57 protein-coding genes and 3 tRNA genes (2 of these 60 cut by a window edge) are annotated in these 57671 nt (G+C 53.6%); 28 read left to right on the top strand and 32 right to left on the bottom strand.

The features are described 5' to 3' along the window. A protein-coding gene (locus tag AMM48_RS15235) for a DMT family transporter (RefSeq protein WP_102784732.1) crosses the window boundary here: on the top strand, positions 1-957 show its 3' portion. It extends 6 nt beyond the left edge of the window; only the last 957 of its 963 coding nucleotides appear in the window; the start codon falls outside the window, past its left edge; it ends in the stop codon at positions 955-957. Positions 958-1022: 65 nt separating this feature from the next. Here the strand turns inward: AMM48_RS15235 and AMM48_RS15230 are convergent, their stop codons facing one another. The 3 genes from AMM48_RS15230 to AMM48_RS15220 all read right to left on the bottom strand — a co-directional run bounded on the left by AMM48_RS15230 (position 1023) and on the right by AMM48_RS15220 (position 3004). Further along, the gene (locus AMM48_RS15230; protein WP_102784731.1) at positions 1023-1727 is read right to left on the bottom strand and encodes a CTP synthase; all 705 of its coding nucleotides are present in this window, start codon (positions 1725-1727) and stop codon (positions 1023-1025) included. Between the two features lie 119 nt (positions 1728-1846). Next, entirely contained in the window at positions 1847-2524 is a 678-nt protein-coding gene (locus tag AMM48_RS15225; RefSeq protein WP_102784730.1) for a response regulator transcription factor, read from the bottom strand. Between the two features lie 159 nt (positions 2525-2683). Beyond that, complete coding sequence (locus AMM48_RS15220; RefSeq protein ID WP_022733038.1) at positions 2684-3004, bottom strand: DUF1476 domain-containing protein; 321 nt, start codon at positions 3002-3004, stop codon at positions 2684-2686. Between the two features lie 160 nt (positions 3005-3164). Between AMM48_RS15220 and AMM48_RS15215 the strand changes: the two genes are divergently transcribed. The 5 genes from AMM48_RS15215 (at position 3165) to purL (ending at position 8257) form a co-directional block, all read left to right on the top strand. Beyond that, positions 3165-3944, top strand: a complete 780-nt coding sequence (locus AMM48_RS15215) for an NRDE family protein (protein ID WP_102784729.1) — start codon at positions 3165-3167, stop codon at positions 3942-3944. A 213-nt stretch (positions 3945-4157) separates the two neighbouring features. Beyond that, the gene (gene purC, locus AMM48_RS15210) at positions 4158-4916 is read left to right on the top strand and encodes a phosphoribosylaminoimidazolesuccinocarboxamide synthase (protein ID WP_022733036.1); all 759 of its coding nucleotides are present in this window, start codon (positions 4158-4160) and stop codon (positions 4914-4916) included. 127 nt (positions 4917-5043) lie between these two features. Continuing rightward, entirely contained in the window at positions 5044-5283 is a 240-nt protein-coding gene (gene purS / locus AMM48_RS15205) for a phosphoribosylformylglycinamidine synthase subunit PurS (RefSeq protein WP_101300054.1), read from the top strand. Between the two features lie 80 nt (positions 5284-5363). Then, on the top strand, positions 5364-6053 hold the full coding sequence (purQ, locus tag AMM48_RS15200) for a phosphoribosylformylglycinamidine synthase subunit PurQ (RefSeq protein ID WP_102784728.1): 690 nt from the start codon (positions 5364-5366) through the stop codon (positions 6051-6053). Further along, the gene (gene purL / locus AMM48_RS15195) at positions 6050-8257 is read left to right on the top strand and encodes a phosphoribosylformylglycinamidine synthase subunit PurL (protein WP_102784727.1); all 2208 of its coding nucleotides are present in this window, start codon (positions 6050-6052) and stop codon (positions 8255-8257) included. Before purQ ends, purL begins: the two co-directional genes overlap by 4 nt. Here the strand turns inward: purL and AMM48_RS15190 are convergent. Continuing rightward, positions 8254-9135 carry a helix-turn-helix transcriptional regulator gene (locus tag AMM48_RS15190; RefSeq protein ID WP_102784726.1) on the bottom strand — a complete coding sequence of 294 codons (882 nt, stop codon included), beginning with the start codon at positions 9133-9135 and terminating at the stop codon, positions 8254-8256. The genes purL and AMM48_RS15190 overlap by 4 nt on opposite strands. A 132-nt stretch (positions 9136-9267) precedes the next feature. Between AMM48_RS15190 and AMM48_RS15185 the strand changes: the two genes are divergently transcribed. After that, a complete protein-coding gene (locus tag AMM48_RS15185; RefSeq protein WP_102784725.1) occupies positions 9268-9672 on the top strand; it encodes a hypothetical protein in 405 nt (134 codons plus the stop codon). A gap of 156 nt (positions 9673-9828) precedes the next feature. On the opposite strand, the gene AMM48_RS15180 is transcribed toward AMM48_RS15185, so the two are convergent. Next, positions 9829-11028 carry an Mrp/NBP35 family ATP-binding protein gene (locus AMM48_RS15180; protein ID WP_102784724.1) on the bottom strand — a complete coding sequence of 400 codons (1200 nt, stop codon included), beginning with the start codon at positions 11026-11028 and terminating at the stop codon, positions 9829-9831. 415 nt (positions 11029-11443) lie between these two features. Between AMM48_RS15180 and hflK the strand changes: the two genes are divergently transcribed. The 4 genes from hflK (at position 11444) to AMM48_RS15160 (ending at position 15460) form a co-directional block, all read left to right on the top strand. After that, positions 11444-12577, top strand: a complete 1134-nt coding sequence (gene hflK, locus AMM48_RS15175) for an FtsH protease activity modulator HflK (RefSeq protein ID WP_102784723.1) — start codon at positions 11444-11446, stop codon at positions 12575-12577. Continuing rightward, a complete protein-coding gene (locus AMM48_RS15170) occupies positions 12577-13449 on the top strand; it encodes a protease modulator HflC (RefSeq protein ID WP_102784722.1) in 873 nt (290 codons plus the stop codon). The genes hflK and AMM48_RS15170 overlap by 1 nt, the downstream gene beginning before the upstream one ends. A 115-nt stretch (positions 13450-13564) precedes the next feature. Further along, positions 13565-13756, top strand: coding sequence for a DUF2065 domain-containing protein (locus AMM48_RS15165; protein WP_022733027.1), 192 nt, complete (start codon positions 13565-13567; stop codon positions 13754-13756). Positions 13757-13963: 207 nt separating this feature from the next. Further along, entirely contained in the window at positions 13964-15460 is a 1497-nt protein-coding gene (locus tag AMM48_RS15160) for a DegQ family serine endoprotease (RefSeq protein ID WP_102784721.1), read from the top strand. Between the two features lie 84 nt (positions 15461-15544). Here AMM48_RS15160 and serB read toward each other — a convergent pair whose 3' ends face one another. After that, on the bottom strand, positions 15545-16435 hold the full coding sequence (gene serB / locus AMM48_RS15155; protein ID WP_102784720.1) for a phosphoserine phosphatase SerB: 891 nt from the start codon (positions 16433-16435) through the stop codon (positions 15545-15547). Positions 16436-16595: 160 nt separating this feature from the next. Here serB and AMM48_RS15150 point away from each other — a divergent pair, with 160 nt between their 5' ends. The 6 genes from AMM48_RS15150 (at position 16596) to ilvC (ending at position 21933) form a co-directional block, all read left to right on the top strand. Next, positions 16596-16853, top strand: coding sequence for a type II toxin-antitoxin system Phd/YefM family antitoxin (locus tag AMM48_RS15150; protein WP_102784719.1), 258 nt, complete (start codon positions 16596-16598; stop codon positions 16851-16853). Beyond that, on the top strand, positions 16853-17275 hold the full coding sequence (locus AMM48_RS15145; RefSeq protein WP_102784718.1) for a type II toxin-antitoxin system VapC family toxin: 423 nt from the start codon (positions 16853-16855) through the stop codon (positions 17273-17275). The genes AMM48_RS15150 and AMM48_RS15145 overlap by 1 nt, the downstream gene beginning before the upstream one ends. 19 nt (positions 17276-17294) lie before the next feature. Continuing rightward, positions 17295-18260 carry a tRNA (adenosine(37)-N6)-dimethylallyltransferase MiaA gene (gene miaA, locus AMM48_RS15140; RefSeq protein WP_102784717.1) on the top strand — a complete coding sequence of 322 codons (966 nt, stop codon included), beginning with the start codon at positions 17295-17297 and terminating at the stop codon, positions 18258-18260. Positions 18261-18412: 152 nt separating this feature from the next. Then, positions 18413-20176 (top strand): acetolactate synthase 3 large subunit, encoded by a 1764-nt coding sequence (locus AMM48_RS15135; protein ID WP_102784716.1) that lies wholly within the window; start codon positions 18413-18415, stop codon positions 20174-20176. A gap of 105 nt (positions 20177-20281) precedes the next feature. Next, complete coding sequence (gene ilvN / locus AMM48_RS15130) at positions 20282-20791, top strand: acetolactate synthase small subunit (protein WP_022733020.1); 510 nt, start codon at positions 20282-20284, stop codon at positions 20789-20791. Between the two features lie 122 nt (positions 20792-20913). After that, on the top strand, positions 20914-21933 hold the full coding sequence (gene ilvC, locus AMM48_RS15125; protein WP_022733019.1) for a ketol-acid reductoisomerase: 1020 nt from the start codon (positions 20914-20916) through the stop codon (positions 21931-21933). Between the two features lie 85 nt (positions 21934-22018). Here the strand turns inward: ilvC and AMM48_RS15120 are convergent, their stop codons facing one another. Next, positions 22019-23206 carry an MFS transporter gene (locus tag AMM48_RS15120; protein ID WP_198413544.1) on the bottom strand — a complete coding sequence of 396 codons (1188 nt, stop codon included), beginning with the start codon at positions 23204-23206 and terminating at the stop codon, positions 22019-22021. A 206-nt stretch (positions 23207-23412) separates the two neighbouring features. Here AMM48_RS15120 and AMM48_RS15115 point away from each other — a divergent pair, with 206 nt between their 5' ends. Next, positions 23413-24321 (top strand): pseudouridine-5'-phosphate glycosidase, encoded by a 909-nt coding sequence (locus AMM48_RS15115; protein WP_102784715.1) that lies wholly within the window; start codon positions 23413-23415, stop codon positions 24319-24321. A gap of 85 nt (positions 24322-24406) precedes the next feature. On the opposite strand, the gene AMM48_RS15110 is transcribed toward AMM48_RS15115, so the two are convergent. Next, positions 24407-25069: a pyridoxamine 5'-phosphate oxidase family protein gene (locus AMM48_RS15110; RefSeq protein ID WP_102784714.1), complete on the bottom strand. Its 663-nt coding sequence runs from the start codon at positions 25067-25069 to the stop codon at positions 24407-24409. A gap of 131 nt (positions 25070-25200) precedes the next feature. Here AMM48_RS15110 and AMM48_RS15105 point away from each other — a divergent pair, with 131 nt between their 5' ends. Next, positions 25201-26721: a PLP-dependent aminotransferase family protein gene (locus AMM48_RS15105; protein ID WP_102784713.1), complete on the top strand. Its 1521-nt coding sequence runs from the start codon at positions 25201-25203 to the stop codon at positions 26719-26721. A 109-nt stretch (positions 26722-26830) separates the two neighbouring features. After that, positions 26831-28321 (top strand): deoxyribodipyrimidine photo-lyase, encoded by a 1491-nt coding sequence (locus AMM48_RS15100; RefSeq protein ID WP_102784712.1) that lies wholly within the window; start codon positions 26831-26833, stop codon positions 28319-28321. A 74-nt stretch (positions 28322-28395) separates the two neighbouring features. Here the strand turns inward: AMM48_RS15100 and AMM48_RS15095 are convergent, their stop codons facing one another. Continuing rightward, positions 28396-29943, bottom strand: a complete 1548-nt coding sequence (locus AMM48_RS15095) for a CYTH and CHAD domain-containing protein (protein WP_102784711.1) — start codon at positions 29941-29943, stop codon at positions 28396-28398. 473 nt (positions 29944-30416) lie between these two features. Here AMM48_RS15095 and AMM48_RS15090 point away from each other — a divergent pair, with 473 nt between their 5' ends. After that, positions 30417-31424 carry a hypothetical protein gene (locus AMM48_RS15090; RefSeq protein ID WP_102784710.1) on the top strand — a complete coding sequence of 336 codons (1008 nt, stop codon included), beginning with the start codon at positions 30417-30419 and terminating at the stop codon, positions 31422-31424. A gap of 61 nt (positions 31425-31485) precedes the next feature. On the opposite strand, the gene AMM48_RS15085 is transcribed toward AMM48_RS15090, so the two are convergent. The 5 genes from AMM48_RS15085 to infA form a co-directional block, all read right to left on the bottom strand. Then, positions 31486-31561: transfer RNA gene (locus tag AMM48_RS15085), tRNA-Phe, on the bottom strand. Positions 31562-31666: 105 nt separating this feature from the next. Continuing rightward, positions 31667-31867, bottom strand: a complete 201-nt coding sequence (yacG, locus tag AMM48_RS15080) for a DNA gyrase inhibitor YacG (RefSeq protein WP_022733010.1) — start codon at positions 31865-31867, stop codon at positions 31667-31669. Further along, complete coding sequence (locus tag AMM48_RS15075; protein WP_102784709.1) at positions 31864-33279, bottom strand: ribonuclease E/G; 1416 nt, start codon at positions 33277-33279, stop codon at positions 31864-31866. Before AMM48_RS15075 ends, yacG begins: the two co-directional genes overlap by 4 nt. 2 nt (positions 33280-33281) lie before the next feature. Then, complete coding sequence (locus tag AMM48_RS15070; RefSeq protein ID WP_102784708.1) at positions 33282-33863, bottom strand: nucleoside triphosphate pyrophosphatase; 582 nt, start codon at positions 33861-33863, stop codon at positions 33282-33284. Between the two features lie 146 nt (positions 33864-34009). Beyond that, complete coding sequence (gene infA / locus AMM48_RS15065; RefSeq protein ID WP_007092059.1) at positions 34010-34228, bottom strand: translation initiation factor IF-1; 219 nt, start codon at positions 34226-34228, stop codon at positions 34010-34012. A gap of 279 nt (positions 34229-34507) precedes the next feature. On the opposite strand from infA, the gene AMM48_RS15060 reads away from it, so the two are divergent. Then, positions 34508-35014 carry a GNAT family N-acetyltransferase gene (locus tag AMM48_RS15060; protein WP_102784707.1) on the top strand — a complete coding sequence of 169 codons (507 nt, stop codon included), beginning with the start codon at positions 34508-34510 and terminating at the stop codon, positions 35012-35014. Here AMM48_RS15060 and AMM48_RS15055 read toward each other — a convergent pair whose 3' ends face one another. The 7 genes from AMM48_RS15055 to AMM48_RS22290 all read right to left on the bottom strand — a co-directional run bounded on the left by AMM48_RS15055 (position 35015) and on the right by AMM48_RS22290 (position 40219). Next, positions 35015-35461: an arsenate reductase ArsC gene (locus AMM48_RS15055; protein WP_101299756.1), complete on the bottom strand. Its 447-nt coding sequence runs from the start codon at positions 35459-35461 to the stop codon at positions 35015-35017. A 6-nt stretch (positions 35462-35467) separates the two neighbouring features. Beyond that, positions 35468-35944: a UPF0262 family protein gene (locus AMM48_RS15050; RefSeq protein WP_102784706.1), complete on the bottom strand. Its 477-nt coding sequence runs from the start codon at positions 35942-35944 to the stop codon at positions 35468-35470. Positions 35945-35997: 53 nt separating this feature from the next. Continuing rightward, a complete protein-coding gene (gene hisD, locus AMM48_RS15045) occupies positions 35998-37293 on the bottom strand; it encodes a histidinol dehydrogenase (protein WP_102784705.1) in 1296 nt (431 codons plus the stop codon). After that, positions 37283-37942 (bottom strand): ATP phosphoribosyltransferase, encoded by a 660-nt coding sequence (gene hisG / locus AMM48_RS15040; RefSeq protein ID WP_022733003.1) that lies wholly within the window; start codon positions 37940-37942, stop codon positions 37283-37285. Before hisG ends, hisD begins: the two co-directional genes overlap by 11 nt. Positions 37943-38001: 59 nt before the next feature. Next, the gene (gene murA, locus AMM48_RS15035) at positions 38002-39294 is read right to left on the bottom strand and encodes a UDP-N-acetylglucosamine 1-carboxyvinyltransferase (RefSeq protein ID WP_102784704.1); all 1293 of its coding nucleotides are present in this window, start codon (positions 39292-39294) and stop codon (positions 38002-38004) included. Positions 39295-39376: 82 nt separating this feature from the next. Beyond that, positions 39377-39931: a dCTP deaminase gene (gene dcd, locus AMM48_RS15030; RefSeq protein ID WP_102784703.1), complete on the bottom strand. Its 555-nt coding sequence runs from the start codon at positions 39929-39931 to the stop codon at positions 39377-39379. Positions 39932-40045: 114 nt separating this feature from the next. Continuing rightward, positions 40046-40219, bottom strand: a complete 174-nt coding sequence (locus AMM48_RS22290; protein WP_165792265.1) for a hypothetical protein — start codon at positions 40217-40219, stop codon at positions 40046-40048. A gap of 200 nt (positions 40220-40419) precedes the next feature. Between AMM48_RS22290 and AMM48_RS15025 the strand changes: the two genes are divergently transcribed. The 3 genes from AMM48_RS15025 (at position 40420) to AMM48_RS15015 (ending at position 41622) form a co-directional block, all read left to right on the top strand. Further along, positions 40420-40494 (top strand) — tRNA-Thr (locus AMM48_RS15025). A 25-nt stretch (positions 40495-40519) separates the two neighbouring features. After that, positions 40520-40594 (top strand) — tRNA-Thr (locus AMM48_RS15020). 218 nt (positions 40595-40812) lie between these two features. After that, positions 40813-41622, top strand: coding sequence for a hypothetical protein (locus AMM48_RS15015; protein WP_102784702.1), 810 nt, complete (start codon positions 40813-40815; stop codon positions 41620-41622). Positions 41623-41783: 161 nt separating this feature from the next. Here AMM48_RS15015 and AMM48_RS15010 read toward each other — a convergent pair whose 3' ends face one another. Beyond that, complete coding sequence (locus tag AMM48_RS15010) at positions 41784-43073, bottom strand: oligosaccharide flippase family protein (RefSeq protein WP_102784701.1); 1290 nt, start codon at positions 43071-43073, stop codon at positions 41784-41786. 6 nt (positions 43074-43079) lie between these two features. Then, the gene (locus AMM48_RS15005; protein ID WP_102784700.1) at positions 43080-44111 is read right to left on the bottom strand and encodes an NAD-dependent epimerase; all 1032 of its coding nucleotides are present in this window, start codon (positions 44109-44111) and stop codon (positions 43080-43082) included. Between the two features lie 211 nt (positions 44112-44322). On the opposite strand from AMM48_RS15005, the gene AMM48_RS15000 reads away from it, so the two are divergent. Further along, positions 44323-45066, top strand: coding sequence for a putative metalloprotease CJM1_0395 family protein (locus tag AMM48_RS15000; protein ID WP_102784699.1), 744 nt, complete (start codon positions 44323-44325; stop codon positions 45064-45066). Positions 45067-45353: 287 nt separating this feature from the next. Further along, the gene (locus AMM48_RS14995; RefSeq protein ID WP_101299739.1) at positions 45354-46007 is read left to right on the top strand and encodes a response regulator transcription factor; all 654 of its coding nucleotides are present in this window, start codon (positions 45354-45356) and stop codon (positions 46005-46007) included. Positions 46008-46109: 102 nt separating this feature from the next. Here the strand turns inward: AMM48_RS14995 and AMM48_RS14990 are convergent, their stop codons facing one another. The 8 genes from AMM48_RS14990 to AMM48_RS14955 form a co-directional block, all read right to left on the bottom strand. Then, positions 46110-48074 (bottom strand): response regulator, encoded by a 1965-nt coding sequence (locus AMM48_RS14990; protein ID WP_102784804.1) that lies wholly within the window; start codon positions 48072-48074, stop codon positions 46110-46112. 84 nt (positions 48075-48158) lie between these two features. Then, positions 48159-49157 carry an MDR family oxidoreductase gene (locus AMM48_RS14985; protein WP_102784698.1) on the bottom strand — a complete coding sequence of 333 codons (999 nt, stop codon included), beginning with the start codon at positions 49155-49157 and terminating at the stop codon, positions 48159-48161. Between the two features lie 95 nt (positions 49158-49252). Next, positions 49253-49639 carry a DUF1232 domain-containing protein gene (locus AMM48_RS14980; protein ID WP_244271245.1) on the bottom strand — a complete coding sequence of 129 codons (387 nt, stop codon included), beginning with the start codon at positions 49637-49639 and terminating at the stop codon, positions 49253-49255. 161 nt (positions 49640-49800) lie between these two features. Then, entirely contained in the window at positions 49801-51561 is a 1761-nt protein-coding gene (gene asnB / locus AMM48_RS14975; RefSeq protein WP_102784697.1) for an asparagine synthase (glutamine-hydrolyzing), read from the bottom strand. Then, entirely contained in the window at positions 51561-52586 is a 1026-nt protein-coding gene (locus AMM48_RS14970; RefSeq protein WP_102784696.1) for a glycosyltransferase, read from the bottom strand. The genes asnB and AMM48_RS14970 overlap by 1 nt, the downstream gene beginning before the upstream one ends. Positions 52587-52693: 107 nt before the next feature. Beyond that, on the bottom strand, positions 52694-53458 hold the full coding sequence (locus AMM48_RS14965; RefSeq protein WP_102784695.1) for a glycosyltransferase family 2 protein: 765 nt from the start codon (positions 53456-53458) through the stop codon (positions 52694-52696). Continuing rightward, positions 53455-54306: a glycosyltransferase family 9 protein gene (locus tag AMM48_RS14960; RefSeq protein ID WP_244271244.1), complete on the bottom strand. Its 852-nt coding sequence runs from the start codon at positions 54304-54306 to the stop codon at positions 53455-53457. The genes AMM48_RS14965 and AMM48_RS14960 overlap by 4 nt, the downstream gene beginning before the upstream one ends. A 120-nt stretch (positions 54307-54426) precedes the next feature. Further along, complete coding sequence (locus AMM48_RS14955; protein ID WP_102784693.1) at positions 54427-55467, bottom strand: glycosyltransferase; 1041 nt, start codon at positions 55465-55467, stop codon at positions 54427-54429. A gap of 147 nt (positions 55468-55614) precedes the next feature. On the opposite strand from AMM48_RS14955, the gene AMM48_RS14950 reads away from it, so the two are divergent. Continuing rightward, a complete protein-coding gene (locus AMM48_RS14950; RefSeq protein ID WP_102784692.1) occupies positions 55615-56529 on the top strand; it encodes a folate-binding protein YgfZ in 915 nt (304 codons plus the stop codon). Between the two features lie 73 nt (positions 56530-56602). Here the strand turns inward: AMM48_RS14950 and ppdK are convergent, their stop codons facing one another. Beyond that, positions 56603-57671, bottom strand: partial view of a pyruvate, phosphate dikinase gene (gene ppdK, locus AMM48_RS14945; protein WP_102784691.1) — the final stretch only. Its footprint extends 1604 nt past the window's final position; the window shows 1069 of its 2673 coding nt (coding positions 1605-2673); the start codon falls outside the window, past its right edge; its stop codon occupies positions 56603-56605.

Raw genomic sequence — 57671 nt, 5'->3', positions numbered from 1 at the left:
CGCAGCATCCCCACCCCGTATCTTGTTTTTGGTTTTCTGGCCCTTCTTTGGGGCATGACGTTTTTGTTCAACAAGATCGCAGGCGGTGTGGTGTCTCCGATGCAGATCGTCATGGTGCGTGTGGTGATAGGGTTTTTGCCCGTGCTGGCTTTTGCCCTTTCGCGCAAAGTTCTGCGCTGGGAGCACGTCCGCTACATCCACCATTTTGTGGTGATGTCGCTGATGGCGGCGACCGTTTACTATTTTGCCTTTGCCAAGGGCATTTCACTTTTGCCAACAAGCACCGCGGGCATGCTAAGCGTTGCAATCCCGCTTTTTTCCTTTGTCGGAGCGGCGATTTTCCTGCGCAGCGAACCGGTTAATTTTCGCTCCATCACCGGGCTTTTGATCGGGTTTGGCGGGGTCATTGTGATTGCACGGCCCTGGGACGCCAATATTGCCAGCAATGACTTGACCGGTGTTCTGTACATCGCATTTGGATCAGCATGTGTTGGACTGTCGTTTGTCTATGCCCGAAAGTTCCTGAGCCCGCTTGGCATTTCGCCGATTGCGCTGTGCACGTATCAGCTGGGCCTGTCGTCACTGACCACCATGGTGATTGGCGATTTTGATGGACTTGAGATGATCTTCACCGACTGGAAAGCCGCAGGATCGCTGTTTATTGGGCTGGGTCTTCTGGGTACCGGCATGGCCTTTATGTGCTACTATTATCTGGTTGAGCAGCTTGGTGCGATCAAGACATCCAGTGTCACCTATATCCCGCCGGTGATCGGCCTTTTGACCGGCGTCTTGATCCTTGGTGAAACCATTTCAATGACAGACATTATCGCCACCGCCGCCATCCTGTCGGGCACCTTGGTGATGCAGTCATCACGAACCCCCGTCGCAACCACCCAGTCGGTCAAAACGACATCTGATTGCAGCATTACCGCAGCCAAACAGTGCGATCAGACCTAAGGAATTCTATACGTGATCCTCACCCCCGCGCACTGCACGGGGGTGTTTTTCTGTGTGATGAACCGTTAAATGCGTGATTGGGATGCGGCCCGGACGAATGCCGTGATCAGAGGATGGGTTTCCCCGCGCAAGGCCGATCTTTCGGGCTGAAACGCTGTTCCGATGAAAAAACGTGCGCTCCGCAATTCGACTGCACGGGGATCACCGTCCTCATCCCACGCACTGATCACAAGGTCCTGCCCGTCCAGCAAACCGGCATAGTCTGGATTAAGGCCATAACTGCACCGATAGGTTTCGTTGATTTCAGCACTGCTGTAATGGGTTCGGATGAGACTGTCTTTGGCAAGCTTGATCGCGCCGTCCTGATCAATCAGCGCACAGACAAGCGGCGCAATCAGTGGCAATTTTGCATCCGGGTCAATTTCGGCGTTGGCCGCATCAACAAGCCCCAGAACATTGCGGGCATATTCCAGAACCGCATGCTGATACCCGCCACAGGTTCCCAGAAACGCAACATCACGTTCACGTGCATAGCGGATCGCATTTAGCGCCCCGTCGAAACTATTATACGGGCTGGCAGGTACACACCAGATCCCTTCATATCCCTCAAGAATATGCACCGCGTCACTGGCAAGACGCTCTGTTGCAATCCAGTCATATTCGATGACTGCCCCGAGATGATCAGCAGCAATTTGAAGGGCTTTGGGGATGGCTTGATGGGCGGTAACGGCCTGCTTGAAATCGCCAACAAGTGCAATACGGATGGTCATAAGAAATCCTCGTTTTAAGTGACATGACGAGGAGGACAAACAGTGTTACCAACGAAAACGGCCCGTGAAAAACACGGGCCGGATCGCAAGCTCAAACAAAGCTGCCTTTGACGAGTATATTACAAAGTTCCCGAGCGCGCCATATCTTCCAGCGCGGTTTTTACCGCTTGGGCGCGGTTCGAAACGTTGAGTTTGCGATAGATGTTTTTAAGGTGATATTTCACCGTGATTTCACGCAGATCAAGATGGCGTGCGATATCCTTGTTCGGACGCCCTTCAGATAGCAACGCCAGTACTTCGCGTTCGCGCGGTGTCAGGCGGGCAAAATCCCCCTCGACCCCGAAACCACCCGCCATGCGTTTTTCACGATCAGGACCACCGACAATACCATCCGTCATATCGTTGAGAATGGACGATGGCAGGTATTTTTCACCAGCAAGGACAAGCTGAATGGCATTTGCCAAGGCCTGTCCGCGCAGCGTTTTGGGAATAAACCCCTGTGCGCCTGCCTCAATGGCGTGGCGGACATCTTCGCTGCGATAAGCCCCGGAAAGCAAAACAACCGCCGTGGTTTCGGCGACCTTCTGAAGTGTCCGCTTAAGGCCTTCAAGCCCGTTCATGCCCGGCATCCGCAAATCGAGCAGAACAAGGTCGAAATCATTGGTTGCCGCAATATGATCAAGCGCCGGATCCAATGCCCCGGCTTCGACGACTTCGCAATCTTCGAAATATTGCTGAAACAGCAACGATAATGCTTCACGAACCAGGTCGTGATCGTCTGCCAATAGGATACGCAAAACCCTTGCCCTTCTTTCCCAAGTAGACATCTCCACCCAGATGCCATGAGTACCACACTAAGAAGTTGCACCCGTTGTTTTTATTGTTTCCAGTCGGAGAATACGGGACCCCTTAGGCGTTTGCAAACACGAAGATTTTTGCAAGGGTTTTGACTGCGTTTAACCCGCAAGCATTTCCGCACGTGCAATCGGGCGCAATTGTTCGAGTTTCGCCTGCAGCGTGCTGACGGTTACATCAATGTTGTTGCGACCGAAATCCGCCAGCAAAAAAGTAACAATGCTGTTTTCTTTTGGGTTTGCGATCACTTCGCCAATGACTTTCTTGGCATAGGCATCACAATCGGCCGGGGCCATACCCATCTGTTCGCCAGCCCACACCGCCAGCATCTTGTAAAGATGGGCTTCGATGCGAAAATCCTGTTCCAGATCAAAGCTGTATTTGGCCTCAAAGCCCCGTTCACGATCATTAAAATTGTTCATGATGTTCCCTCCTGCCTGTTTGGCGTCCGATTGTTCAAATAGATTACGGTTAGATTGATAGGCCAGATTGATAAGTATGACCGGACAGAGGTAATTTCATCCCTTCATCGGTCACTTTTGAATTTGACAAATATGCTCCCATGACGCTTTGATCTGGCTCATGTGTACTGTCATTATTTTACGCCGCCCCGACCACGAATGGCCTGTCATCATTGGCGCCAATCGTGACGAAATGAACAACCGCCCATGGCTGCCCCCGGCCCGCCACTGGGAAGACCGCCCCCATGTGATTGCCGGACTGGATGAAACCGCCGGCGGCACATGGCTTGGCATCAACGAAGATGGTGTAGTTGCCGCCGTGCTGAACCGGTTTGGCTCCCTTGGTCCGGCCGATGGCAAACGATCGCGCGGTGAACTGCCGCTTGAAGCACTTGATCATGCCGATGCAATTGATGCGGCACAGGCATTGGCCGAACTTGATGGCACCGCCTATCGGCCATTTAACATGGTGATTGCCGATAACCGTGATGCATACTGGCTTGCCAATCATGGCGAAGGCAAGATTGAAATCACCGACATTCCCGAAGGTCTGTCGATTGTCACCGCCCACGATCTGAACGACACGGAAAATAGTGCCCGGACAAAACGTAATCTGCCGCGCTTCATCAGCGCCCCGGCCCCCAATCCCGAAGCCGATGACTGGTTTGCCTGGCAGGCGCTTCTTGCGGATACCGGAACCCTGCCAGCCGACCCGGATCATCACGATATTCGCGCCGATGCGATGCTGGTCCGAAGCAACATCGGATTTGAAACTCTGTGTTCATCCGTGATCGGTCTGCCGGCGATTCCCACTGACAAAAACGAACTTCCCCGTCGCCCTGTCTGGTTATTTGCCAACGGGCAACCCGATGAGACCCCGTTTCATCCGGTGGCACTATAAACCGTCAACTGCTTGTAAAAACGGCGTAATACAATGGAAATATTGCATCGCGGCACCGTTTGGCGTGACGGTTGCAAAATCCGATTATCAAGTCTGCATAAATAGACCTTACGCGACAATTGAGTTTCTCGCCCAGCACTGCTATATGGGGGGCGCGATTTTCAGGGTGCTCGGGGACACTCCCCGCAAGCCAAGATGTGAAAGATCCCGCCAATGTCCAGAAAGACGCCCATCTATGAGGGCAAAGCCAAGGTTCTTTACGAAGGTACCGAACCCGGCACGATCATTCAGTATTTCAAGGATGATGCCACCGCCTTTAACGCGCAGAAGCGCGGCACGATTGCAGGCAAGGGTGTGCTCAACAACATGATTACCGAATTCGTCATGACCCGTCTGGCGGAAATCGGCATCCCGACCCACTTCATTCGCCGCCTGAACATGCGCGAACAGCTGTGCCGCAAATGTGAAATCGTTCCGATCGAAGTTGTTGTGCGCAACATCGTGGCCGGGTCGATGGCAAAGCGTCTTGGCCTTGAAGAAGGCGAACGCCTGCCGCGTCCAATTGTCGAGTTTTATTACAAAGACGACGATCTTGGCGATCCACTGGTATCTGACGAACATATCCTCGCTCTGGGCTGGGCAAGTGCCGAAGAGCTTGAGGAAATTGTCGGCATGACGCTGCGTGTCAATGACTACCTGTGTGGTCTGATGCGCGGTATCGGCATCAAACTGGTCGATTTCAAACTTGAATTTGGCCGTGTTTGGGAAGGCGATTTTGCCCATCTGGTTCTGGCCGATGAGTTTAGCCCGGACAACTGCCGTCTTTGGGATGCAGAAACCAACGAAAAGATGGATAAGGACCGCTTCCGCCGCGACATGGGTGGCGTTGAAGAGGCCTATCAGGAAGTCGCCCGCCGTCTTGGTGTGCTGCCTGAATCCGCCGAAATAGAAATGCTCAATAAAGACAAATAATCCCCAAGGCCGCGTTCGCGCGGCCTTTTTCTTATGGCTGATCGGTGATCGATGTCATCGGACAGCGTTTTGTTTGCAAGCAATATCGCGCATGCGCCTTCGCATGCGAACGTTAAAGGAGCTTCCCGTGAAAGCACGTGTTCATGTCACCCTGAAGAACGGTGTTCTTGATCCGCAAGGCAAAGCCGTTCACCACGCCCTTCAGGGTCTTGGCTTTGACGGCGTTAATGACGTCCGTCAGGGCAAGTTCATTGAACTGGAAATCGACGGTACGGATACAGCCAAGGCCAAAGCCGAGGTCACCGAAATGTGCGAGAAGCTTCTCGCCAATACCGTGATCGAAGACTACACCATCGAGCTGGCTTAACCGCCCCGCCAAGGTTTTGCTGCGGCAGACTTTTGCGGTTCGAGATTACGTAACGGACCCTAATCGAGAGACGGTATTTCATGAAATCCGCTGTCATCCTGTTTCCCGGCATCAACCGGGAAAATGACGCCATCGCAGCCTTAAAACAGGCGACCGGCACCCAGCCGACCCTGGTTTGGCATGGCGAAACCGAGCTTCCCAACGTCGACATCATCATGGTTCCCGGCGGCTTTTCTTATGGCGACTATCTGCGCTGCGGGGCGATGGCTGCCAAATCGCCGATCATGCGCGCCGTTGCTGAACGCGCAAATCAGGGTGTGACCATTCTGGGCGTCTGTAACGGTTTCCAGATCCTGACAGAAGCAGGCCTTCTGCCCGGTGCGCTGATGCGCAATGCCAGCCTGAAATTCATCTGCAAGAATACGCATCTGAAGATCGAGACCACCGACACCCGCTTTACCAATCAGTATGGCAAAGGCGATGTGGTCGATTATCCGGTGGCCCATCATGATGGCAATTATTTTGCCGATGAAGACACGCTTGACCGCCTTGAAGGCGAAGGCCGCGTTGTCCTGCGGTACTGCGATGCAGACGGTGTTGTCGATCCGGCAACCAACCTCAATGGTTCGCAGCGCAATATCGCCGGTATCATCAACGAGGCGGGCAACGTCCTTGGCATGATGCCCCATCCCGAGAATGCAATCGATCCGCTACATGGCGGTACGGACGGTCGCAATCTGTTCAAAAGTTTGGTGGAGGCAGCATCGTGAGTGCTAACGATTTCAACACCCCGATCACGCCGGAACTGGTCAAGGAACACGGGTTGAACGAGGAAGAGTACAAACTCGTTCTCGACATCATGGGCCGTGAGCCCAACATCAACGAGCTTGGCATTTTTTCGGTTATGTGGTCTGAGCATTGCTCCTACAAATCATCGAAAAAATGGCTGAAAACGCTGCCGACCAAGGCCGACTGGGTTATTCAGGGGCCGGGTGAAAACGCCGGTGTGATTGACATCGGCGATGGTCAGGCCGCCATTTTCAAAATGGAAAGCCACAACCACCCGTCGTTCATCGAACCCTATCAGGGGGCTGCAACCGGTGTTGGCGGCATCATGCGTGATGTCTTCACCATGGGCGCACGTCCGATTGCCAACCTCAATGCGCTGCGTTTTGGCGCGCCGGAGCATCCGAAAACACGCCACTTACTTAGCGGCGTTGTCGAAGGGATCGGCGGGTATGGCAACTGCATGGGTGTACCGACCATTGGTGGCGAAACCAACTTCCACGCATCCTATAACGGCAATATCCTTGTCAATGCGATGACCGTGGGCCTGGCCGATACTGACAATATTTTCTATTCGGCGGCAGCTGGTATTGGTAACCCGGTTGTCTATGTCGGGTCGAAAACCGGTCGTGACGGTATCCATGGTGCGACCATGGCATCGGCCGAGTTTGATGATGACAGCGATGAAAAGCGCCCCACCGTTCAGGTTGGCGATCCGTTCACCGAGAAACTGTTGCTTGAAGCCTGCCTTGAACTGATGGCGACCGACATGATCGTTGCCATTCAGGACATGGGTGCGGCTGGCCTGACGTCCTCGTCGTTCGAGATGGCGTCCAAAGGCGGCGTTGGTGTTGAGCTGTGGCTTGATAAAGTGCCAATGCGCGAAGAAGGCATGACGCCCTATGAGCTGATGTTGTCAGAATCCCAAGAACGCATGTTGATGGTGCTTAAACCCGGTTGCGAAGAGGCCGCCAAGGCGATCTTTGACAAATGGGAACTCGACTTTGCTGTTATCGGTACCCTTACCGATACCAAACGCATGGTTTTGAAATGGCATGGTGAGCTTGCCGGTGAACTTCCGATTGATCCGCTGGCCGAAGCATCGCCGGAATATGACCGTCCGTGGGAAGAGACGCCAAAACAGGACCGCATTGATCCGGCCAGTCTTTCGGGCAAGGTCGATCATATCGATGCACTGAAAACCCTGATTGCGTCGCCTGATTTGGCTTCACGTCGCTGGATCTGGGAACAGTATGACCATCTGGTCATGGGCAACACGATTGTCCGTCCGGGCGGTGATGCTGGTGTTGTGCGTGTTTCTGGCACCAACAAGGGCATTGCAGCCACCACCGACTGTACCCCGCGCTATGTCATGGCCGATCCGGTCGAAGGCGGCAAACAGGCGGTTGCCGAAGCATACCGTAACCTGATCGCAACCGGTGCAAAGCCGCTGGCGATCACCGACAATATGAACTTTGGCAATCCGGAACGCCCGCGCATCATGGGTCAGTTTGTCGGTGCCTGTCAGGGCATTGCGGACGCCTGCATCACGCTGGACTTCCCGGTCGTGTCGGGCAACGTGTCGCTGTATAACGAAACCAACGGCGAAGGCATCATGCCAACCCCCGCTATTGGCGGCGTTGGCGTGATTTCCGATCTGGCTCATCATGCCACCATCGGCCTAAAAACTGGTGAAGGTACGCTGGTCATGATCGGTGCGGCGACCGGTGAATTGGGTCAGTCGTTGTATCTCAAGACCATCGAAGGTCGCGAAGAAGGTGCACCGCCGCCGGTTGATCTGAATGCGGAAAAACGTGCTGGTACGCTGGTGCGCGAATTGATCGAACTTGGTGCTGTCAAAACCTGCCACGATATCGCCGATGGCGGCCTTTTGGTCACCGTTGCCGAAATGTGCATGGCGGGCAAGATCGGTGCGGACGTCAGCCTGCCAGAACAGGGCAGCGAAGCCGCATGGCTGTTTGGCGAAGATCAGGGCCGCTACGTGATCGCTACCAGCGATCCGGACAAGGTTCTGAATGCTGCGGCCAGTGCCAATGTTGCCGCTGTCATCGTCGGTCAGATTGGTGGCAACGCCATCAGCATCGAAGGCGAGGCCAAAGTCAGCGTTTCCGACCTGCGCGACCTGAACGAAGGCTGGATGCCGTCCTTCATGGCCGACGCCACCTAATCAGCAGTTATTTCCTGCAAACACAAAACCCCGCCAGAATGTTCTGGCGGGGTTTTGCTTTGAAGACCGGATGCCAATTGGCGCAAAGCATGTCCCGTCGCCGCGTCCGCAGGCAACAGCGTTTCAATTGCCAATTCTGACAATGTGACTTCGACCGGGGTCCCAAACACGGTCGTCGTGCTAACAAACCGTAATGTGCCAATCTCTGTTTGCAGCACCAATGGCACCACAAGCCCGGACAAGGCTCCGGCATCTGTCGGTGGCGTGTTTTCAGCACCCTTTGCCGTCGGTGGCATGCGATAATGGCTGGCTTCGTCATACAGACCGCGCAGCTTGGGATCCGCAGTCACCTCGATCTGGCGACGTAGACGATCAAGCAAATGATCCTTCCATTGGATATAATTGACCACACGCGATGCCAGACCATCGGGATGCAGGCTCAACCGCAACAGGTTTACCGGCGGACGCAGTAATTCAGCATCAATACCATCAAGCATCAATGGTACAATCTTGTTAGCAGCCACCATGTTCCAGTGTCGATCCATGGCAAGTGCCGGATAGGGTTCATGCGCCGACAGAATTTGATCAACAGCTGCGCGTATCGCCATTGAATGATCATCGGCAAAATCATGTTCGGCATAGATCGGCGCAAAACCGCCCGCAACCAGCAAACTGTTGCGTTCACGCAGCGGAATTTCAAGACAATCGGCAAGATGCAGAACCATGTCCCGGCTGGGCTTTGATCGACCGGTTTCAAGGAAACTGAGATGACGCGTTGAAATCTGCGCCATACCCGCAAGGTCAAGCTGGCTTAACCGGCGCTGTTTGCGCCATGCTTTCAAAACACCTGAAAATGTGTCGCGGTTTATCTGGTTCATTGTTTGCCCTGCATGAATTTGACACAGACTATCATCAAACAATTCGACGTGACATTACCTCCGAGGTAATCGCCGCCATTACCTGCCGCCGATATGCTGCAGCCATCACAACCAACCCGAAAGGTTAGAACGATGTCTGTAGCTTCTTCTGCAAAATTGCTAAAAACCGTTTTGGTGCTCGACGCCGCAACCTGCCTTGCCTTTGGCGTCCTGCTAACCCTTGGCGCAGACCTGCTTGGTGAATGGTTAGGCCTGCCGAGCAACTTACTTCTGATTGCTGGTGTGATTTTGTTTCCCTGTGCCGTCCTGATGTATGTCACCGGACGTCAGGAAACACCAAGTGCCGCACTGGTTTGGCTGATTATCATCGGCAATGTCGGATGGGTCATCGCAAGCATTGCCATCCTGCTGCTGCCCGCCATCTCGCCTTCATTGCTCGGTTTTGGCTTTGTCATCGTGCAGGCATTGGCGGTTTGTCTGTTGGCTGGGCTGGAATACCGGATGCTTGCGAGCACCGGCAAGCTTGCAACGGCTTAAATCCTCCTGCCCCAAGCCCCAAGCCCCAAGCCCCAAGCCCCAAGCCCCAGCCCCAGTCCCAGTCCCGGTCCCAAACCGCAAAAGCAAAACCCCGCCAGCATACTGGCGGGGTTTGATCGTTTTCTGATTTGCCAAAAGACCTTGGCAGAACAGTCGTTACTTAAAGCTAATTTTCGGGAACAGGCTTTTTTTCTTGGGCTCGGACACGGGACCAACTTGTCCGTCAATTGCCGCGGCAATCTTGTCGGCAATCGCGCCATAGGCCTTGGTGTGCTCGCCTTCCGGGTCTGAATGGACAATCGGTTTGCCTTCATCCGCCCCCAGACGGATTTTCAGATCAAGCGGGATTTCGCCAAGGAACGGCACATTCAGCTCATCGGCCGCCTTATGCGCGCCACCATGATCAAACACATGGTCGATATGGCCGCATTCCGGGCATTTGTAATAGGACATGTTTTCGATCAGGCCGAACACCGGCACATTGACCTTGCGGAACATATTCAGCCCCTTGCGGGCATCCAAAAGGGCGATGTCCTGCGGGGTGGAAACGATCACCGCCCCGGTCACGGGCACACGCTGCGCCATGGAAAGTTGAATATCGCCTGTTCCCGGCGGCATATCGACAACCATCACGTCCAGAACGCCCCAATCGGTATCGCGCAGAAGCTGTTCAAGCGCGCCCATCGCCATTGGACCGCGCCAGATCACCGGTTGTTCTTCGTCGATCATAAAGCCAATCGACATGATCCGAATGCCAAAGGCCGATGGCGGTGTCATTTTGCCGTCAATATCAGATGGTTTCGGTTTGGCATCGCGAAGCCCCAGCATCCGCGGCAGACTCGGGCCATAGATATCGGCATCCAGCAAGCCGACCTTAAGCCCCTTGGCCGCCAGCGACAGCGCCAGATTGACCGAGGTGGTCGATTTACCAACCCCACCTTTGCCCGACGCCACCGTAATGATGCTGCGCACATCGGGCAGTTCAAGCGGCTTTTGGCCGCCACCCTGCGGACGTTGCCCCACCTGACTTGGCTGCCCGGAAGCCGCACCAGCAGGGCGTGACGGGCCGCCCGGTGCCTTTGGCGCGCTATCGGGCGCACCCTTGGCGCGCTCGGCGGTCAGGGCCACACGGGCCGTTGTGACCCCGTTCACAGCAGCCACCGCCTTCTCAGCAGTCTGGCGCAAATCTTCGAGGGACGGTCCGCGTTGCGGATCAACAGCAATCATGATATTGACTGTTTGGTCATTTATATCAATACCTTGCACCATATCCTTGGCAACGATTGATTGGCCGTCTACCGGGTCGATCACGCTGTTAAGGGCGGCGATAATCTGTTCACGGTTGGGCGAGGTCATATTGCGGTCTCCAATTTTTGCCTTAAGTCCGGGATCATATAGAACTTGCAAGCGCGTATCGTTGTTTTGCAAGGCAAGCTGTCATATAAGGCGAAAGAGCATGCGCCGTCCAACAAGTTTCAGTGTGTTTGTTTTTGGCGTACTGTTTGACTTAACACGAGCGGGAAAATCGATGGGCACCATCGCCGACCCGATGCGGTAAAGTCAAATAGCGTTAAAACAAGACCGTCGGGCCAGATCATCTTGAGATTGTCTGTTGCCCGCAGCGCCAAGCCCGTTTACGCATAGTGAGCTACGCCCTGCCGGTTTATCCTTGCAGGACAAAAGGTCGGCTTGGCACAATGGAGTTTGTTGGACGGAGCGTGCGCTCGGTAACCAAAATAAACACCGAACGGCAAGAAGAGGAAAACACTCGATGCCATGGAATTCACAAGGGGGCGGTGGCCCCTGGGGCAGCGGCGGAAATAATGGCGGCGGTCAAAACCCATGGGGACAGCGTCCTTCAGGTGGTGGCGGCGGCGGTGGAAATACGCCCCCCGATTTTGATGAAATGATTCGCAAAGGCCAGGAACGCCTGAAACGGCTGTTCCCCGGTGGCGGCGGATACAAGGGCTTCGTGCTGATTGGTATCGCGATCATCGGGATTTGGCTTTTGACCGGCTTTTACCGTGTCCAACCGGGCGAACAGGGTGTCACACTTCTGTTTGGCAAATGGGTTGGTACCACTGGTCCGGGTCTGAACTATTTCCTTCCAGCCCCGATTGGCGAGGTCATCAAACCGAACGTCGAACGGACCAACCAGATCGAGGTCGGGTTCCGCGGTGCCGGCAATGTCGGCAGCGGCAACAATTCGCGCGATGTGCCTGAAGAAAGCCTGATGCTGTCCGGCGATCAGAATATCATCGACATTGATTATGTTGTTCAGTGGCGCATCAGCGACGCTGGCTCTTATCTGTTCAATGTCCGTGACCCGGAAAACACCATCAAACTGGCGTCGGAAAGTGCCATCCGTGAGGTCATCGGTAAAACCAGCCTCGAAGAAGCACTGACTGTTGGTCGTGTCCGGGTCGAGGAACAGACCCGCACATTGCTGCAGGAAATCATGAACGGATATGAGTCCGGTATTTTCATTGCCGAAGTGAAAATGCAAAAAGTGGACCCGCCGGCCGAAGTTATCGATGCGTTTAACGATGTGCAGCGTGCGCGTCAGGACCGTGATCGTTCCCAGAACGAGGCACTGGCCTATCGCAACGACATCATCCCGCGTGCAAAAGGTGAAGCAGAACGAACCATTCTGCAGGCCCGCGCATATAAGGACCGTGTGACCAAGGAAGCACAGGGTGAAGCAGAACGCTTTACCTCGATCTATAATTCCTATCTGACTGCGCAAGATGTCACCACGCGCCGCCTGTATCTTGAAACCATGCAGGAAATTCTGAGCAAATCTGACAAAGTCATTATTGATCAGAATGCTCAGGGCAATGGTGTTGTGCCGTATCTTCCGCTGCCGGAAGTCCAGAAACGTGCGAATGCAGGAGGCAACAACTAATGGCAAGTCCTAAACTTATTGCCGCAGGCGTCGTTGTCGTTATCGCTGCCGTGGTTGGTTCCATGTGTGTGTTTACCGTACGTCAGGACCAGCAGGCGCTTGTTCTTCAGTTCGGTAATCCGGTCCATGCTGTTTCCGAACCGGGTCTGCATTTCAAACTGCCGATCCAGAACGTGGAATATTATGAGCGCCGTATTCTGGAACTTGACCCGCCGGTTCAGCAGGTTCTTCTGTCGGATCAGAAGCGTGTCAATGTTGACAGCTTTGCCCGCTGGAAAATCATCGATCCGCTGATCTTCCGTCAGCGTGCGACCAACTCGACGAACTTTGTGCAGTTGTTTGGTCAGCGTCTGAATTCGGTGATCCGTGGTGAACTGGCTCAGGCCCCGCTTATTGCCTTGCTGTCGGATAATCGTGCGCAGATCATGCAAAAGATCCAGTCGACCCTAAGCGAACCGGCTAAGGAGTTCGGCGTGCAGTTGATTGATGTCCGCATCGGTCGCACCGATCTGCCGCAGGAAACATCGCAGGCGGTGTATAACCGTATGCGTTCTTCCCGTATTGCCGAGGCCTCCCAGCTTCGCGCAGAAGGTGAGGAGCTCAAGGCAAAAATTCAGGCCGAAGCTGACCGTGAACGCGTCGGTATCCTTGCCGAAGCCAGCCGTCAGGCCGAAGTCCTGAGCGGTGAAGGCGATGCAGAGCGTAACGTCGTTCTGGGTAAGGCCTATGGCGCAGATGCGGACTTCTTTGAATTCTACCGCACGCTGGAATCCTACAAAACCGCGCTTTCGAACGGCTCGACCATGGTGCTTTCACCAGATAGCGAGTTTTTCCAATACTTTAATAAGTCGGCGCCAGACACAAGCCGCTAGACAAAACACAAGGGCGACCTGCATATTAGTCAGGTCGCCCTTTTTGTTTTCATAATTTTGATCTGTTAGCATCCATAGCTGACGGGCATAAAAAACCGCCGGAACGTCCGCACCCATGAAGGAACTTGCCACAGCCATACTTCTGGCGATTGCGCTAGAAGGCATGTTTTATTCGCTGTTTCCGGGCGGCATGAAACGGGTGATGGAAATGGTTCAGGAAATCCCGGAATCACAACTTCGTGCAGGCGGACTGATTGCAGCCATAGCAGCAATTGGGGCAATTTGGGCCGTGCGAACCTGGCTGTAAGACTGGGTTTTTGGCTGGAAAACAGCAGCAGTACGGAGTTATCGCCACAATAAAGTGATGATATTTCCTTCTTTTTCCTCAGGCTTGCCCAAATTCTGCCAAAGTCGGGTTTAAGTTGGATAGTTAAGCGATGGGTGAATTACGAGGCTCCATCGCGCGCTGCAACATACAAATACCGTGAACGCGGCAACGAACAGGATCAAAAACATGCTACAGGCATTCTACAACCCGGTGCGGAGCAAAGTAAGCGCGGCACTGGTGATTGTTCTTCTTGGCGTGACCAGTGTTTCGCAAATCGCGAATGCCCGCCCCGCTCCTGACAGCTTCGCAGATCTGGCTGAACGCCTTCTGCCCAGCGTTGTGAACATCGCGACCAGCCAAATGGTTGCTGATCGTCAGGGACCAGACTTCCAGTTTCCTCCCGGCTCGCCTTTTGAAGACCTTTTCCGCGATTTCATGGATCGTAACGGTCAGGGCGGCGAACAGGGTGGCCCAAGCCCGCAGAAACGCCGTGCCACAGCCCTTGGTTCGGGTTTCATCATCTCAGCTGATGGCTATATCGTAACCAACAATCACGTCATTGATGGCGCCGATGAAATCAGCGTTCGCCTTCATGATGGTGACACGCTTGACGCCAAACTGATTGGCCGCGACCCTAAAACCGACGTCGCCTTGCTTAAGGTCGAGCCAAAAGAAGACCTGCCATTTGTTAAATGGGGCAGTTCCGATGATGCGCGTATTGGCGATTGGGCCATGGCGATCGGCAACCCGTTTGGTCTTGGTGGCACTGTGACGGCCGGGATCGTTTCGGCCCGTAACCGTAACATCAACCAGGGTCCGTATGATGACTTCATCCAGACCGATGCCTCAATCAACCGTGGCAACTCTGGCGGTCCGCTGTTTAACCTTGAAGGCGACGTGATCGGCATTAACAGTGCGATCTATTCCCCGTCAGGTGGTTCTGTCGGTATCGGCTTTGCCATTCCGTCAGCCATTGCCCAAAGCGTTGTCGACCAGCTTAAAGAATACGGCCGTACCCGTCGCGGGTGGCTTGGTGTTCACATCCAGACCGTTACCGAAGACATCGCAGACTCGGTCGGCCTTGATGAAAGTACCGGCGCAATGGTTGCCGGTGTCTCGGACGAAGGTCCGGCCAAAGAAGCTGGCATCAAACAGGGTGACGTCATCCTGACTTTTGATGGTAAGGAAGTCGAAAGCATGCGTCGCCTGCCGCGCATCGTCGCAGATACCAAGATCGGCAAGGACGTCGATGTGGTGATCTGGCGTGACGGCAAAAAGCAGACCGTACAGGTCGAGCTTGGCGAACTTGAAGAAGACGTCGTTGCGGCAAATGCTCCGACATCTGACGACACCGAATCCCCGGCGATTGCCGAAGCATCGGTTGACGCCCTTGGCATCAAGATTGCCAACGTTAATGACGAACTGCGCACCCGCTATAACCTTGCAGAAGGTACCGAGGGTGTCATCGTCACCGACGTCAGCAGCGACAGCTTTGCTGCGGAAAAGGGTGTCCGTCCGGGCGACATCATCATCGAGGCGTCGCATAGTTCAGTTTCAAATGTCGAAGACGTCATGGATGCGGTTAAATCCGCCGTTGACGATGAAAAACGTACCATCCTGATGTTGATCGAAACATCGGCAGGCGCGCGTTACTTTGGCCTGACACTGAACGCAGAGCAATAATCCACAGCGATTATTATCAAACATGAAAAAAGGGCGGCCTGTCATATGCAGGTCGCCCTTTTTCGTTAACTTGGGTTTCGCCGATCAGACAACGAATTCAGATTTCCGATACCCTTGCAGGTACAAAAGTGCGGTCAGATCACCATGATTGATGCAGATACGCGCCTGTTCGCGAACCGATGGCTTGGCATGGAAGGCCACCCCAGTTCCCGCCAGTGAAATCATCTGAAGGTCATTGGCCCCATCGCCAACCGCCATCGCATCATCCACCGTCATGCCGTGTTCTTCGGTCAAGTTCTCAAGCGCATCAACCTTGGCCTGACGGTCTAAAACCGGCTTTTGCACCTTGCCGGTCAATTTACCGTCTTTGGTCATCAAAACGTTGGCCTGATCAAAATCAAAGCCAAGCTCCTTGCGCACAGCTGCGGTAAAGAAATCAAACCCGCCCGACACAAGGGCGGCAAACGCCCCGTTCGCCTTCATGGTGGCGACCAGCGTCTTGGCCCCGCCGGTATATTCAACCGTTTTCCATGCCTCGGCCAACATATCGGTCGACATGCCATCCAAAAGCCCGACCCGTTCATCAAGGGCGGCTTCAAAATCAAGCTCGCCATTCATCGCGCGCGCCGTAATCGCCGCAACCCGGTCCTTGACCCCGGCAAATTCAGCCAGTTCATCCAACGTTTCACCCGTGACAATGGTGCTGTCCATATCAGCAATCAGAAGCTTTTTGCGCCGGGTGGCGATCTTTTGAGTGACGGCGTCCACCTCAAGCTCGGCCTCGGCCAGCGTGGTGTCGGCGACATCAAGGGTAATACCCTCGAACTCAAGGTCACAGGCCTCCCCACCGGCAAGCCAGCTTACACCGCCAACAAGTGCCCCCGCCCCGGTCAGCGCGATCGCCGCACGATCAATGATGTCATCTGTCAATGCGTTCGAATTCGGGACAGCGATCAGGGTCAGTACCAATTTCATGGTATGGAGGCTCCTTGGCGGAAAAGAGATTAAACCGATATCTCGCCTTTATCCGGATTGCATCGAACCATGACAAGAGCGTTTGTTGATTTTGTCGATTATCTTGATCTGAACCCCTTTCGATTGTAGTATTGTTTCTACATTTTTAAGGAGGTGCGATATGGGAATTACGACAATATCAAGCCGTGAATTCAATCAGGATACAAGCAGCGCAAAGAAAGCATCCAACAGCGGTCCGGTTGTGATCACCGACCGGGGCAAGCCATCGCATGTGTTGCTATCGATTGAAGAGTATCAGAAGCTGACCGGCAATCTGCCATCGATTGTCGAGTTGCTGGCAATGCCTGCTGACACTGGCGATTTCGCCTTCGACCCGCAACCGGCCCATATCGGCATAAAGTCGGCTGACCTGTCCTGATGTTTATCCTTGATACCAATGTCATATCCGAACTGCGCAAGGCGGTATCGGGCCGTGCGGATGAAAACGTTGTTACCTGGGCACGCTCGGTATCGACGGTTAGCCTGTATATGTCAGCCATCAGTGTGCTGGAAATTGAAACCGGCATTTTGAAAATCGCACGCAAAGATGCCCAACAGGCGCAATTGCTGCGTGACTGGTTTGAAGAACAGGTTTTGGCAGCGTTTCACGAACGCATCTTGCCGATTGACCACATCATTGCGCGCAAATGTGCAAGTTTGCATGTTCCCGACCCCAAATCAGAACGTGACGCCCTGATTGCCGCAACCGCACTGGTTCATGGCATGACAATTGTGACGCGCAATGTAAAAGACTTTGATCAAACAGGCGCGCGTCTGTTTGATCCATGGCACCCGAATTGATCAGAGACGAATTTATAAAATGCCCACACCCAATAAACCCGACTTCCAACCTGTCCTGATCGTCGCCGGCCCCACCGCCAGCGGCAAGTCTGCACTTGCCCTTGATATGGCAAATACCTTTGACGGTGTGGTGATCAATGCTGACAGCATGCAGGTCTATAAAGAACTGCGTGTGCTCAGTGCGCGGCCCGACGATGGCGAACTTGCCCGTGCGCCGCATCGTTTGTACGGGGTTCTGTCGGGGGCGGAGGCCTGCTCGGCCGGGAAATGGCGCGAAATGGCGATGGCCGAAATTGCCGAGTGTCACGCCAAGGGCAAGCTTCCGATCATTACCGGGGGTACTGGCATGTATTTGAATGCGCTGACCGCCGGGATTGCGCCGATCCCGGATGTTCCGATGCGGATTCGCGAGACCGTTACCGCCGAACTGGCCGAAATGGGCCACGTCGCGTTCTTTGACAAACTCAAACGCGATGACCCGGAAACCGCCGCCAAGCTTGATGGCAACAACACTCAAAGGATGATTCGCGCCGCCGAGGTTTTTGCCCATACCGGACGTGGATTGGCCAGTTGGCACAACGAACCTGTAGTGACGCCGCCCGAAAACATGTTTTTCAAGAAGCTTTGTTACATGCCGCCGCGCGACATTTTATATGATCGCTGTAATCGGCGTTTTGATCTGATGATCGCGCAAGGTGCACTTGACGAAGTTCGTGATCTGATCGCCTTGAATTTGCCGCCAACAGCACCTGTAATGAAGGCTGTCGGCGTCAGAGAGCTTTCCTCATACTTATCGGGCACCACCGATCTTGAGACCGCGCGCGACCTGTCGCAACGCGAAACCAGACGCTATGCCAAACGCCAATTAACCTGGTTTCGCCATCAGATGACCGACAAGGAAATCATCGACACGCAATATTCGGAAAGTTTGGCGGACAAATTGCGTCATGATATTAACCAATTTCTGTTGACCACGCCAAAGTGAGGCGATAGGTTGGCGCTTCCACCGCCGGAATGGCGGAAAACCGCCGTTTCGGCGGATTTTTCAACTCCAATTCGAGGATAATTGGATCATGTTTCAACCACACGGTTATCACGCGACACGTTGTTGTCGCTAAGTAAAGAGGCTCGAAAATCATGGCAGAACGTATTTTGAACGGTTCGGAAGTAGTGTTGCAGGCCCTTGCAGATCAGGGTGTGGAAGTCGTGTTCGGCTATCCCGGCGGCGCTGTCCTACCGCTATATGACGAGATATTTAAACAGAACCGAATTCGTCACGTTCTCGTGCGCCATGAACAGGCTGCTGTCCACGCTGCTGAAGGTTACGCCCGCTCGACCGGTAAGGTCGGCGTTGTGCTTGTAACCAGCGGACCGGGGGCAACCAATGCCGTTACGGGCCTTACCGATGCGTTGATGGACTCGATCCCAGTTGTCTGCCTGACCGGTCAGGTGCCGACCCATTTGATCGGCAATGATGCGTTTCAGGAAGCCGACACCACCGGCATTACCCGCCCGTGCACCAAGCATAACTATCTGGTGAAAGATCCGGAACGTCTTGCGCGCACCATGCATGAAGCTTTCCATGTTGCATCTTCTGGGCGTCCGGGGCCGGTTGTTATTGACCTTCCCAAGGATATTCTGGTTGGCAAGGCGCCGTATCTCGAACCGTCACAGGTTCAGCACCGGACCTATAACCCGGTGGTCAAAGGCGACCGTGGTCAGATCGAACAAGCCCTTGAAATGCTGGCATCGGCCAAAAAACCGATCCTGTATTGCGGTGGCGGTGTGATCAATTCGGGCGAACAGGCGTGTAAGCTTCTGGCGGAATTCACCCGCACCACCGGCATTCCGATCACGCTGACCCTGATGGGCCTTGGTGCCTATCCGGCGTCTGACAAGCAGCACCTTGGCATGCTGGGCATGCACGGAACCTACGAAGCCAACATGGCGATGCATGATTGCGATGTCATGTTTGCAGTTGGTGCACGTTTTGATGACCGTGTCACCGGCAACCTTGATTTCTTTGCGCCGGGATCACAGAAAGTCCAGATCGACATTGATCCAAGCTCGATCAACAAAAACGTTCCGGTCGATATCGGCATTGTTGGCGATATTGGTCACGTTCTTGAAGACATGATCAAGATCTGGAAAGCGAAGCAATACAAGCTCGACGCAGCCGCACTTGATGGCTGGTGGAAAGAGATTGAAGGCTGGCGTGAAAAACACTGCCTGTCCTACAAACAACCCAAAGACGTGATCAAGCCGCAGCACGTTATTCGCCGTGTGCATGCGCTGACCCGCGATCGCAAAACCTATATCACCACCGATGTGGGACAGCACCAGATGTGGGCCGCACAGCATTTCGGGTTTGAACACCCGTATGAATGGATGACGTCAGGTGGTCTTGGCACCATGGGATACGGCATGCCCGCCGCCCTTGGCGTTCAGGTTGCCCACCCGGATGCAACGGTTGTTTGCTTTACCGGTGATGCGTCGATCATGATGAACATTCAGGAATGCGCGACGATGACGCAGTATCGTCTGCCGATCAAAACCGTGATCCTGAATAACCGGTACATGGGCATGGTCCGCCAGTGGCAGCAGCTTCTGCACGGGTCGCGCTATTCCGAAAGTTATAGCGAAACCCTGCCCGACTTCGTCAAATTGTCCGAGGCCTTCGGCTTTACCGGCATGAAGTGCGAAAATCCGGCTGATCTTGATGATGCCATTGCCAAGATGCTCGAAATTGATGGTCCGGTTATTCTGGATGTTGCTGTCGATGATAAGGAAAACTGCTATCCGATGATCCCGTCGGGCAAGCCGCACAATGAAATGCTGCTTGGGCAGGAAACCAACGGCAACGAAGCCATTGATTCCGACGAAGGAATGGTTCTGGTCTGATCCGCACCCAATAAAAGCGTGAGACGACATCATCAAAACCATAATGAAAAAGCCGGTGTGGGCGGCAACATATTGCCCCTCACCGCGCCCTAGCGGAGCGAAACCGTGAAAGAAACCGAAATTTCGAAGCACACCATTTCTGTTCTGGTGGATAACGAAGCAGGCGTCCTGGCCCGTGTCATCGGGCTGTTTTCGGGCCGTGGCTATAACATCGAAAGCCTGACCGTGGCCGAGGTCGATGCGCATACCCATGAATCGCGCATCACCGTTGTCACATCGGGCACCCCGATGGTCATCGAACAGATCAAGGCACAGCTTTCGCGTCTTGTCCCGGTTCACAAGGTCAATGATCTGACCCTGTCGGGACCAAGTGTTGAACGTGAACTGGCCCTGATCAAGGTGATTGCAACGGGTGAGAAACGCGTCGAATCCTTGCGTATTGCCGATATATTCAAGGCACGCGCAGTCGATGCGACCAACAGTTCCTTCGTTTATGAAATCATCGGCAGCCCCGAAAAGATTGACGCTTTCATCAAGTTGATGGAACCGCTGGGGCTTTCGGAAATTTCGCGTACGGGTGTCGCGGCAATTTCACGCGGCACACTGACGATGTGAGTTTGCCCTGCCCGGTGATCCGCATCGAGCAAGGCATTGGGGGTTTTGCCCCTAAACAAATTTGATCCATCCCACCACGCAGATAAAAATAAGCGTGGTCCAACGTCCAGAGGTATCGAAAGATGCGTGTTTATTACGACCGCGATGCAGATGTTAATCTGATCAAAACCAAAAAAGTTGCCATCATCGGTTACGGTTCGCAGGGTCACGCCCATGCGCTGAACCTTCATGATTCCGGTGTTGCAGAAGTGGCCGTTGGCCTGCGTGAAGGTTCTTCTTCGCGCAAAAAAGCTGAAAAAGCCGGTCTGAAAACCATGACCCCGGCCGAAGCCGCTGCTTGGGCAGATGTTGTCATGATGCTGACCCCTGATGAGCATCAGGCAGCGATCTATGCCAATGAACTGCGCGACAACCTCAAACAGGGTGCCGCCCTTCTGTTCGCACACGGTCTGAACGTGCATTTCGGCCTGATCGAGCCGCGCGCTGATCTTGACGTCATGATGATCGCACCAAAAGGCCCGGGCCACACGGTTCGTTCTGAATATGCACGTGGCGGCGGGGTTCCTTGCCTTGTTGCTGTTGAACAGAACGCATCGGGCAACGCGCTTGAAGTTGCACTGTCTTATGCATCAGCAATCGGTGGCGGCCGTTCGGGCGTGATCGAAACCACCTTCCGTGAAGAGTGCGAAACCGATCTGTTCGGCGAACAGGCAGTTTTGTGTGGCGGCCTGACCCAGCTGATCAAATACGGTTTTGAAACCCTGACCGAAGCTGGCTACGCACCGGAAATGGCATACTTTGAGTGCCTGCACGAAGTGAAACTGATTGTTGATCTGATGTATGAAGGCGGTATGGCCAACATGCGTTACTCGATCTCGAACACCGCAGAATACGGCGACTATGTCACCGGCCCGCGCGTGATCGACGCATCGGTCAAAGACCGCATGAAAGAAGTCCTTGCTGACATTCAGGAAGGTAAATTCGTACGTGACTTCGTTCAGGAAATGCATTGCGGTGAGCCGATGTTCAAAGCAACACGCCGCCTGAATGCAGAACATCCGATCGAAGAAGTTGGCACCAAACTGCGCGCTATGATGCCGTGGATTGCTGCTAACCAGCTGGTCGACAAAGAAAAGAACTAAGCAACAGCTTAGGCTTTCTGATGCAAACGGCCGTCCCGATGGGGCGGCCGTTTTGCTTTGTGGGCTATGCCCGAAACAATCAGAACTACTGACGCATGCGCTTCACCGGGAAGCGCAGTTCCGTAATAGCCCAGATCACGACACAAAGGATCGACACACTTGATCCAAGGGCCACGATGGCGGGCCACCCGCCCATCCCGTACGAAACGGCTGCACTGGCCGACCCACATGCACCACCGAGGAAGTAACTGGCCATATAGCCCGTTGTCAGGCGGCTTCTGGCTTCGGGGTTAAGGCGGTAAATCTCGCTTTGGTTGGAGATATGCGCACCTTGAATACCAAGGTCGAGCAACACGACACCGACGCCAAAGGCAACCAGCGACCATTGCCCCCAATACAGCAACCCCCAGCTTGACACTGTCACCATTAAAAACCCGCCGGTGCTCAGCCTTGCCCAGCCACGATCCGCCAGCCTGCCGGCAATGCGGGCCGCCAAAATACCAATGGCCCCGATCAGGCCAAACATCCCGATCATGGCTTCGGACATGTCATATTGACGGGCAAGCATAAAGGCCATCGCCGTCCAAAAAATGCCAAACACCGCGTATTGCAGCCCGCCAATCAGGCTTCGACGGCGCAGCACCGGCTCATCGCGAAACAGATGCAGGATGGAGGCGTAAAGTGTCCGATAACTGGTGTTTGAGGTTGGGACCAGATGGGGCAAGATTTTGTAACAGGCCACCGAATAGCCCGCCATCAGGACCGCCGCGACGATAAAAACCGACCGCCACCCGGCAAGTTCGGCCATCACACCGGAAAATGTACGCGCCAAAAGAATACCCAGCAACAAGCCACTCATCACCGTGCCCACCGCCGATCCGCGTTTATCATCACTGGCAAGATGGGCGGCCAACGGCACGAGGATTTGGGCGGTGACACAGCTTATGCCGACCATGATGCTAAATGCGACCAGCATCAAAAACGAATGCGACAACCCCATCGCCAATAACCCCAAGGCCGTTAAGGCCGAGGTGATGGTCAATAACTTGCGCCGTTCATGATGATCGCCAAGTGGGACCACCACGATCAAACCGGCGAGATAGCCCAATTGCGCAACTGTAACCAAAAGCCCGGCCTTGGTGTCGCTTAGACCATATTCACGTGCAAGCAGTTCCAGCAAGGGCTGCACATAATAAAGGCTGGCAACCGAGAGGCCGCTTCCGACCGCCATAAAGGCGAGAAGCCCACGGGTCAGAACTGGTTTGGAATGCATAAAGGATGGTCCCAAAAAGGTTGGTGGTTTCAACAAGATACGCGCCTGCCACACCCGTTACAATCCGTTGACTGGCACAAGTGCGTTTCAGATGTGGCATTGATCAATATGAAACATTGCAGACATGCAATGCTTTGGGCTGGATTTCGAAGGATGATCTGTTTAATTCTGACCTTTAAAACTTTAACTCAAACATGAGCCACTTTATGTTGAATTATATCGATATCGCCCCCGAAGTCGCCGAAGCATTTGCCGCTGGCAAGCCGGTTGTAGCCCTTGAATCGACCATTATTTCCCATGGCATGCCCTATCCGCAGAACCTTGAAACGGCGCGCGCTGTTGAACAGGATGTGCGTGATAATGGTGCGGTTCCCGCCACCATCGCCGTGATTGGTGGTCGCTGCAAAATCGGTCTTACCGCCGATGAGCTGGAATATTTCGCCAAGGGCACGGACATCCTGAAACTGTCACGCCGCGATATTCCCTATTGCCTTGCCAAGAAACTTGACGGTGCGACCACGGTTTCCGCCACCATGATTTTGGCCGAAAAGGCCGGTATTCGCGTGTTTGCCACGGGTGGCATTGGTGGGGTTCACCGTGATCTTGCCGGGAATTACGATGTATCGGCTGATTTGACCGAACTTGGCAAAACCAGTGTCGCGGTTGTCTGTGCTGGTGCCAAGGCGATCCTTGATATCCCCAAAACGCTTGAACACCTTGAAACGCTGGGGGTGCCGGTGATTGCCTATGGCACCGATGAATTCCCGGCGTTCTATTCGGTGGAAAGCGGTCAAAAAGCGCCGCTTCGTCTTGATACCCCCGAAGAACTGGCGGCCTTCCTGACATCGAAATGGGACTTTGGTCTTGAAGGCGGGGCTGTGATCGGCAACCCGCCCGAGGCTGATAAGGCACTCGCCCGCGAAGCCATCGAAGGTGCGATTGAAAATGCACTGGTCGAGGCCACCGAAAAAGGCATTCAGGGGCGCGACGTTACCCCGTTCCTGCTCAAACGCGTGACCGAACTGACCGATGGCAAAAGCCTTGAAGCCAACATCGCCCTTGTGCGTAACAATGCCCGCCTTGGCGCAAAAATTGCGGCGGCGATGGTCGATTAATCCACCTCACGATCAAGCATCACGATACAGAAAACCGGCTGACAGAGTTCCCTCTGCCAGCCGGTTTTCGTTTCAGCGAGAAATACTATTCCGGTTTTTTGCCTTTACCGACAAAGCCGGGATCAATCTTGGCATCGTCAATCGGCGTGCCCCAGACGTTCTGACACGGCAGAACCCCTGCCCACACCGGCAGGTCGTAATCTTCGTCATCATCGACCGGATCACCTGCCCGGACTTTGGCGGAAACTTCGTTCAGGTCAAAGCCAAGGAACATGGTGGCTTTAAGCTCCTGCTTGTTGGGTTCACGGATGGTGTCCCACCGCCCCGGTTCAAGCTTTTCCATAAACAGGCGGGAATGTTCCATCTTGCCTTCGTCATCAGATACAACCTCACCCTTGCCGTAAATCACGACCGAACGATAATTGGCTGAATGATGGAATGCCGAACGCGCCATCACCAGCCCATCGAGATGGGTAATGCACAGGCAGGCCTCCGCCCCCTCGGCAATCGCGCCCAGAATGCGGTTTTTCGACGCCCCATGGATATAAATCCGTTCGCCCACCCTCCAGTGGGCGGTCGGGATCATGGTGGGACGGCCATTGACCACCGTTCCGACATGGCAAATCAAGGCGTCATCAATGATCCCGTGAACAAGCTCACGGTCATAGGATGCGCGCTTGGGGCCACGGACAACTCTGGTTACAGGGTGAACATCATATTGGTCAGGCAAATCAAGTACGTCAGACATGGCGGGTTCTCTTTTGTTCGTCGGTGATGGCACGCGGGGTGTTTCGCCTGATCATCGCGATTATTGGACTTTTCAAAAGGTCCATTATAATAAAATACATAGAACCAATTTAAACCGTCAGGCCGATCAGTATGCGCAGCGATTACAGCTGGATATATCCCAGCCACACCGACCAAACCGGCGACCGGGCTGAACCCATCGCCTATCGGCGGCTTTATCACGGCATACGGGCCGCCATTCTTGATGGGCGGCTCCATCCGGGCGAACGGCTTCCGGCCAGCCGCGATCTGGCCAAAACACTTGGCATATCGCGCAATACCGTGGTCACCAGTTTTGACCTGCTGACGTCCGAGGGCTACCTCGAAACCCGTGTCGGAGCCGGAAGCTTTGTTGCCAGCACCCTACCCGACCGCGATATGGCGGCAACGCATCAAACCGGCGACCAGGGAAATGCATCCAAGACCAATAAACGTCCCTTGCGCCTCAGCCAAAGTGTCGCGCGCATGCTCGAATATCAGCGACGCTTCCCAAGGTTCCGGGTCGCCCGCCCGTTTAACCCCGCCACCCCCGATCTGGATGGCTTTCCCTTTGACCTTTGGGCGCGGCTATTACGCCGTGCATGGCGGTCGCCCGATATTGATCTTACGATCCCTGACGATCCGCTTGGCCTTTCGCAATTGCGCCATGAAATCGCAAAGTGGTTGCGCCAGTCGCGCGGGGTCAATTGCGACGCCGATCAGGTGATGATCGTATCTGGCGCGCAGCAGGCGCTTGATCTGATTGCCCGTGCACTCGTCGATCCCGGCGATGTCATCGCCACCGAAGATCCCGGCTACGAAGGCATACGCGGTGTTCTTGCCGCCAGTGGTGCCGATGTTCAGGCCATCCCGGTCGACGATGAAGGGCTGTGTGTTGATCTGCTTTCAAACACGTCATCCCCAGCACGGATTATCGTCACCACGCCTTCGCGCAATTACCCGCTTGGCACAACCCTTTCGCTGGCGCGGCGTCTGGCGATGTTGCAATGGGCGGATGCCAATGATGCCTGGATTGTCGAAGACGATTACGACAGCGAATACCGCTATGACGGGCCGCCGCTATCATCCCTTCAGGGGCTTGATACCCACAACCGGGTGATTTATGTCGGCACGTTTTCGCGGGTGATGTTTCCCGGTATCCGGCTTGGTTATCTTGTTTTGCCGCGCACCTTGATCCCGGCTTTTCGCGGGATGCGCGGCTTTGCTGACGGTGTGCCTGCCCCAACCGCGCAGGCCGCCCTTGCCGCGTTTTTCGCTGATGGTCATTTTGGCAGTCACGTGCGCAAGATGCGCCTGCGGTACGGCGAACGACGTACACATCTGCAAAACCTGATTGCGGATCGTGCGACGGGGACACTTTCTATCATGCCCTCGGATGGGGGATTGCATTTTTGCACAAAACTTATCGCCGGGCATGACGACATGGTTTTGCAGGAAAAGATGGTCACATCCGGGCTTGATTGCCGCGCGCTGTCGTCTTATTTCCACGATAAATCGGCCCAAAACCGCCCCAACCTGCCGCAGGGGCTGGTGCTTGGGTTTGCCGGATGGAACAAAAATGCCCTGACGCAAAGTTTTGGTGAACTGATCACGATCATGGAACGTACCTCTTAATGTACCCTAAGCCAGAGAGAGCGGCTCGGCACCCCCTCTATACGCTGTCACAGTCGAGACGCTCTCTCACCTTTCTGTCGAAATTCCAAGACGATCTTTAAGGATATCAATGACTGACCGTCCAATCGCCATCATGTGGTTTCGCAATGATTTGCGCTTGGCCGACAATCCGGCCTTACGCGCAGCAACCCAGTGGGCGCGCGAAAATCACGGGGTTGTTTTGCCGGTATTCATTCTTGATCCGGTGATTTCAGATCAACTTGGCGGGGCAACGAGGTGGTGGCTTGAAAAAAGCCTGACCGTGCTTGACCGCGCCATTGCAGAGCTTGGCGATGTTAGCGCTAACATGCCTGAAAATGCCGCCTTGCGGCTGTTCGTTGGCAAGTCTTCTGATATCCTTGATACCATCATTGAAAGCCAGCCGGTCGGGGCATTGTTCTGGAACCGACTTTATGACAAGCCGTCGATCACGCGCGACACCGAAATCAAGGCCGCCATGATGGACCGCGGCCTTACGTGCGAAAGTTTCAAGGCGCAGCTTCTGTTTGAACCGTGGGAAGTCAAAACCGGGGGCGGTACTGATTTCAAGGTCTTTAGCCCGTTCTGGCGCGCCTGTCAGAAAGCCCCGCCACCACGTGCGCCTTTCAAGGCACCTGAAACCATCACGCTTTGCGATCAAACCATCAAAGGTCAGGTTGACCTTCGAACACTGGATCTGTCGCCCAAGCCGTTTGATTGGGCCGCGGGATTATCTGAACGCTTTACGCCCGGCGAAAAGGGCGCGATGGATCAGCTGTTTGATTTCATTGATGATCGCTTACAAGACTACGCCGATCTGCGCGACCGCCCGGATCACCGGGTGACGTCGGAACTTTCCCCGCACTTACGCTTTGGCGAAATCAGCCCGTTTCAGGTTTGGCACACCGCAAACCACTTTGCCGATGCCAATCCGGGCAAAGGCAAAACTGCATCCAAGTTTATATCCGAACTGGGATTGCGGGAATTTGCCCATCATATCCTGTTTCACGCCGAAGACCTTCGAACCCAGCCGCTGCAAGATAAGTTCAGCAGCTTTGCATGGTCAGATTCCCCCGATGATCTGGCAGCCTGGCAGCGCGGTCAAACTGGCTTTCCCATCGTAGATGCCGGCATGCGTGAACTTTGGCATACCGGATACATGCACAACCGGGTGCGGATGATTGTCGGCTCCATTCTAGTCAAACATCTTTTGATCCATTGGCGCAACGGGCTGGCATGGTTTGACGACACACTTGTCGATGCCTGCCCGGCCAACAATGCGTTTTCATGGCAATGGATCGGCGGATGCGGGGCAGATGCCGCCCCCTATTTCCGTATTTTCAACCCGGTGCTTCAGGGCGAAAAATTTGACCCCAAAGGCGAATATGTCCGCCAGTGGGTGCCGGAACTGCGCGACATGCCCGAACAGTTCATCCACAAACCGTGGGAAGCATCGCCCTTGATCCTCAAGGCTGCTGACGTCACGCTGGGCCAGACCTACCCCGAACCCTTGATCGGCCTTAAAGAAGGCCGTGAACGGGCTCTGGCTGCCTATCAGAGCATGAAGGAAGCAATGGCCTAAGCCAAACTCACGGCACCTTTTTTAAGTGCCGCGCATTTCTTGATAAAAGACTGTCCCTCTTTTCCCGTAGCATTTCATTTCCAGAAGGTTTTCTGATCTGCAAATTTCGCCATCGCATCACCAAGCCCTTCAAGCTTGTGATCCGCCCGCGCACCAAACCAACCTGATATCAGGCCAACGGCAACCATACCGTTTTTGGAAAGCTGCGAAGAAAGCGCTAACAACCGCGCCTCTGCGACGGCGGCATCCTGTAGCTGACCAAGAATTTCCTGCATCTCCGTCAGGCGGGAGCGGAATTTCTTGACCTTTTTAGCGCCATAGACCGTGCCAAAGAACTCTGTGCCATACCGCATTTGTTTGACCTCAAGGCGCAAGGCATGAAGCTGTGGCGTTGACAGGCTACCCACATCATCCCCACGCTTGGTCACCCGTTTATAGGCCCGCTCCAAAAGCGGAACAGCCATTTCAGACACCGGTGCTGCCATTGCCTTCATTTGCACGGCACTGGCCCCGGATGCCCAGCGTGAATAGCTCGCCCACGCACCAAGCGTTAAAAGAAATTGACCATATTCCGGGCTATCAAGCATCTCACGCGCTGTGGCAAGTGCCTTTTCGCGTTGTTTTTCGGCAGCTTTGCGCAGTTCAATCACCCCGTCATGACCAGGGAAACGTTCCGCAACCATCGGCAGTGTTTCGCCAAGGAAAACATCCCAGTCGCGTAAACCATCCAGCCCCTTGCTACAGGTTTTCAGCAACCGGCGCAGCAAAACCGCTTCGCCATTTGGCAGGTTCTTTTTAAACAGGTTGAACGCCACGCGCAGCCTGCGCATGCCAATGCGCATCTGATGGCATCCTTCGACATGCAGGTCCTGTCTTACACACTGCTCATTACCAAGGATCATCCGCAACCCTTGGGCCAGAACGCCCCGAAATGCGGTTTCTGCCGACATTTCATCGGTCAGTTCAATGGCATCAGATTTGTAAAAACTGGTCTTACGGCCAAGATGCAAGTCACGCCCGCGTGATGCCTTTGACCGCATGCTCAAAAGCAACGGCACCGTGCGCTGTAATTCAAGCGCAAGATCAAACAGGGCGGCCGGATGGCCTTGCTTTAACTCGAACTCAACTTCGGAAATCGGCACTTCCCCGTCCCCGGCCCTGACAACACCCTGATCAATCGCCATTTCGATGGTCGCATCGCGATAGGTCAGGTCAACCGCACTGCGATTCAGATCACTTTCGAAAATGCGGGTGATGTTTTTCTTTTTGGCAAACTTGTTAAGGAGCTTTTTGACGTCCTTATCGGTGAACCTTTCCAGATCCAGTTCACCGTCCTCCAACGCCACAGTCCATTCGTGACGTTCGGGCAATGCTTCGCGCAGCCCATTGGTCGCCTTGACGGTTTGTTCCCAGCCCTGCGTCCCAATCTGGCGCACCCGAATGGCCAGCCCCTTGCCCGCCAGCGACAGTTTTGGCGTGTCATGATAAATGGAAACCAGATGGGTTGTCTGAAGACGTCGACCTTCTTTGACCTCGCGCAAAACAGCTGCCTGCTTTAGCCGCGAGACATGCTTTGGATCGATACGAAGTTTGAGTTCGATTTCGATCTGTTTTTCGGCCATCAGGGTCCCCTAGCGCATTGTTCTTCTGGTACAGACATGATCCTTCGCCATCAAGTCATAGCCGTTTTTATGTTTCAGCGGGTTGAAACATAAAAACCAATTGATGATAGCGAACTGTAAAATTTCCGCAACAAAAGCGCCAAACCCGTTTCTAATCAAGCGTTAAACGCACATCTGGCAGCTCGCACAAGCTGCGATTTTCATTCGAACCTCGAACAGAAGATATCTGTTCATTTGATCAAATCTGCGTCCCTGTTTTACGAAATATTCCCACCGATAACTTGCCTATTCATCCACAAAATCAGCCCATCGCATCGATTCCTTTACCGAGCGCAGCCCAAGGGTAATTTGGCTTTAGGTATAACAATCAACTAAAAGCTTAAAAAAACAAACCATTCCCCACCTTTGGACAGGCCACAAGGACACAAATACAGGTTACCCTTATACTGGGACATACAATCCAGAGGGTAATAATGAACACCAAGAAGCTTATCGGGTTCGCCGTTTTGGGGACAACACTGTTGCTGGCCGGGTGCCAAACCACCAGAGATCATTCATTTTCCGAATGGAAAGAAGTACCGATTGGCAAGTCACGGTTTAACGTGCCGACCGCCTCGAACATTCCGGTGACCAAGCTCGAACAGAGTGACCGTAACAATGGTCAGGTCCAGAACGAAAGATGGGAACTAGCCTGCGGGCAGGGTCTGATCACAAATGCATATACATTTGATGTCTGGTTCACCCCACAAAGCGAACAGGAACTTGCAGACGAAGCGCAATTCCGCGACACATTCGAAACGTCAAATGTGACAGTCTTGAAAACCTATCCGATCATGTCAAACGTGAATGGAAAGGCAGTGGGCTATTATGCTGACGCCAAAATTGGCGAAAGTTCGCAATGTAAAGTCGCCAAATTCGGCTTCCGTGCGACAAATGGCCGCAAAATTTACGATAACGATCGCGGCGGCATCGATTCAATCGTCACTGTTGTCTACTGCGGGGACGCTGATTTCGACATCGCAAAATTGACCCATAACATCAGCCTGGTCGATGACCGTGACGCCTATGCAGCACGGGTAATGGCGCTACCTACTCCAGCATGCGCGATGACGAGAACCAAGACTTCGGGTGCACAAGGCGGCACCTGGTCCAGCGCCAGAATGGGCACCTATGATCGCACCATCGCAATGACCTGGGGAAGCAAGCTGACCGATGGGCATCTCGATACCAAGGTGTCGCTCAAAGATTATGGCGGGACACTTGAGTTTGTCGGCCCAAACAGTTCGCAATGCAAAGCACAACTGAGCGTAACCAAAAACGACGCCCCCACAGAAGGCACATGGTTTGCCAATTGTACCAAAGGGGCATTTGCGTCGGGTACATTCACCCTTGATGACAAACGCAACCTGATTGGCGAAGGAACCGATCAGGATGATGAGGGTGTTGAATTCACACTTTGGATTCCAGACAGCAAAGCCTGACATAGACACGGAATCAAAAAGACCCGGCTATAAAAGCCGGGTCTTTTTTGTTTGTGAAAGATGGTGCCCAGAGGCGGGTTCGAACCACCGACACGCGGATTTTCAGTCCACTGCTCTACCAACTGAGCTATCTGGGCATCTTAATCTTTCATCTCTGTTTCCAGAGTGTCCCCTGCGGAACGAGCCGGGTTATACAAACTCCTTTGGGGCTTGTCCAGACTCAAATCGCATTTTTTTTCCCGTTAAAATTCTTCTTCATCTTCAAGGTCTTCGAGATACTCGGGCGGCTCAGCTGCGGGAATTGCGTAGCTTTCATTCAACCATTTCCCAAGGTCAAGATCGGCACAGCGTTTCGAGCAGAACGGCTTGTATTTTTCTTCAACCGGCTTGTCACAAACAGGGCAGCCCGACCCTGCTGTTTTTGCTGTGTTTTTTTCTGTCATGTCTTTTTCTCCAACCGGTAGGCATCTTCACTTAGCATCGGGTCCGCGATGATTTCAGGGTCAACCCCCAATTCATTTCGCAAGATATCTGCACCATCTTCATTCAATGCAAGTCGTTCGGCAATCACCGGAGCCACATAAAGCTTAACCGCCCCGACGAGACCGTTGCGACAGTCACCAATCACATGACGGATGACCGCATTAATCGCCGTTTGGTTTGAAAGTCTGCGTGTATCTGACTTTACCTGCATCCGCTCGGCAAGCGATTCGCCAGACCGCTGGCGGCTAAACTCAAAAAGACCAAGTCGCGTAAACCCACCAATTTGAACCGAACCATCAAGCTCGGCCCCGAAAGTTTCGCGCAGCACGGCTTCAAACCTGTCACGTCCGGCACGCGATTTCACCCGCAAGGGGTCAATCACAATCAATCCGCCAATATTGCGCAAGCGGATTTGATGAACGATTTCTATGGCCGCACGGGTATTAAGCTCAATCGCGCGGGCTTCACTATCGCGGCCTGCATCGGCCCCACCAGCGTTCACATCAATCGCACAAAGGGCGGTTGCCGGGTCAATCGCGATCCAGCCGCCACCGGGAAGTTCCACCCGTGACGACAACGCAATGTTCATCTCGTCTTCAAGATCGATTTCAAGATCACTGGCACCAAACAAAAGCTGCGTCCCAGTGTGACGGGTAAGATTGTCGTCTAACACACCACGGGCCTTTAAAATGCCGCGCAGGCGCACAAATTCATTCGTTCCATCGACGACGCATGCGCCCCCCGCCATCAGATGGCGTTCGATCATCTGATCGACCTCAGACTGGGCAGGCGATATCCGTTGTGGTTTTTTGGGATCAGCCAGCGCTGCGGTCGCGGCCTGCCATTGGCGGCGCAACAGTTGATATTCGCCCGACAGTGCTGCCCCGTCCCACTCAAGGGCATGACTGCGCAGCATGATGCCATCTTCAGCGGTCTGAAGCGCCTTGAGGTGGCGCGCCAAATCGGCGCGGCGGTCTTCATCCTTGAGTTTACGGGGAAGTTCGATCTGTTTGCCGTGCGGGCGCAGGATCATACCCAGCCCTTCGATGGCAATACGCCCGGTGAGCTTCACACCCTTGTCTTCAAAGCCAAGCCGGGAAATCTGCACCAGCACCCATTGGCCTTCATGAAGTGGCCCGGTGTAGCGGTCAAAGGGCAACAGACCGTCATCAAGCCCCTCAAGGGCCACCATCGCCGCCGCCATTTCCGGCAAAACCTTTGACACCCGGCCAAGATGAAGGTCAAACCGTGCAGGCCCACCACGATCAATCCAAAGACGCGCAAGGCGTCCCTGTTCAATAAGGGCAATGCGCCGTTCAAGCGCAACAGCGTCAATCAGCAGGCGGCCTTTGGGGGGTACGCCAGCTGTCATGATCAGACCTCTTTGACGGGGTAGCCAAGACCACGCAGGAGGCCGTCCACCTCACAGAGCGACAGCCCGACGACATTGGAATAGGAGCCGGAAATCGCCTTGATAAAGGTCGCCGCATGGCCCTGAATGGCATAGGCACCTGCCTTGCCTTTCCATTCGTCATGCAAAAGGTAACGGTCAAGGTCTTCGGTCCCGAGGGTCCGGAATTTAACCTGTGTTTCGATCACGCGGGACCGCTCAGTGCCATCCGGCGCAATCAGGCAGACACCGCCGTAAACACGATGGCGCCGCCCGGAAAGAAGGGTCAGGAATTTACGCGCTTCGCGTTCATCCGATGCCTTGCCCAGTGCGCGGGTTCCACAAGCAACAACAGTGTCGGCGGCAAGGACAAAAGCCCCGCCGTTGCTTTTGGCAACGGCACGGGCTTTTTCTTCGGCAAGGCGCAAGGCAAGTCGGCGCGGACTTTCGTCGGCCGCTGGCGTTTCGTCGATATCCGCCGGAGCAACCTGATCTGGCACAATTCCGATCTGCGCAAGCAGCTCAAGACGGCGCGGCGATGCAGAGGCCAATATCAGTTTCGACAAGACGCGGCTCCCGGATGTCGGATCTTTACCCTTGGTTCGCGATGTGACCTTGTCACACGCGTTCCATACACAGAAAAATTGCCCTTGGGCGCAAAGGTAAACCGCACGCCAGACAAGGTCAATTTACGCTGTAAACAGGTTTCAGATTACTTGAAACGGAAGGTGATACGACCCTTGGTCAGGTCATAAGGGGTCATTTCGACGCTGACACGGTCCCCTGCGAGAACACGAATACGGTTCTTACGCATTTTGCCCGAGGTATGAGCAAGGATTTCGTGGTCATTGTCCAGCTTCACGCGGAACATCGCGTTGGGCAGAAGTTCAACGACAGTGCCCTGAAACTCGATAACGTCTTCTTTAGCCATGTGACTCCTAGCTTTCGTATTGCAATATCAAAATACCGGTGGGGCGCAAACTGCTCTGAACCGGGCAAAAGGTCAAGTCCTTTCACACCACCCCCTTGGCGTTCCAGCACTGCATACACGGCATGGCAACGGTAGTTTACGCGTTTATAGGCCCGTGTTGCGACGGCTTATGATGGTTGCCTGCGGTTTTGGCTCTTTTCTGGGGTGCCTAATCGGTTCTATTGTCTGGATTCTTTCGCATTAATAGGTCCTGACCCTAGCCCTTTGGAACCAACCGCCATGTCGACAAAGAACCAACCTGACATCCGTCTGGCACAAAAGGATGACGCCCCGGCCCTTCATGCAATGCTGTTTCAGATTGCTGCTGCGACCGGATGCGAGGACAAATTTAAAAGCAGTCCAGACGATCTTGTCCGGGATGGGTTTGGAAATGCCCTCGCCTTTGAGGCCATGATCGCGACCGAAAACAGCACTCCGGTTGCGCTTTGTCTGTACTTCCCCAGCTATTCAACGTTCCGTGGACAGGCTGGGCTTTATATTCAGGACCTTTATGTCGCCCCATCTCATCGCGGGGCACAGCCCGGGGGCAGCCTTGCACGCAATCTGGTTCAAGCCGTTGCCAAACAGGCGCATGCGCAAGGCAAAACCTATATCAGGCTGTCAGTTGATGCCCAAAACATCATCGGTCAGCGGTTCTATGAAAAACTCGGCATGCGTCCTGCTGATGATGAAAAGATCTTTGTTCTAGATGGTGACGCGTTCACCGATCTTGCCCAAAACAAATAATCAGACTTTTGGCGAAGGTCCGACCGGGAAACGATCGAGGATGCGCTTTTTGATCTGATCGCGCACCTGACGGTAGGCCTCAAGCCGCGTTTCACGCGATCCTTCGACAATGGTGGCATCAAAGGTGTTCCAGAATTCCACATCACAGGCCATGGTACGGGTCATTTCGACCGCACGGTGCTGGGCTTCTGGTGACATGGTGATGATGAGATCAAAGAACCCGTCTTCAAGCTGATCAAACGTTTTGGATTTGTATGAGGAAATGTCCAGACCGATTTCATCCATCACGGCAATGGCAAAACCATCCACCTCACCAGCGCGCAGACCGCAGCTTTCGACATAAATGCGCGTCCCGTGATAATGGCGCATGATGGCTGCCGCCATCACCGAACGAACGGCATTGAAACTACAGGCAAAGAGAACCGATCCGGGAAGCTCTTCTGCCACTGTGCCTTAACCCCGGATGTGAAGGACGCAAATCAGGGTAAACAGGCGACGTGCAGTATTTTCATCCACTGCCACCTTCTCAGCCAGAAGCTCGCGCAATTGCTCTGACCCTTCGTTGTGCAACCCTCGACGCGCCATATCAATGGTTTCGATCTGTGATGCACTGGCCTTTTTGATCGCGTCATAATAGCTTTCGCAGATCATGAAGTAATCTTTGACGATGCGGCGAAACGGCGACAATGGCACGGGAATGGTGGTCAGGTTTTCACTGTCATCATCGCCGCGCACATCCATATAGATGCGGTTTTCTTCGATGCGCATATGTACCGAATACGGCCCTTCGAACCCGCCAGCAGGCTCAAAATGGTTGTCTTCGAGCAGGTCATAAATCGCCACAGCCTGTTCGTGTTCGACCTCGGGACGGCGACGCACCTTGTACTTTTCGTCAAGATAGATACCAGCGATACATTGGTTCTTTGCCATGGCTCTCTCCCTGCGGCCCCCTTACACGCTGCACTGCAACAGCATAACACAGCTTACATCTGGTTTGACCGGATCGCCACTGAAAGTCCGTGTGCCTGCAAACCTTCACTTTCCGCAAGCGCAATTGCCGCTGGTCCGATCTTGGCCAGGCTTTCCGGGGTGCATTTGATCAGCGATGACCGCTTAACAAAATCAAGCACACCAAGACCGGAAGAAAACCGTGCCGAACGGGCGGTTGGCAGCACGTGGTTTGGCCCGGCAACATAGTCACCAATGGCTTCTGGCGTGTAACGGCCCAGGAAAATCGCACCGGCATGATGAATGTCTTCGGCCAGTGCGTCCGGGTCATCCACCGCCAGTTCCAGATGTTCCGGGGCGATCCGATCCACAAGGGCCGGAGCCTGCGACAGATTTTCCACCAAGACAATTGCACCAAAGTCGCGCCAGCTTGCCCCGGCGATTTCCGCACGTGGCAATTTTTCCAGATGCGCGTCAATCGCGACTTGCACACGGTCGGCAAAACCGGCGTCATCGGTGATCAGGATCGATTGCGCAACCGGATCATGTTCAGCCTGCGACAAAAGGTCTGCCGCCACCCAGCTTGGATCGTTGGAACCATCGGCCACCACAAGGATTTCCGACGGACCGGCAATCATATCAATGCCGACCTGCCCGAATACGCGGCGTTTTGCCGCCGCGACAAAGGCATTGCCTGGGCCAACGATCTTATCAACCGGCTTAATGGTTTGCGTGCCATAGGCAAGGGCCGCAACCGCCTGCGCGCCGCCAATTCGGTAAATCTCGTCCACACCGGCAATGCGGGCCGCAGCCAGCACCAGCGGGTTCATTTTATTGTCCGGGGTTGGTACCACCATGACAAGACGCTCAACCCCGGCAACCTTGGCCGGGATGGCATTCATCAGAACCGATGATGGATAAGATGCCAAACCACCGGGGACATACAGCCCCGCCGCCGACACAGCCCGCCAGCGCCAGCCAAGCTCAACACCTGTTTCATCGGTGTAGCGTTCATCGGTTGGCATCTGCTTTTCGTGGTAGGAGCGAATGCGCGTTGCCGCCAGTTCCAGCGACTTGAGCAGATCGGCATCAACTTCGTCTAAGGCATCATCAACCTCGGCCGCCGTCACCGCCATACCACTGGCATCAATATTGAGACGGTCAAAGCGGTTGGTATATTCACATACCGCTTCGTCACCACGTGCGCGCACGTCGGCAATGATGTTGGCAACAGCCGCATCCACATCGGCATCAGATTCGCGCTTCATGCCGAGAAGCTTGACGAAATCTTCCTCAAACCCGGCATCGGTAATAGAAAGCTTAAGCGGCATTGAGCACCTCGGAGAAACGATCGATCCATGGCTGAACATCGGTCGGGCGGGTTTTAAGCGCGGCCCGGTTGACGATCAGGCGTGACGTCACATCGGCAATATGTTCAATCTCTCGCAGGCCATTGGCCTTAAGCGTATTGCCCGTCGATACCAGATCGACAATGCGACGGCACAGACCAAGGGTCGGTGCCAGCTCCATCGCGCCGTTCAGCTTGATGCATTCGGCCTGAACACCGCGTTTGGAAAAATGATTGCGCGTCACATTGGGATATTTGGTTGCAACACGCACATGCGACCAGCGCGATGGATCATCACCGTCGATCATTTCTTCGGGTTCGGCCACAGCCAGACGGCAATGCCCGATATTAAGATCAAGCGGCGCATAGATATCGGGATAGTCAAATTCCATCAGAACATCATTGCCGCACACCCCGATATGGGCGGCACCAAAGGCAACAAAAGTTGCAACGTCAAAGCTGCGCACGCGAATGATATCGATATGCGGATGATTTGTGGCAAACCGAAGTGCACGGGATTTGGGATCATCAAATGCGGCTTCCGGTTCGATCCCGGCGGATCGCACCAGCGGCATTACCTCGTCAAGAATGCGCCCCTTTGGCAGGGCCAGCACCAGCTTTTCGTCACTCATCAATCAGTCGCCTTACGCGTTATTTACTGTCCGGATCGCAATCCAATCACGAACCGGCTTTAGACCGGCACCCGGACACGTTCGATCTGCGCCCCGCAGGAACTCAGTTTTTCTTCCAGTCGCTCATAGCCGCGATCAAGATGGTAGACACGGTTAATAACCGTCTCCCCCTCGGCTGCCAAGCCCGCAAGCACCATCGACACCGACGCACGCAGATCGGTTGCCATCACTTCGGCCCCCGACAGCTTCGCACTGCCCCGCACAATGGCCGAACGTCCATGGACGTTGACGTCCGCCCCCATGCGGCTCAATTCCGGCACATGCATGAAGCGGTTTTCAAAAATCGTCTCTGTGATCATGGATGCGCCATTTGCCACCGACATCAGCGCCATGAACTGCGCCTGCATATCAGTCGGGAAACCGGGATAAGGTTCAGTCATGACATCAACGCCGCGAAGGGTTGCGCGGTTGCCGCGTACCTTCATGCCATTTTCGGTTTCTTCGATCTCAACCCCGGCCTTGCGCATGGCATCCACAAGACTGTCGATCAGCTCAAGCCGCGTACCGGTCAGTTCAATATCGCCCCCGGTAATGGCGGCCGCAATCGCGTAGGTGCCGGTTTCGATCCGATCGGGCACCACCGAGTATTCCGCCCCATGCAGGCGCGGCTTACCGGTGACTTTAAGCGTATCGGTGCCGATGCCTTCGATCTCGGCTCCCATCGCAACCAAGCAATGGGCCAGATCGGAAACTTCGGGTTCGCGGGCCGCATTGGCAATGGTGACAACACCATCGGCAAGGGATGCCGCCATCAGGGCATTTTCCGTCGCACCAACAGACACCTGCGGGAACAGGACATGCCCGCCCTTAAGGCCTTCTGGTGCGCGGGCTTCGATATAGCCTTCAGTCAGGTGGATTTCAGCCCCCATGGCTTCAAGTGCCTTAAGGTGGAGGTCAACCGGACGGTTGCCAATCGCACAGCCGCCGGGAAGCGAAACACGGGCGACACCACAACGTGCGACAATCGGCCCCAGAACCAGAACCGATGCGCGCATCTTGCGCACAAGATCATAAGGCGCGGTCGTGGATATGATTTCCTTGGCCGTCATTTCCAGAACGCGGCCCGTATGCCCGCCATTGGGTGCATGACCATTGAGATGCAGCGCGACACCATGTTGGGCCAGCAAATTCGCCATCGACGTGATGTCGGCCAGATGCGGCAGGTTTGAGAGTGTCAGCGTCTCATCTGTCAAAAGGGCTGCTGCCATCAACGGCAGGGCCGCATTTTTGGCACCGCCAATAGCGATTTTACCCTGCAGCCGGCGACCACCGGAAATCTTGATCTTGTCCATTCAATCCTCATTGTGCTGCGTCTTTACGCGCAGCAAAACCGTGTCTTGGCGTATTACTGCCGAATCTGTTGCCTAGCCTTTATCACAGGCGCGGCAGCGTGACACCTTTTTGGCCCATATATTTTCCTACGCGATCCGCATAGGAGGTATCGCATTCGCTTTCGGCTTTCAGGAAAATGAACTGGCACGCCCCTTCGTTGGCGTAAATCCGGGCCGGAAGCGGTGTGGTGTTTGAAAACTCCAATGTCACATGCCCTTCCCATTCCGGCTCAAGCGGGGTCACATTGACGATGATACCGCACCGCGCATAGGTCGACTTGCCAAGGCAGATCACCAGTGTATCGCGCGGAATGCGGAAATATTCCACTGTCCGAGCCAGGGCAAAACTGTTGGGCGGGATCACACAACAATCGGTCTTGCGGTTAACAAACCCGTCATCGGAAAAATCCTTGGGATCGACAATCGCCGAGTCGACATTGGTGAAAATCTTGAACTCGTCAGCAACCCGGGCGTCATAGCCATAGGAACTGACCCCATAGGAAATCACGCCATCACGTTTGAAGCCGTCAACAAACGGTTCAATCATGCCTTTTTCCTGCGCCATTTGGCGTATCCAGTGATCAGGTCTTACCGACATTTTACCACCCTTGTTTGCTGTGAAGGTCCCTGCGCGACACTGCGCCATCCTCCGATATTCGTTTTACCCGCCACACAGCATGAAGATCAACCAAACGATACCTGTGGCGGATGTCTAATTCTTCTCATCATCCGATTGGGGACGGTCTTTTTCTGTCGCCTCCCCGGCATCCTGTCGTGAGCGCTTCTGCTGTTTACGCTTGGCCAGATTGGCGCGCAGGGCTTCGGCTTCGCGCTTTTGACGTTCCTCATTCACCGCCGGGCGGATGTCGGATTTCTTTGCAGTCATAATGTGATCCGGTTTCCGGTTGATATGATCGGGAAGATGTTGGGACGTTATAAAACAGCAGGCGAAAAATTACAGCCGATCTTGACGAAAACAGGGCAAAAAGCTGCGATGTTTAAACATTCGAAAAACTTCGCCTATTTCGGACTTGACCAAATACGGATACGTGGCCTATAACCCGCCCGCACCGCAAAGGGCTTAATGCTGCTGTAGCTCAGGGGTAGAGCACTCCCTTGGTAAGGGAGAGGCCGGGAGTTCAAATCTCCCCAGCAGCACCATTTGCCCGTTAAGCGGCCTGCTTAGGCTGCCGTAGCTCAGGGGTAGAGCACTCCCTTGGTAAGGGAGAGGTCGAGAGTTCAAATCTCTCCGGCAGCACCATTTTCCAAATATAATCTTTTGATCCAGGTCCCATGCGTTATTGGCTGCTCAAACCTTTTGGGTGTTCAAGCTGCAATTTCTGCCTATTCTTTTAATAGGCTTGCGTCCCCTTGGTATAGATTTACACTAGTTTCCCCGACACTTTTGACAACTTTTACGTGCAAAAATGGCATAGAAATTGCTCCACCTTCTTACTCTACATGATAGAGGAGCGCACTATGACCATCCAAACAAATGCCTATAACGCTGGCTCTGCAGTATCGCACTATACGGCAACGTCACCTTCCTCAAACGCGACACATCCATCGTTCAGCGAGGAAATGTATTCCGACCCGGAAATGCGTCCGTATCTCAAGCAATACTACGAAAAGTCCTATGCACCGATGCGCGAACGTATCGCAGCAATGCGTGAGGACGGATACACCCCACGCACGATCCAAAATGAAGACGGCAGTATTGCCACCGAAATTTCCGCCGATCAGTATGAAGCAGCGATCCCCACCTTTGAAAAGTGGCTTGAAGGTCAGCAGACCATTATCCCGCGACTGCGCGAGTCTGTTGAGACCGCGCTGCAGCATGCACAAAGAAGTGTTGAAAACACAAAAGCAAACCATCCCGATACGCAGTCAGACGTTAGGACAGTGTTTTCCAACGGGGATCAGATTCTGGGATACGTCTACAAAAATGGAGGCTTGGTAACGCATGATGCCGGAAGCTATATGCGGAAATTCAATGATCAGGCAGACTTGCTAGGCCTGAGTGGGCAAGCGCGCGTGGACTATATTACAGATGCCGTATCGCGCCATTATCCCAATGTCGATGTTCACCGCTACAATAACCAAAATGCGCCAACACGACGGGAGTTTTCAGAACGCTGGTATCCTGACCATAACGTCGAGCAAGCATATCAAAGCCGACAGGCGGAGGCGCAATCAAACCTCACGAGACAAGAAGAGCTCTACCGCCGCCAGCAAAACAATATCAATGAAATGCAAAGCTACCTTCTCGGCCTTATGGAACAGGCGTAACAGATATGAGATGAAAACCTATATCATTGACGGGCATTGCGCTTAGCCGTTTCCCGTAAAAGGACTTGAGGGAATACTGAAAAAGGCAATGAAGCTGCACTCTCCAAATTACATTTGAAATGATCGACGCTATCGCCATTCAACACGCCAGAGCTAAGAGATCAAATGCTTGAGCGAACCAGAAATCGCAACGACAATACAGTTGGATCAACGCCCAACCGGGAACGACATAATACAGCCAATACATGGGGGTAAATTGCGACCACTGCACCTGAAACCCAAACCGCCAGTGTCAAACCACCAAAACTCATGGCAGCAGCACCTGCCAACATCATAATTACAGCCGCCCAACAGATTACGGTTCGGGCAACCTTGTGCTGACCTGTCATCGTCATAAGGGAGACGGCTGGCCCCGCAGCAGCGTAGAGGAAATATGCCATGAGCATGATGCGAAGCAACGGAACAGCTTGAACATACCCTTCGCCGAAAAAGCCTAGAAGCTCTGGAGCAAAGGCAAAAAAGATTCCACACACAGGCAATGCGACGGCCATTGTAAATCCAGTCGCCCGGGCAACAAGGGCCTGCAGTTCGTCTGTATTGTTATTGGACATCGCACGCGACAGGAACGGCGTTATAATGGATTGCACGGCCGTCAGAGCAAAAATCACCAGCATTGCTAAACGAATGACCGCACTCATTTCACCGGCTTCGGCCGCAGAGAGCAATATACCTGCAAGAACAATAGGGGATTGGTTCAGCAGTGCTGTCGCAGACTCAGACAGCAAAAGATTTACGCCATGAGATAACCATTGCCGGAAATCATCCGAAGCTAAACTGAAATCGCCAGCCCAATTAACCTTTTTACCCAAGACAACAAGCACAATTACAGTAACTAAGGAAGCTGTCAGGGCAAATGTGTAACCCAATCCTACGGTAAAGTTCCCTAATCCGTCATAGAAAAGAAACTGAACAGCAACCAGAAACACCATAAACGTTGCCGGTCGCACGACAGCCTCGCCAATGACCGCCCTTGAAACATTTCCATCTGCACGAATGATATTCTGAAAAACAGCCAGCAAAGAAGCCATCGGCAATGCTAACGCCACAGTAAATGAGACCGCCCCCGGAAATGCACGCATGTAATACAGCATAGTTCCAAAGATCAATGCGCCGACTAACGAAAATACCAATGTTAGCCCTATTGCGACACGCTTTATACCACCTGCAGCATCCGCCCGTCCCTCAGTGCTATATTTTGGTAAAAACCTTACGATCGCAACATCAAGGCCAAGTGTTGAAACTTTTGCCCCAATTACAACGACACCAAGTACAACACTAAAAAAACCAAACAGCTCCTTGCCGCCATAGCGTGAGATGAACACGCTGGCCAGAAACATCATGCCCGCCGAGAACGCATTGGCGAACAGCACAAAAATGGCGGCAAATTTCAATTTCGTTTATCCGTAAAAGGACCGATACCACACAACAAAATTGCCAATCCCGGTCTCGATTGAGGTTTCCGGTTTAAAGCCAACGGCATCAGTCAAGGCATCCACATCGGCATAAGTGGCCGGAACATCGCCATCCTGCATCGGCAGCATATTTTTGTCTGCCGTTTTGCCCAGCGCCTTCTCAAGAGTTTCGATCATATACATCAGCTCAACCGGGCTATTGTTGCCGATGTTAAACACGCGGTAAGGAGCCGAGCTGGTCGCCGGGTCCGGATTGCGCGGATTCCAGTTCGCATTTGGTTCCGCCACGGTCGAGATGCAACGATAGACACCTTCGACAATGTCATCGACATAGGTGAAGTCGCGGCGCATTTTACCCTGGTTGAACACGTTGATCGGTTTGCCTTCGAGAATGGCCTTGGTGAACAAGAAAAGCGCCATATCCGGACGCCCCCACGGACCATAGACAGTAAAGAACCGCAGTCCAGTCGTTGGCAAGCTATAGAGATGGCTATAGGTATGGGCCATCAGTTCATTTGCCTTTTTCGACGCAGCATACAGGCTGATCGGGTGATCGACATTGTGATGGACCGAGAACGGCATCTCAGTGTTCATGCCATAAACCGAACTGCTTGACGCATAGACAAGATGCTTCACACCGTTATGGCGGCATCCTTCGAGGATGTTGGTAAACCCGACAAGGTTGGCATCAATATAGGCATGCGGGTTTTCAATTGAATACCGCACACCAGCCTGAGCAGCCAGATTAACAACATAGGTCGGCTTTTCCGTTGCAAACAGGTCGGCAATACCGTCGCGGTCTTCAAGGTCCATACGGACAAACTTGAAACCCGGCTTGCCGTCAATCCGCGCCAAACGGGCTTCTTTAAGGTTCACGTCATAATAGTCATTGACGTTATCAAGGCCAACAACAGTCGTCCCTTGCTCAAGCAGCTTCAGACAAAGGTGCGATCCAATAAAACCGGCAGCACCGGTAACCAGCACCTTTTCATGGGCGGGAATGGCAAAGTCGAGCATGTTCCTCGGAATTCCTGTCTGATGTGTTTATGAACGATAACTGTCACGGCACTTTAAATTCGGTCATTCTGATAGCAGCAAGGTCCCCTTTTCGCAAGACACGAGAACCCCTCAATCTGGCCCGTAAATCATGCACAAGACAGAATGATCATTATCTGCTATTCTTTTGAGGTATGCAGTACATCGTTAAGCTTAGAGTTTACAGTTTCATATGATTGCAACCGGTCAAACCATTGCCAACCCGAATGGCGGCGAAATGGGCGTAATCCTGAATGTTCAGGAGATCGCACGAACCGCTGACGGGCGCGTTTTGGCCGAATATGAAGCTGTCGAAGTTACATCGTCGGGTACCGAGCGTTCATCACCTTATGCAATTGCAGGCCAAGACAGTGACGCGGCACGGACACGCATCGTTGACCCCCGCACCCTGACTGAAGCACAAGCCGTTGCAGGCGGTGTTAGCCGTGCGGAGTATCGTCAGGCGCGTGAAACAAGTGAAGAACAAGCCGGTCAAAATACGAACAGCAGAATTTCTGGTAATACAGACCTTGATCCGGCGGAAAAGGCCATTGTTGCACAGTTGCAATCGCGTGATTCTGCCGTCAAGCAAGAAGAAAAAGCCCATGCCGCCGCAGCGGGTCCTTATGGGTCTGCGCCACAGTATGAATATCAGATTGGGCCAGATGGCAAAGCATATGCAATCGGCGGGCACGTTGATGTTAGTGTGTCAATGACCGGATCTGCGGCGGATCGTGACCGCGCACTGGCGACCTTGCAGAACGCAGCACTTGCCCCTAATGCACCGTCCGGTGCCGATATGGCGGCCTTCCGTCAGGCAAGCTTACAACGTGCAACAGCGCAAGCCAGTGACGAATCGCCTAAACCGATAGAATCCATTGCGTCTAACAACGAAAACGGGAACGACGCGAGACAGGGCATCTCGATTTCTATTTGATTTTGGACCTCGCGAAATCTGCTTCCGCTCCCCATATACTATGCAAAGCGCGACAGAACATCTACCCTTGAACATAATACCCTATTCAATGGGATAGTTCAGAAAATCAGAAACTATCCTGCCGTTTGACAGGCCCCCCATTTTGTTGAATGCTGCGCGCGCGTCCGGGGGGGACGCTTGAACTAAACATTATAGATTTACGCGATTCCGTATCTTGGGTGCGGTCGCGTTTCTGACGCGGACGGACACATGTCCTAAGCTCGGACAAAAACGGGTACGGCACAAAAATGAACATCCTGCTAGCAGACGACCACGACCTCGTCAGAGACGGGATCACTTCCTTCCTTAAAACGGCGGCGCCGGAAGTTGAGGTCTCACAAGCAAAAGATTTTGCCGAGGCACTTTCAGTTGTCGATGGGGAAACGCAAGTCGAGCTGACCATTCTTGATTTGAACATGCCGGGGATGAACGGCCTTTCAGGCTTAACCGTCATGCGTCAAAAGCACCCGGAAATTCCGGTTGTCATTCTGTCTGGATCAGTTAAGCGCAGTGACGTTTTGAACGCGCTCGAGCATGGTGCCTCTGGCTATTTGCCAAAAACCTTGTCGGGAAAATCACTGATCAATGCATTGCGTTTGATCATGTCAGGTGAAAAATATATTCCATCAGCTTTGCTTGAAGATGACGGCACGAAAATGCGTCCTGGCGAGATTGATCTGGACGGCCTGTCACCTGACAACCCTTTACGCCAGTTGACCAATCGCGAACGCGAAGTTCTTGCTCTGCTGACCAAAGGCTTATCGAACAAGGAAATAGCCAAGCAGCTTACTGTGCGTGAAATCACCGTCAAAGTTCACCTGACGGGTATTTTCAAAAAGCTTGGTGCCGCCAACCGTACACAGGCTGTTAAAATTGCCATGCAGCTCGGTTGGGAAGCCTGACCTGAGCGCAACGCAAACGACGACACTCACAACAAAGCCCGGCAAAATTGCCGGGCTTTGTTGTTATATACTTCTCCATCTTCTTGCTCAGCGAACAGGTTTCTATTCACCATAGACTTCTGCAAGCTCATCAAGAATGCCAAGAAGCTCTTGAAGATCAAGGGGTTTTGACATCACCATGACAGGTGCATCTGCACCATCATCATCTTCAATCGGTCGTTCAGCATCCCCGGGATGTCCGGTCATGACAATGACGGGCATGGCAGGGTTTCGGGCACGCAACGCTTTGACAAGACTGTTGCCATCCATATGCGGCATGCGAATATCGGTGATCAAAATGGTCGGCGGCATAACCCCGGCAATGGCCAATGCGTCCTCACCGTTCGTTGCGGCTGAAACCGAATATCCTTGTGCTTCCAGATAAGCAGCAATGATTTCCATCGCATCAATTTCGTCATCAACGACCAGCACCCGGACGGCTTGACGCCCGGCACGATCAACGCAGTCACCATGTATTCGCGCACTTTTTGCCACCGGTTCGTCACTGTCCGCTTCGAGTTCCTTACCAATTTGGGCGACCGGTAGAGTTACCTCAAAACAGGCCCCATCCCCTTCGTTACGCACATCAATCTTGCCGCCCATCGCCTCGACGATGCCATAGCTGACCGACAACCCAAGCCCTGTTCCCTTACCAACGTCTTTGGTCGTGAAAAATGGATGGAACAGCAGATCAATGGCCGCCTCTGGGACACCACCACCATTGTCATTCACCGCGAGTTTCAGGAACTTTTCGTCTTGATCAATCATCGCACTGACACGGATTAACCCGCCAATGCTGTTGGCATCATCGCCATTCTCATTGATTGCATCACGCGCATTGGTCAGCATATTGACCAAAACCTGTTCGAGTTGCACCTGACGGCCATTAACCCGACACATCTGGGCAGGTGGCACCACATCAATCATGATGCCCGACAGGCGGCAATCATGCTCAATCATGTCCACAGCACGCCCCACGGCCTTCATGGGATCAAACGGGGCAAAGTCATCATCATCAGGTCGGCTATATATTTGCAGATGCTTGATGATTTCAGACATGCGTTCGGTCTGACCGCTGATCAAAGACAGGCGTTCTCGTTGAAAGGCGGGTTTTACAGCCTCAAGATCATATTGAAGCGCACAGGTATCGGCCGCCATGCGAATAACATTCAGCGGCTGGTTCATTTCATGGGCCACCGATGCCGCCATTTCACCCAGTGTCGCAAGTTTTGATGTCTGGACCAACTGACGTTCGACTTTGCGTCTTTCCGTCACATCTTCGGCCAGCATCAACATTGCCGGTGCGCCTTCATGGGTAAAGGCGATTGCCGACACTTCCAGTTCAACTGTTTCACCATCCGGGCGGTTGCACATGATGACAAAATCTGCCCGACCGCTGTAACCGTTGCGATAGCGTTCTATATACTCTGACAGGATTTCACGGCTGGATGGATTAACCATTTCCATAAAGCTGCGACCAACAAGTTCTGTCGTATCCTCAGCCCCCAGGATCGTGAGCCCTTGCTGATTGATATAAGTAATCTCCTCACCGCTCAGGATTGAGATGAGCTCAGGGGCAAGTTCGACCAGCTTGCGATAACGTTCTTCACTTTCCTTGAGTGCCCGTTCGGCCCGCGAACGTTCAATGGCATACCGGATGGAACGTCGAATTGTCCGACCGTCTGGAAATTCCTTCGTCAGATAGTCTTCCGCACCGTGTTGCAGGGCTTCAAACGCCAGTTCTTCGTCCTTGTGACCGGTTAAAACAACCACCGGGGCGCTATTGGCACAGCTGCGCACGCGACGAATTGTCTCGACACCCGATGAGTCTGGTAAGGTCAGATCAAGCAAGACAACATCGAACCGTGCCCCCGGCCCATCGCCATTTAAAATAGTCAGGGCCGAGGTAAGGTCACTGCAATGTTCAATGTCAAACGGATCCCCGGTTTCATCCAGCAACGTCCTAACAAGGAACGCATCCCCCGGGTTATCTTCGACCAAAAGAATTCGAAACCGTTGATCAGCCATCGCAGCAATTTCCACGTTTAAAATCATTTTTCCGTCAAAGCCTGAACATCGGAAAGTATCTGATTTTGCATGGTTCCAAGGCTTCTAGCAATCCTGCACGTCAATCAGCAAACGACCTTTGATCTGACCTTTCAAAATTTTCTCACCCCATGGCACAACATCACGAAGCGCAACCTTCGTCGTTGCGGCATTTAGCTGATCGATAGGAAGCTCTTTCGCAAGCCGTTCCCAAGCCCGAATTCGGGTTGCATAGGGACACATTACCGAATCAATTCCGATCAATCGCACCCCGCGCAACAGGAACGGGATCACAGTTCCCGGTAAGTCGGCTCCTCCGGCGAGACCACAGGCTGCAACAACACCGTGATACTTCATTTCTGAAAGAACATGAGCAAGGGTTGTGCTGCCAACACTGTCAATCGCCCCAATCCAGCGTTCGGCCAAAAGTGGCTTGCTGGTATCGGTCAACTCATTGCGATCAATAATTGTCGTCGCCCCCAATTCACGGAGGTAGGCGTGGGTTTCTGCGCGCCCGGTTGAGGCCGCGACCCGATAGCCCAAGGCCGACAAAATCGATACTGCAACCGAGCCAACCCCGCCAGCGGCACCCGTCACAAGAACTTCGCCATCCTGTTTTGAACTGATGCCCTGTTCTTCCAGTGCCATAACCGCAAGCATTGACGTAAACCCGGCCGTCCCGATGGACATTGCCTGTGCCGCGTCTAGTCCTTCTGGCAACGGCACAAGCCACTCGGCCTTTACCCGCGCCATTTGACCATATCCGCCCCAATGGGCCTCACCAACGCGCCAACCGGTCAGGACGACCTCATCACCGGGCTTGTACCGTGCATCACTTGACGAGACGACTTCACCGGAAAAATCGACCCCGGGCACATGCGGATAGGTGCGCACCAATCGGCCAAGGCCATTTAAAATCATGCCATCCTTGTAATTTAAAGTCGACCATTTGACCCGAACCAAGACATCACCATCTGGCAGGTCATCAGTTGTCAAATTACGGAATTCGGCTGTGACTTTCTTATCGTTCTGATCCAAAACAAGTGCGCGGAATGCATCGCCCATGGAACGTCTCCCGATCATGATCTGTTTGGATCAAGAGTATTCGTGCGCAAAGCCAGCTGTCAAATGCGCCCTTGGTCGGATCAGTAAACATTACGTCATTGCGACAGAACCGGAGAAACAGGCGCAAGCTCAAGCTCACCCTCTCCGCTGCCCAACAAGATCACAAGCACGACGGCCACCAAAAGAACAACCATATATAAAACGGTTCGACGTGATGTGTTTTGACCGGCATCAGCTTCAGGCACGACATCATGTTGGACCGGTGCAGGTAGACTGCGATAGGAAAGCCACCCCAAAAGCGGCACAATCACAAGATCATCAAGCCACCCAACGCCAACAACAACATCGGGCAACAGATCAACTGGACTGATCAAATAGACAAGTCCTGCCAGCAAAATAAGTTTGGATTTCAGAGGCACATCGCCGCGCATCAATGTCCGCAGCAGATTGGGAACGATCATCCAGGCTGATGTTTTCGCCATGAAAAGCCTTCCGTCGCAATCGATCAGTCTCAGGTCTACACGCGTGATCGTGTCATGCCTTCGATCACCTGTCACTTGTTTACGGCGGGCCATACATCGGCCATCAAATTTGACCAGCATCACCGATATCTGCATTCGAAATTCACAAGATATCAAGCTGGCTAAGAAGCGAGTGTATCAAAAACATCACCTGCCGGTGCCTGACCAAGAATATTGGTCTGATGCCACAACGCGTAAAACAACAGATGCCAGCATGCTGCACTTTCTTTCTTGCCGGGCGTGGTGAACAGTTTTCCCACTCGAACCGGATCAGCAATTTCAAGAACACCGGCCTGATTGGCAACCAGCGGGCCAAGGCGCTTGCCCTGCCCGGCAATCCATTCCCCAACCGGCACGGTAAATCCGCGTTTTTTGGCAAAGGGTTGCGCCATAGGAAGACACCGCTCCAACCAACTGCGCAACAGGAATTTACCCACACCTTTACGCACCTTAAGCCGGTCTGGCAGATGATATGCAAAGTCAGCCACCATTGGATCAAGGAACGGGGTGCGCCCCTCAAGGCCGTGTGCCATCAGCATGCGATCAAGCTTGATCAACAAATCATTTGGCAACCAGTCCGAACAGTCCACAGCCTGTGCCACCGCAAGACGCGAACGTTTCCCCCGGTTTTCGCGGCTTTCGGATGCCGCAATACCATCGCGCCAGCCTTCAAGAACTTTGGGGTGCAGAACGTCGATCTTATCAAAGGTGCCCTTGGATCGCATGACCCTACCGCCCAGTAATAAAGGCCGCATAACCGAACGATATCGGCCATACCCGCCAAACAGCTCATCGCCGCCTTCGCCAGACAGAACGACCTTGAAATCCCGTGCGGCCTCGGCTGCAAGCTTGTAGGTCGGCAGAATAGCATAGTCAGCCACCGGATCGTCCATCTTGGCGGCAACTTCGGGCAAAAGCGTCCAGAAATCGCGTTCGGAAAACATAACCTCGACATGATTGGCATTGCAGGCCTTGGCGACCTCTCGGGCCAATTCGCGTTCATCATGTACGCTCGATGCCTCAAATGCGGCGGTATAGGCCGTCACCGGACGTTCGTTCAAACGATGCATCATGCCCAAAAGAGATGCACTATCCACCCCGCCCGACAGGAACATCGCATAATCAACGTCAGAACGTTGATGAAGTCGCACAGACTCTTCAAACACGTGATCCCATTGGGTCAAGGCGCCATCAAGACGCGCCCCAACAACACCCTTGTCCCCCAGAACCTGACGGCGGCGACGTTCAACCACACGGCCGTTTTTCAGAACAAGGGTCTCGCCTGGCAACAGGCGTTTGATACCATCAAGGATCATATCACTGCCGGTCGTGAATTGGACCTGAAGCAACTCCGAACGAGCATCTTCGCGCACACTCCGGCCAATCAGTCCGGCCGCGACAAGCGCCTGTGCCTCGGACGCAAAGGCAAAGAATTCCGGCGTCTCAACATAGTAAAGCTGTTTGATGCCAAACGGATCGCGACACAGTACGACCTGATTTTCCATCGCATCATGAAGGGCAAAGGCATACATGCCGCGCAGTTGATCAAACCCGTCTATGCCATCACGGGCATAGATGCGAAGGGCGGTTTCACTGTCTGAACGCGTCTTAAAGCCTGCTTCGCACAGGTTCTGGCGCAGCTCGACATAATTATAAATCTCGCCATTGGCGATAAGTGCGCTGCCATTTTCATGGAAAAGTGGTTGATCGCCAGTATCAAGATCAATGATCGCCAGCCGGGTCTGGATAAAGCCAACCGGACCTTTTACATATCGACCATCACCATCCGGGCCACGATGCCCCAACGCATTGCGCAGGCGATCCAGAATTTCGGGATCAATGGTTTGCTTGTCTTTGGCAATAAATCCGGCAATTCCGCACATTAAAGCGCAACCTCGTCAAAGAAAGCTTTGTATTTTGCGACGACAACGTCTTCGGTGAAGTCCGCCTCAAAGGCAGCACGACCGTTGCGTGACAATGTGTCTGAAAGAACTCTGTCGTCAAGAACCGCGCGCAAATCTGCCACCAAAGCAGATACATCTTCGAGTTTCGACAGCAAACCACTTTCACCCGGCGTGATCAATTGAACCGGCCCCTGGCTTGCCTGTGCGACAACCGGTTTGCCATGTGCCCACGCCTCAATCACCATGTTGCCCAACGGTTCATGCCGTGATGACGCGCAAAACACGTCGCAGGTTGCAAAAAGATTGGCAACATCGCGCCGCCAGCCAAGCAGTTGCACGCGATCTGCAACACCGCATTCACCGGCAAGTTTCAGAAGATCGTCTTTTAAATCACCCGCCCCTGCAATCCAAAGATAAGTACCGGGTACTTCAGCCATCGCACGGATCAGCGTATCAAACCCCTTGTTGTCATGCAGCCGCCCCAGACCAAGGATTAGCGGCGCATCATCGGGGGTATTAAATTCGGCCCGACTGATTGCTGTACCGGGTTTTGCATCAACAAAATTCGGCAGATAATGAGTGCGATCAACGGGCCATCCTTCGCCAATAAGATAATCGCAGATATTGCGCGTATTGCCGATCAGGTGATCACAATCTCGGAAATTTTTAAGTTTATAATATCCGCCAAGCCGCGCAACTTTCACAAAGTCACCTGCTGGCGTCATGCGGCTGGCACGGTTCATCCAGCTCAGGACAATGCGCGGCTTGTGACGTTTGAGCTGTTTACGCAAATTCCATGGCGTTCGTACATCCAACCGCCCGCCAAAGGGCAATTCGTCAAACGAAACGCCATTGGCAGCAAGCACCGCGTTGCGACCTTCGTTCGGACGCACGACACAATGCTGCTCAATCCCGACACGTTGAAACCCGCAAGCCAGACGCACAAAGAACTCCTCTGCACCACCAAACGGACTTCCAGCCATGGTTTGCAGCAACTTGGTCATGGGATGATTCCTCTCAAATACTCAAATAGCAGTGCATTTTCTGATATCGAGGGCATTCCCTGACTATATTCGCCTACACTATTTGACACAAAACACACGCCCACCGTTCAGGTGTCCTCGTATCTGGCCTTAAGATAGGAAAGGATTGGGAACAGCGCACCAAACAACGCGATCAGAAAGCCCATTCCACCTTCCTTGTATCCCTTGCGCGCAACAAAGCAGCGATAGAAGCGTGAAAAAATACGCCGGAAGTTATTTGCAAACGTTCCAATGTCGCCACTTTCGCGCAAATCGGCAGCCCGAGCTGTCGAATAGCTATCCAGTCGACAGATCATGTCAGAGATATTGCGGTCAACAAAATGAAGAAGAGCGCCATTAAGCTTGGGTCCCTTGCGTCCCTGCATATCAAACGAAGGATGCACCCGTTGTGATCCCCAGTTCTTATGACCTTTTCGGAACAGCCTCCAAACCGCAGATGTCCCGAATGAAGCCCCCCAACCATATCTGACAAGCCGCTTTCCGACATAATTGTCTACAGGGACCACATAAAGATCAAACGCGTCAGACCGCACAGCCGCGCGAATAGAAATCGCGAGCTCTTCGCTGACGTGTTCATCTGCATCAAGTTCGAAAATCCAGTCGCCTGTGGCTTCTTCAATTGCACGATTGCGCCGTGCACCTTCTATGTCCCAGCTGCCAACAACGGTTTTCGCACCATATTTCTGAGCAACTTCTTCTGTCTGGTCAGTACATTTGTCGCACACGACAATGATCTCATCCGCAAATGACACCTTTTCCAGACAGCCCGGCAGTCGCTCCTGCTCATTATGGGCGCACATGACAACCGAAATACGCGGCTTTGCCTCAGTCATTTGTCTTTTTCCTCTGCCCGAAAGTCAGAAACCAACTCTGTAGCTGCTGTCACAACTTTTTCGACCGGCAAACTTTCCATGAGGTTTTCTTTGGAAAACCAGCTTGTTCGATTAGCAATAATTTTATCGTAGGACCAGTCTGTCCGAACAGCCCGTCCCCATTTAGCAAAAGGGCTATAATGCTCATCGCGCGATGGCCCAAAAAGACCGAGCGTCGGTCGACCCGATGCAGCAGCCATGTGCATCAACCCAGAATCGTTACCAAGATAAAGATCCGCTTTTTTCAGGCATGCCATGACCGTCAACAGATGCTCCTTGCCAAAGATTTCTGTTCGCTTGTCTTCTGGTAGTGACTGGATAACATGCTCAGCCGAACTGCGTTCATTAGGAGCCCCCACCAACAAAACATGTGCGTTTTCAAGGACCCCTCCCTTCTCGGTCAGCTTATTGATTGTCTCTGCAAACCGCTCCGCGTGCCAAGTTTTACCAATCCAGTTCGCTGATGGCCCAACCACTAGAAGTGGCGCACCATCATTAGGCACAAGTTGCGCAGCCCTATCCTCATCTTCTTTTCTGGTCCATACTTTTGGCATTGGTGGTGGGTTGAGACCGATTAGACCACCAAGTTGCACGACACGATGGAGGCCATCATCATTCCCCTTAAGCACAACACGCTTCCACCCCGGCAAAACATAGGCCGTGGCACTGCCGCGTAAATCAACGATCACGTCCCACCAGGTCAGCGCAACCGACTTCCAAAGCTTCCACCAGTGCCCGCCGCGTTTTTGCTTGGGCATCTCGATAATGCGTTCAAGATTGGGGACGGCTTGGAAAATCGGGGCTGCCACCGGACCACAGGCAACCGTAACCTTTATGCCCGGATAGGTTTCGACATAATGGCGTAAGACCGATGTCGAAAGGACAGCATCGCCCAAACGGTTTGACGTGATAAACAGCAAGCGCACAGCTTAAATTTTCTCCAGCTCACCAGCGACATGGATCCACTCGCGGCGGTCATTGCGTGCGGCTTCGGACTGAGTGGAAAAGAACGACCGGTCGGTCAGAAGCTGCCAGGTGATATTGCCGTATGCGGCCTCATCCGGAACAATGTAGCCGGTCTTGCCGTCTTCAACACGGGTTTTGGCAATCCCGCCATAAGACACAACCGGCGTCGCCGCCCCAAGTGCATCGACAATCCACTGACCGGCATAATCGGTGCCGTATTTTCCGTGATGCAAAAACGCACGCGCATTGGCCACCGTTTCGGCCATATCGCCTTCGGGTTTTGGATGTAACACCCGAACCCCCTTGTCAATCGCCGAACGCACCAAATCAACTATGTCGTCAGAGACCTGATCATTTTCACCGGCCATCGCCATGAAAAGATCATAGGCATAGATTTCCAAAATTGCCTTTGGCGCCTTGGGCGCAACGTAGGCTTCCCAAATGCGGACAATCTGGGCAATCCCCGTTGTCGTATTGGCAACCGTAACCGCCACTTCTTCACGCGATTCAAACGCCCAATGCATGTTTGAGGCCATGGTAAAGGCCGTGACGGCCCCCGGTTTGACCACAATCGGCTTTTTCACCAGATCGGTTTCAAAGCCTTTTTTCTGCGCATCATCGGTAAAGACGATCTGCACTTGCTTGTCATGCAGAACCAGACGCAGATCATCGGCGTTCAATTTCGTCGGATCACCATCAAACCAAAGGATTGTTTTTGCATCCGCCGGAATCGAAGCGTGGCTTAACAAGGCCGGATCGCGCCAGGCAATTACCGTGTCAACCGCATCGCCACCAAAGGGCGGCAATTCGGCATCAAGTTGTCGCCATGCAACACCGTGCATATCCTTGTCGATGCCACCATTTCGGCGCGCTTCGACCTTATGACCACGGGCAACAAGGGCCTCGGCGAGCGCAATAAAGGCGCGCTGCGTGGTCCCGAGCGGGCGGGCTTCACGATCTTTGGGATCAAAGCCGATGGAATGATCAAGCATCAAGATTTTCATGACTTTGGTTCTATCTGCTCGGCGGCGTTTTATGAAGGGTTTTCTTACATCACACTCTGGCTTTCGTTCACGAGACAGGGCTTGCGAATTATGTGCAACTGCCCCACATTTCGGCCAAACCATTCTGACTAACCGGAGCCCATACATATGACCGAGACTTTTTACGCCCTTCTGCCGGACCGGGCCGTGATCCGGGTCAGCGGTCCTGACCGCGTCAGTTTTCTGCAAGGGCTGGTATCAAACAATATCGAAACCATCAGTGCCGAGAAATCCGGCTATGGTGCCTTGCTGTCCCCACAGGGGAAGTTCCTTTTTGATTTCTTTGTCTATCAACAGGACGAAGACAGCCTTTTGATCGAATGCGAACGCGGCGAAGACGGCGCACGTGCCGCAGATCTTTTCAAAAAACTGCGCATGTATAAACTCCGTGCCAAGGCCGAACTCACCGATATCACCGACAGCTATGACGTAGTGGCCGTCTTTGGCAAGGATGCGTTGCCGTCGTTATCACTGCCCGACACACCGGGCAGCACGGCTGGCTTTGCCAACGGGATCAAGGCGGTTGATCCGCGTCTGACCGCAATGGGTGCGCGCGTATTACTCCCGAAAAATGGCTTGGCTGAAATGGCGGCAATCGGTGCCATCGAAAGCGACGTGGAATCTTTCCATCAATTGCGCGTATCACTTGGCGTGCCCAATGGCAGCGAAGAACTTGAAATCGACAAAGCCATTCTGCTTGAAAACGGGTTTGAAGAGCTAAATGGCGTCGATTTCAAAAAGGGCTGCTTTATGGGCCAAGAACTGACCGCACGGACCAAATATCGTGGTCTGGTGCGCAAACGTTTGCTGCCCATCACAATCACCGGCACCGCTCCGTCGGCGGGTACCGCCATCATGAATGGCGACAAGGAAGCAGGCATCATCCGCTCCGTCCATGGCGATGGCGGGCTTGCCCTGATCCGTCTGGAACGTATTTCGGAGGGGGATGAACTTCTGGCCGATGGCGCAAAAATTACCGTCAATATCCCCGATTGGGTGTCGCTGCCGGAAAGTGCTGCGTAACGCAGCGTAAAGCGCCCGCTCAAACAAAGACAAAAACACCGGCGGCAAGGTCATCTTGCCGCCGGTGTTTTATTTAGGGCTTCTTGCGACCAAGGGCAGCCTGAGCCGCTGCCAAACGCGCAATTGGCACGCGATACGGTGAGCAAGATACGTAATCTAGTCCCTGTGCTTCGCAGAACGCGATGGAGGACGGATCCCCACCATGTTCACCACAAATGCCAAGCTTGATGTCGGGGCGCGTTGCACGCCCGCGGTCAGCCGCAATGCTGACCAATTCACCAACCCCTTCCTGATCCAGTGACACAAACGGGTCACCGGCAAAGATTTCCTTCGAAATATAGGTATCCAGAAAACGCGACGCATCATCGCGCGACAGACCAAAGGTGGTCTGGGTCAAATCGTTGGTGCCAAAGCTGAAAAACTCGGCTTCTTCGGCAATTTCACCGGCTTTGAGGGCCGCACGCGGTAATTCGATCATTGTGCCTACAAGGAAGGTCAGCTTAGCCGATTTTTCGGCCTCGACCTCGGCTGCAACCTTGATGATCGCGGCTTTAAGGATTTCGAGTTCTTTTTTGCCAACAATCAGCGGGATCATGATTTCCGGGATCACCGGATCGCCACCATCCTTGGAAACCTCAATCGCGGCTTCAAAGATCGCACGCACCTGCATTTCATAGATTTCAGGATAGCTAATACCCAAACGGCACCCACGATGGCCCAGCATCGGATTGGCCTCCGTCAGGTCAAGCAACCGACGGCGCACAATCGCCTCGGACACACCCGCCGCATTGGCAACCTCGGCGATTTCCCCATCACCATGTGGCAGGAATTCATGCAAAGGCGGATCAAGCAACCGGATGGTCACCGGTAGGCCCTTCATGATGCGGAACAGGTCAATAAAGTCCTGCCGCTGATAAGGCAGAAGTTTATCAAGGGCGGTGCGGCGCCCCTGTTCGGTTTCCGCCAAAATCATTTCGCGCATGGAAATGATCCGTGCCGGGTCAAAGAACATATGTTCCGTCCGGCAAAGGCCAATACCCTCGGCGCCAAAACCACGTGCGGTTTGCGCGTCATCAGGGGTTTCGGCATTGGTGCGGACCTTAAGTCGGCGCACCCCATCAGCCCATTCCATCAATTTGGAA

It is taken from the genome of Thalassospira sp. GB04J01 (assembly GCF_000751115.1).
Classification (GTDB): Bacteria; Pseudomonadota; Alphaproteobacteria; order Rhodospirillales; family Thalassospiraceae; genus Thalassospira; species Thalassospira lucentensis.
The sequence above is the reverse complement of the archived record's forward strand: the minus strand, read 5'-3'. Positions and strand labels throughout refer to the sequence as shown.

Coding starts and splice junctions, on each gene's coding strand:
- AMM48_RS15230 (WP_102784731.1), bottom strand. CDS start 1,727: ATGACCATCCGTATTGCACTTGTTGGCGATTTCAAGCAGGCCGTTACC.
- AMM48_RS15220 (WP_022733038.1), bottom strand. CDS start 3,004: ATGAACAATTTTAATGATCGTGAACGGGGCTTTGAGGCCAAATACAGC.
- AMM48_RS15215 (WP_102784729.1), top strand. CDS start 3,165: ATGTGTACTGTCATTATTTTACGCCGCCCCGACCACGAATGGCCTGTC.
- purC (WP_022733036.1), top strand. CDS start 4,158: ATGTCCAGAAAGACGCCCATCTATGAGGGCAAAGCCAAGGTTCTTTAC.
- purQ (WP_102784728.1), top strand. CDS start 5,364: ATGAAATCCGCTGTCATCCTGTTTCCCGGCATCAACCGGGAAAATGAC.
- AMM48_RS15190 (WP_102784726.1), bottom strand. CDS start 9,135: ATGAACCAGATAAACCGCGACACATTTTCAGGTGTTTTGAAAGCATGG.
- AMM48_RS15185 (WP_102784725.1), top strand. CDS start 9,268: ATGTCTGTAGCTTCTTCTGCAAAATTGCTAAAAACCGTTTTGGTGCTC.
- AMM48_RS15180 (WP_102784724.1), bottom strand. CDS start 11,028: ATGACCTCGCCCAACCGTGAACAGATTATCGCCGCCCTTAACAGCGTG.
- hflK (WP_102784723.1), top strand. CDS start 11,444: ATGCCATGGAATTCACAAGGGGGCGGTGGCCCCTGGGGCAGCGGCGGA.
- AMM48_RS15170 (WP_102784722.1), top strand. CDS start 12,577: ATGGCAAGTCCTAAACTTATTGCCGCAGGCGTCGTTGTCGTTATCGCT.
- AMM48_RS15165 (WP_022733027.1), top strand. CDS start 13,565: ATGAAGGAACTTGCCACAGCCATACTTCTGGCGATTGCGCTAGAAGGC.
- AMM48_RS15160 (WP_102784721.1), top strand. CDS start 13,964: ATGCTACAGGCATTCTACAACCCGGTGCGGAGCAAAGTAAGCGCGGCA.
- serB (WP_102784720.1), bottom strand. CDS start 16,435: ATGAAATTGGTACTGACCCTGATCGCTGTCCCGAATTCGAACGCATTG.
- AMM48_RS15150 (WP_102784719.1), top strand. CDS start 16,596: ATGGGAATTACGACAATATCAAGCCGTGAATTCAATCAGGATACAAGC.
- AMM48_RS15145 (WP_102784718.1), top strand. CDS start 16,853: ATGTTTATCCTTGATACCAATGTCATATCCGAACTGCGCAAGGCGGTA.
- miaA (WP_102784717.1), top strand. CDS start 17,295: ATGCCCACACCCAATAAACCCGACTTCCAACCTGTCCTGATCGTCGCC.
- AMM48_RS15135 (WP_102784716.1), top strand. CDS start 18,413: ATGGCAGAACGTATTTTGAACGGTTCGGAAGTAGTGTTGCAGGCCCTT.
- ilvC (WP_022733019.1), top strand. CDS start 20,914: ATGCGTGTTTATTACGACCGCGATGCAGATGTTAATCTGATCAAAACC.
- AMM48_RS15120 (WP_198413544.1), bottom strand. CDS start 23,206: ATGCATTCCAAACCAGTTCTGACCCGTGGGCTTCTCGCCTTTATGGCG.
- AMM48_RS15115 (WP_102784715.1), top strand. CDS start 23,413: ATGTTGAATTATATCGATATCGCCCCCGAAGTCGCCGAAGCATTTGCC.
- AMM48_RS15110 (WP_102784714.1), bottom strand. CDS start 25,069: ATGTCTGACGTACTTGATTTGCCTGACCAATATGATGTTCACCCTGTA.
- AMM48_RS15105 (WP_102784713.1), top strand. CDS start 25,201: ATGCGCAGCGATTACAGCTGGATATATCCCAGCCACACCGACCAAACC.
- AMM48_RS15100 (WP_102784712.1), top strand. CDS start 26,831: ATGACTGACCGTCCAATCGCCATCATGTGGTTTCGCAATGATTTGCGC.
- AMM48_RS15095 (WP_102784711.1), bottom strand. CDS start 29,943: ATGGCCGAAAAACAGATCGAAATCGAACTCAAACTTCGTATCGATCCA.
- AMM48_RS15090 (WP_102784710.1), top strand. CDS start 30,417: ATGAACACCAAGAAGCTTATCGGGTTCGCCGTTTTGGGGACAACACTG.
- yacG (WP_022733010.1), bottom strand. CDS start 31,867: ATGACAGAAAAAAACACAGCAAAAACAGCAGGGTCGGGCTGCCCTGTT.
- AMM48_RS15075 (WP_102784709.1), bottom strand. CDS start 33,279: ATGACAGCTGGCGTACCCCCCAAAGGCCGCCTGCTGATTGACGCTGTT.
- infA (WP_007092059.1), bottom strand. CDS start 34,228: ATGGCTAAAGAAGACGTTATCGAGTTTCAGGGCACTGTCGTTGAACTT.
- AMM48_RS15060 (WP_102784707.1), top strand. CDS start 34,508: ATGTCGACAAAGAACCAACCTGACATCCGTCTGGCACAAAAGGATGAC.
- AMM48_RS15050 (WP_102784706.1), bottom strand. CDS start 35,944: ATGGCAAAGAACCAATGTATCGCTGGTATCTATCTTGACGAAAAGTAC.
- hisD (WP_102784705.1), bottom strand. CDS start 37,293: ATGCCGCTTAAGCTTTCTATTACCGATGCCGGGTTTGAGGAAGATTTC.
- hisG (WP_022733003.1), bottom strand. CDS start 37,942: ATGAGTGACGAAAAGCTGGTGCTGGCCCTGCCAAAGGGGCGCATTCTT.
- murA (WP_102784704.1), bottom strand. CDS start 39,294: ATGGACAAGATCAAGATTTCCGGTGGTCGCCGGCTGCAGGGTAAAATC.
- dcd (WP_102784703.1), bottom strand. CDS start 39,931: ATGTCGGTAAGACCTGATCACTGGATACGCCAAATGGCGCAGGAAAAA.
- AMM48_RS22290 (WP_165792265.1), bottom strand. CDS start 40,219: ATGACTGCAAAGAAATCCGACATCCGCCCGGCGGTGAATGAGGAACGT.
- AMM48_RS15015 (WP_102784702.1), top strand. CDS start 40,813: ATGACCATCCAAACAAATGCCTATAACGCTGGCTCTGCAGTATCGCAC.
- AMM48_RS15005 (WP_102784700.1), bottom strand. CDS start 44,111: ATGCTCGACTTTGCCATTCCCGCCCATGAAAAGGTGCTGGTTACCGGT.
- AMM48_RS15000 (WP_102784699.1), top strand. CDS start 44,323: ATGATTGCAACCGGTCAAACCATTGCCAACCCGAATGGCGGCGAAATG.
- AMM48_RS14995 (WP_101299739.1), top strand. CDS start 45,354: ATGAACATCCTGCTAGCAGACGACCACGACCTCGTCAGAGACGGGATC.
- AMM48_RS14990 (WP_102784804.1), bottom strand. CDS start 48,074: ATGGCTGATCAACGGTTTCGAATTCTTTTGGTCGAAGATAACCCGGGG.
- AMM48_RS14985 (WP_102784698.1), bottom strand. CDS start 49,157: ATGGGCGATGCATTCCGCGCACTTGTTTTGGATCAGAACGATAAGAAA.
- AMM48_RS14980 (WP_244271245.1), bottom strand. CDS start 49,639: ATGGCGAAAACATCAGCCTGGATGATCGTTCCCAATCTGCTGCGGACA.
- asnB (WP_102784697.1), bottom strand. CDS start 51,561: ATGTGCGGAATTGCCGGATTTATTGCCAAAGACAAGCAAACCATTGAT.
- AMM48_RS14970 (WP_102784696.1), bottom strand. CDS start 52,586: ATGACCAAGTTGCTGCAAACCATGGCTGGAAGTCCGTTTGGTGGTGCA.
- AMM48_RS14965 (WP_102784695.1), bottom strand. CDS start 53,458: ATGACTGAGGCAAAGCCGCGTATTTCGGTTGTCATGTGCGCCCATAAT.
- AMM48_RS14955 (WP_102784693.1), bottom strand. CDS start 55,467: ATGAAAATCTTGATGCTTGATCATTCCATCGGCTTTGATCCCAAAGAT.
- AMM48_RS14950 (WP_102784692.1), top strand. CDS start 55,615: ATGACCGAGACTTTTTACGCCCTTCTGCCGGACCGGGCCGTGATCCGG.